At 59.1% G+C, this 57,671-nt stretch carries 46 protein-coding genes and 1 CRISPR repeat array (1 of these 47 running past the window's edge); of the genes, 31 read left to right on the forward strand and 15 right to left on the reverse strand.

Features of this window, described 5'->3' with window-relative positions:
- Positions 1 to 642, forward strand: a 642-nt coding sequence (locus tag EP30_RS07615) for an MFS transporter (protein WP_140557509.1), incomplete at its 5' end; no start/stop codon positions are given.
- A 28-nt stretch (positions 643 to 670) separates the two neighbouring features.
- On the opposite strand, the gene EP30_RS07620 is transcribed toward EP30_RS07615, so the two are convergent.
- Entirely contained in the window at positions 671 to 1,195 is a 525-nt protein-coding gene (locus tag EP30_RS07620) for a DUF3592 domain-containing protein (RefSeq protein WP_140557512.1), read from the reverse strand.
- Positions 1,196 to 1,444: 249 nt separating this feature from the next.
- On the opposite strand from EP30_RS07620, the gene EP30_RS07625 reads away from it, so the two are divergent.
- Positions 1,445 to 2,755, forward strand: coding sequence for an ABC transporter permease (locus EP30_RS07625; RefSeq protein WP_094661900.1), 1,311 nt, complete (start codon positions 1,445 to 1,447; stop codon positions 2,753 to 2,755).
- 198 nt (positions 2,756 to 2,953) lie between these two features.
- Here EP30_RS07625 and EP30_RS07630 read toward each other — a convergent pair whose 3' ends face one another.
- Positions 2,954 to 3,637, reverse strand: a complete 684-nt coding sequence (locus tag EP30_RS07630) for a TetR/AcrR family transcriptional regulator (protein ID WP_140557514.1) — start codon at positions 3,635 to 3,637, stop codon at positions 2,954 to 2,956.
- A 140-nt stretch (positions 3,638 to 3,777) separates the two neighbouring features.
- On the opposite strand from EP30_RS07630, the gene EP30_RS07635 reads away from it, so the two are divergent.
- Entirely contained in the window at positions 3,778 to 4,701 is a 924-nt protein-coding gene (locus EP30_RS07635) for an SDR family NAD(P)-dependent oxidoreductase (RefSeq protein ID WP_140557516.1), read from the forward strand.
- Here the strand turns inward: EP30_RS07635 and EP30_RS07640 are convergent.
- Both EP30_RS07640 and EP30_RS07645 read right to left on the reverse strand, forming a co-directional pair.
- Positions 4,629 to 5,189, reverse strand: coding sequence for a flavodoxin (locus EP30_RS07640; protein WP_140557521.1), 561 nt, complete (start codon positions 5,187 to 5,189; stop codon positions 4,629 to 4,631). The genes EP30_RS07635 and EP30_RS07640 overlap by 73 nt on opposite strands.
- 80 nt (positions 5,190 to 5,269) lie before the next feature.
- Positions 5,270 to 5,929, reverse strand: a complete 660-nt coding sequence (locus EP30_RS07645; RefSeq protein WP_140557524.1) for a TetR/AcrR family transcriptional regulator — start codon at positions 5,927 to 5,929, stop codon at positions 5,270 to 5,272.
- A gap of 195 nt (positions 5,930 to 6,124) precedes the next feature.
- Here EP30_RS07645 and EP30_RS07650 point away from each other — a divergent pair, with 195 nt between their 5' ends.
- The 16 genes from EP30_RS07650 (at position 6,125) to EP30_RS07720 (ending at position 26,965) form a co-directional block, all read left to right on the forward strand.
- Positions 6,125 to 8,161, forward strand: coding sequence for a nuclease-related domain-containing protein (locus EP30_RS07650; protein ID WP_140557527.1), 2,037 nt, complete (start codon positions 6,125 to 6,127; stop codon positions 8,159 to 8,161).
- Between the two features lie 97 nt (positions 8,162 to 8,258).
- Positions 8,259 to 8,609, forward strand: a complete 351-nt coding sequence (locus tag EP30_RS07655; RefSeq protein WP_094661889.1) for a hypothetical protein — start codon at positions 8,259 to 8,261, stop codon at positions 8,607 to 8,609.
- A gap of 50 nt (positions 8,610 to 8,659) precedes the next feature.
- A complete protein-coding gene (locus tag EP30_RS07660) occupies positions 8,660 to 10,573 on the forward strand; it encodes a hypothetical protein (protein WP_140557530.1) in 1,914 nt (637 codons plus the stop codon).
- A gap of 39 nt (positions 10,574 to 10,612) precedes the next feature.
- Positions 10,613 to 11,599 (forward strand): nucleotide exchange factor GrpE, encoded by a 987-nt coding sequence (locus EP30_RS07665; RefSeq protein WP_140557533.1) that lies wholly within the window; start codon positions 10,613 to 10,615, stop codon positions 11,597 to 11,599.
- Between the two features lie 45 nt (positions 11,600 to 11,644).
- The gene (locus EP30_RS07670; RefSeq protein ID WP_140557535.1) at positions 11,645 to 13,306 is read left to right on the forward strand and encodes an Hsp70 family protein; all 1,662 of its coding nucleotides are present in this window, start codon (positions 11,645 to 11,647) and stop codon (positions 13,304 to 13,306) included.
- Between the two features lie 52 nt (positions 13,307 to 13,358).
- The gene (locus EP30_RS07675) at positions 13,359 to 15,458 is read left to right on the forward strand and encodes an Hsp70 family protein (RefSeq protein WP_140557538.1); all 2,100 of its coding nucleotides are present in this window, start codon (positions 13,359 to 13,361) and stop codon (positions 15,456 to 15,458) included.
- 62 nt (positions 15,459 to 15,520) lie between these two features.
- The gene (locus EP30_RS07680; RefSeq protein WP_140557540.1) at positions 15,521 to 18,526 is read left to right on the forward strand and encodes a zinc ribbon domain-containing protein; all 3,006 of its coding nucleotides are present in this window, start codon (positions 15,521 to 15,523) and stop codon (positions 18,524 to 18,526) included.
- 5 nt (positions 18,527 to 18,531) lie between these two features.
- Complete coding sequence (locus EP30_RS07685; protein ID WP_140557544.1) at positions 18,532 to 19,767, forward strand: hypothetical protein; 1,236 nt, start codon at positions 18,532 to 18,534, stop codon at positions 19,765 to 19,767.
- 16 nt (positions 19,768 to 19,783) lie between these two features.
- Complete coding sequence (locus EP30_RS07690) at positions 19,784 to 22,624, forward strand: hypothetical protein (RefSeq protein ID WP_140557547.1); 2,841 nt, start codon at positions 19,784 to 19,786, stop codon at positions 22,622 to 22,624.
- Positions 22,625 to 23,101: 477 nt separating this feature from the next.
- Positions 23,102 to 23,866, forward strand: a complete 765-nt coding sequence (locus tag EP30_RS07695; protein WP_140557549.1) for a hypothetical protein — start codon at positions 23,102 to 23,104, stop codon at positions 23,864 to 23,866.
- 51 nt (positions 23,867 to 23,917) lie between these two features.
- Positions 23,918 to 24,700, forward strand: a complete 783-nt coding sequence (locus EP30_RS07700) for a hypothetical protein (RefSeq protein ID WP_140557551.1) — start codon at positions 23,918 to 23,920, stop codon at positions 24,698 to 24,700.
- Between the two features lie 41 nt (positions 24,701 to 24,741).
- The gene (locus EP30_RS07705) at positions 24,742 to 25,611 is read left to right on the forward strand and encodes a restriction endonuclease (RefSeq protein ID WP_140557554.1); all 870 of its coding nucleotides are present in this window, start codon (positions 24,742 to 24,744) and stop codon (positions 25,609 to 25,611) included.
- 277 nt (positions 25,612 to 25,888) lie between these two features.
- A complete protein-coding gene (locus tag EP30_RS10935; RefSeq protein WP_181160845.1) occupies positions 25,889 to 26,053 on the forward strand; it encodes a hypothetical protein in 165 nt (54 codons plus the stop codon).
- Positions 26,054 to 26,121: 68 nt separating this feature from the next.
- Positions 26,122 to 26,301: a hypothetical protein gene (locus EP30_RS07710; protein WP_258185428.1), complete on the forward strand. Its 180-nt coding sequence runs from the start codon at positions 26,122 to 26,124 to the stop codon at positions 26,299 to 26,301.
- Between the two features lie 12 nt (positions 26,302 to 26,313).
- Positions 26,314 to 26,700, forward strand: coding sequence for a hypothetical protein (locus EP30_RS07715; protein ID WP_140557556.1), 387 nt, complete (start codon positions 26,314 to 26,316; stop codon positions 26,698 to 26,700).
- Positions 26,693 to 26,965 (forward strand): DUF4160 domain-containing protein, encoded by a 273-nt coding sequence (locus tag EP30_RS07720; RefSeq protein WP_181160846.1) that lies wholly within the window; start codon positions 26,693 to 26,695, stop codon positions 26,963 to 26,965. The genes EP30_RS07715 and EP30_RS07720 overlap by 8 nt, the downstream gene beginning before the upstream one ends.
- A 508-nt stretch (positions 26,966 to 27,473) precedes the next feature.
- On the opposite strand, the gene EP30_RS07725 is transcribed toward EP30_RS07720, so the two are convergent.
- The gene (locus EP30_RS07725) at positions 27,474 to 28,121 is read right to left on the reverse strand and encodes a TetR/AcrR family transcriptional regulator (protein ID WP_140557561.1); all 648 of its coding nucleotides are present in this window, start codon (positions 28,119 to 28,121) and stop codon (positions 27,474 to 27,476) included.
- Between the two features lie 161 nt (positions 28,122 to 28,282).
- Between EP30_RS07725 and EP30_RS07730 the strand changes: the two genes are divergently transcribed.
- Both EP30_RS07730 and EP30_RS07735 read left to right on the forward strand, forming a co-directional pair.
- Entirely contained in the window at positions 28,283 to 28,984 is a 702-nt protein-coding gene (locus EP30_RS07730) for an ABC transporter ATP-binding protein (RefSeq protein WP_140557564.1), read from the forward strand.
- 10 nt (positions 28,985 to 28,994) lie between these two features.
- Positions 28,995 to 31,814, forward strand: a complete 2,820-nt coding sequence (locus tag EP30_RS07735; RefSeq protein ID WP_140557566.1) for an ABC transporter permease — start codon at positions 28,995 to 28,997, stop codon at positions 31,812 to 31,814.
- A 169-nt stretch (positions 31,815 to 31,983) separates the two neighbouring features.
- Here the strand turns inward: EP30_RS07735 and EP30_RS07740 are convergent, their stop codons facing one another.
- Entirely contained in the window at positions 31,984 to 32,649 is a 666-nt protein-coding gene (locus EP30_RS07740) for a DedA family protein (protein ID WP_140557569.1), read from the reverse strand.
- 105 nt (positions 32,650 to 32,754) lie between these two features.
- Positions 32,755 to 34,188, reverse strand: coding sequence for an MDR family MFS transporter (locus EP30_RS07745; RefSeq protein ID WP_140557571.1), 1,434 nt, complete (start codon positions 34,186 to 34,188; stop codon positions 32,755 to 32,757).
- Positions 34,189 to 34,887: 699 nt separating this feature from the next.
- Between EP30_RS07745 and EP30_RS07750 the strand changes: the two genes are divergently transcribed.
- Complete coding sequence (locus EP30_RS07750; protein ID WP_140557574.1) at positions 34,888 to 35,997, forward strand: aldose 1-epimerase family protein; 1,110 nt, start codon at positions 34,888 to 34,890, stop codon at positions 35,995 to 35,997.
- A 117-nt stretch (positions 35,998 to 36,114) separates the two neighbouring features.
- On the opposite strand, the gene EP30_RS07755 is transcribed toward EP30_RS07750, so the two are convergent.
- The 4 genes from EP30_RS07755 to purF all read right to left on the reverse strand — a co-directional run bounded on the left by EP30_RS07755 (position 36,115) and on the right by purF (position 41,327).
- Positions 36,115 to 36,987, reverse strand: coding sequence for a LysR family transcriptional regulator (locus EP30_RS07755; protein ID WP_094661857.1), 873 nt, complete (start codon positions 36,985 to 36,987; stop codon positions 36,115 to 36,117).
- 263 nt (positions 36,988 to 37,250) lie between these two features.
- On the reverse strand, positions 37,251 to 38,516 hold the full coding sequence (purD, locus tag EP30_RS07760; RefSeq protein WP_140557576.1) for a phosphoribosylamine--glycine ligase: 1,266 nt from the start codon (positions 38,514 to 38,516) through the stop codon (positions 37,251 to 37,253).
- Positions 38,517 to 38,626: 110 nt separating this feature from the next.
- On the reverse strand, positions 38,627 to 39,673 hold the full coding sequence (purM, locus tag EP30_RS07765) for a phosphoribosylformylglycinamidine cyclo-ligase (protein WP_140557579.1): 1,047 nt from the start codon (positions 39,671 to 39,673) through the stop codon (positions 38,627 to 38,629).
- A gap of 103 nt (positions 39,674 to 39,776) precedes the next feature.
- On the reverse strand, positions 39,777 to 41,327 hold the full coding sequence (gene purF / locus EP30_RS07770; RefSeq protein WP_140557582.1) for an amidophosphoribosyltransferase: 1,551 nt from the start codon (positions 41,325 to 41,327) through the stop codon (positions 39,777 to 39,779).
- A 321-nt stretch (positions 41,328 to 41,648) separates the two neighbouring features.
- On the opposite strand from purF, the gene EP30_RS07775 reads away from it, so the two are divergent.
- The 9 genes from EP30_RS07775 (at position 41,649) to EP30_RS07815 (ending at position 55,196) form a co-directional block, all read left to right on the forward strand.
- Positions 41,649 to 42,971 (forward strand): gluconate:H+ symporter, encoded by a 1,323-nt coding sequence (locus EP30_RS07775; protein WP_094661849.1) that lies wholly within the window; start codon positions 41,649 to 41,651, stop codon positions 42,969 to 42,971.
- A gap of 571 nt (positions 42,972 to 43,542) precedes the next feature.
- The gene (locus tag EP30_RS07780) at positions 43,543 to 44,598 is read left to right on the forward strand and encodes a hypothetical protein (RefSeq protein WP_140557585.1); all 1,056 of its coding nucleotides are present in this window, start codon (positions 43,543 to 43,545) and stop codon (positions 44,596 to 44,598) included.
- Between the two features lie 230 nt (positions 44,599 to 44,828).
- A complete protein-coding gene (cas9, locus tag EP30_RS07785; RefSeq protein ID WP_140557587.1) occupies positions 44,829 to 48,275 on the forward strand; it encodes a type II CRISPR RNA-guided endonuclease Cas9 in 3,447 nt (1,148 codons plus the stop codon).
- A 21-nt stretch (positions 48,276 to 48,296) separates the two neighbouring features.
- Entirely contained in the window at positions 48,297 to 49,202 is a 906-nt protein-coding gene (gene cas1, locus EP30_RS07790) for a type II CRISPR-associated endonuclease Cas1 (protein WP_140557589.1), read from the forward strand.
- On the forward strand, positions 49,199 to 49,531 hold the full coding sequence (gene cas2 / locus EP30_RS07795; RefSeq protein WP_140557591.1) for a CRISPR-associated endonuclease Cas2: 333 nt from the start codon (positions 49,199 to 49,201) through the stop codon (positions 49,529 to 49,531). Before cas1 ends, cas2 begins: the two co-directional genes overlap by 4 nt.
- A gap of 50 nt (positions 49,532 to 49,581) precedes the next feature.
- A CRISPR array of direct repeats spans positions 49,582 to 50,769; the repeat unit is 36 nt; unit sequence CAAGTCTATCAAGAGGGGTGAATGCTAATTCCCAGC.
- 87 nt (positions 50,770 to 50,856) lie between these two features.
- Positions 50,857 to 52,614, forward strand: coding sequence for a type VI secretion protein ImpB (locus EP30_RS07800; RefSeq protein ID WP_140557593.1), 1,758 nt, complete (start codon positions 50,857 to 50,859; stop codon positions 52,612 to 52,614).
- Complete coding sequence (locus tag EP30_RS07805; protein WP_140557595.1) at positions 52,611 to 52,802, forward strand: hypothetical protein; 192 nt, start codon at positions 52,611 to 52,613, stop codon at positions 52,800 to 52,802. The genes EP30_RS07800 and EP30_RS07805 overlap by 4 nt, the downstream gene beginning before the upstream one ends.
- 335 nt (positions 52,803 to 53,137) lie before the next feature.
- Positions 53,138 to 54,340, forward strand: coding sequence for a pyridoxal phosphate-dependent aminotransferase (locus tag EP30_RS07810; protein WP_140557610.1), 1,203 nt, complete (start codon positions 53,138 to 53,140; stop codon positions 54,338 to 54,340).
- Between the two features lie 43 nt (positions 54,341 to 54,383).
- A complete protein-coding gene (locus tag EP30_RS07815) occupies positions 54,384 to 55,196 on the forward strand; it encodes a methyltransferase domain-containing protein (RefSeq protein ID WP_258185429.1) in 813 nt (270 codons plus the stop codon).
- Positions 55,197 to 55,267: 71 nt separating this feature from the next.
- On the opposite strand, the gene EP30_RS07820 is transcribed toward EP30_RS07815, so the two are convergent.
- The 4 genes from EP30_RS07820 to EP30_RS07835 all read right to left on the reverse strand — a co-directional run.
- Complete coding sequence (locus EP30_RS07820) at positions 55,268 to 55,789, reverse strand: NAD(P)H-dependent oxidoreductase (protein ID WP_094662063.1); 522 nt, start codon at positions 55,787 to 55,789, stop codon at positions 55,268 to 55,270.
- 150 nt (positions 55,790 to 55,939) lie between these two features.
- Entirely contained in the window at positions 55,940 to 56,356 is a 417-nt protein-coding gene (locus EP30_RS07825) for a PIN domain-containing protein (RefSeq protein WP_094661840.1), read from the reverse strand.
- A complete protein-coding gene (locus EP30_RS07830; RefSeq protein WP_094661838.1) occupies positions 56,346 to 56,639 on the reverse strand; it encodes a type II toxin-antitoxin system RelB/DinJ family antitoxin in 294 nt (97 codons plus the stop codon). Before EP30_RS07830 ends, EP30_RS07825 begins: the two co-directional genes overlap by 11 nt.
- 171 nt (positions 56,640 to 56,810) lie before the next feature.
- Positions 56,811 to 57,671: the 3' portion of an aldo/keto reductase family protein gene (locus EP30_RS07835; RefSeq protein ID WP_140557596.1), read on the reverse strand. The gene runs 117 nt beyond the window's last position; the window shows 861 of its 978 coding nt (coding positions 118-978); the start codon falls outside the window, past its right edge — the gene reads right to left on this strand; it ends in the stop codon at positions 56,811 to 56,813.

Genomic DNA, 57,671 nt, shown 5'->3' on the forward strand with positions numbered 1-57,671 from the left:
GTCGCATTGGTGGCGTTTGTGATCTCCCAGGCTCGAGTTCGTGCGCCAATGATGCCATTGCGACTGTTCCGCATTCGTGGCATGCAGGTGGCATTGATGATCGGTTTTGTGATGATCTTCAACTGGTATGGCATGGTGTTCATCTGCACGATGTTTCTGCAGACCGAACTCGGCATGGGCGCGTTCGCAGCAGGTCTTGTGTTCGTGCCGAGTGCGTTCGTCACGATCTTCGGCAACCTCATCGGCGGTCGGATCATCACCGCGCATGGTTCGAAGTTTTCGATCACGATGGGACTTTCGATCATGATCGTCGGATTCCTGTTCGAATTCCTCTATCCTGCGCCCATTCCCGTGTGGGTGATCGCGACTGGTCTGAGTGTAGTCGGATTCGGCGCGGCGATCACCACGCCCGCCGCGGCCGGTGTGGTGCTCAAGAGCGTGGATGCGGCACAGGCTGGCATCGCGTCGGCCATGTTCAACACGTTCCGTCAGGTCGGCGGTTCGGTCGGCGTGGCGGTGTTCGGTGTCGTCGCCACGTTTCTGCCGTCGCTCACACTGGCTCTGAGGGCGGTGTTTCTGGCGTCGGCCGCGCTGCTTGCGTGTATTCTCGTTTTCGAGCTATTGCGTTGGGGTGACCGCTGAAGTCTTGGTATGCCTGCAGCGGTCACGATCAGAGGAACGTCAGTGCAATGCCGATGGCGAAGGCGGCCGCCAGTTCGACCGCGCCGATCGCCAGCAGGATGATGGCGAGGATGGGTGTGTAGTTCGGAATGCGCTGCGCGAACGCCCGAGAGGGGTTCTCCGGATCGTAGTACACCGGCATCGCGGTGCCTTTCGGCCATAGACGTTCCGCCACGGCCCTGTAGTTGGTGACCATGCCGGCTTTGAGATGCAATACGTCCTTGTCTGATACATAGGCTCCCGAGTCCACGTAGGGATTCGTCGGCGTGATCTTGGTTGTGGTGATGATGCCCCGGAATTTGCGTGTGATCTTGTAGTTTCGGCCGTTCGCCTGATAGCCCAGTATGGGGCAGACGCAATCGTTGCCGTATTTGTAGTCGACCACCCAGCCGGTGGTGACGGCAACGCATCGCTGTATCTTGTTGCGCTGGTGCGCGATGATGACGAGTCCCACGATGATCAGAGGAAGACCGGTAAGAATAAACGGAGCTGTCATCACTATAGTGGTCTGCATCGTTGCGGTTCCATTTCTACTGCGTTCGTGTGCGTTCATCTGGGTGGGAATGATGGGCGCACGATTGATTCTGATCGTTGCTGATTCATCGTACTCTCGTCGTGCGGTTGCGTGCGCATCATTAATAACTCGACACCGTATTGCATATTGATGATTTTTATTCAACAGAGTGATGAATAAACTCAGTGCGTGCATGAAGCGAATCGCGGGTAATGCGAGTCGTGAACCGTAATCGGAAAAGAGGGAAACATGCGTGCGCAGATACAGCAATACGCCAAATACATCGTTCCGCTGGTGGCCATCGCCGCGGTGTCGTGCCTGATGGCGCTGATGTTCTATCCGATGATGAACGCCAACATCAAGGAGGTGCCCGTCGCCATACTGTCGCTTGACGAAGGCGCACAGACCGCACAGGGAACTACGAATATCGGCGACACGCTCGTCGACAAGATGACCTCCGCGTCGGCCGACTCCGACGAGACTCAGGCGATCTCGTGGCACAAGGTGGACAGTCGCGAACAGCTTGACGAAGGATTCGACAACCACGAGTACTATGCGGCGATCGTGATCCCCAAGGACTTCACCGCCAAGCAGGTGGCTGTCAAGCAGGCCGAGGCCAAGTCGAGCATCGAGTCCGCCACCAAGCTGGCTCAGGTCATGGCGCAGGCCCAGACTCAGGCGCAGGCCCAGGGGCTGACCGGTGATGCGGCGCAGGCTTTCGTGCAGGCCGCCATGCAGAAGGCGCTCGCCGAACAGCAGACGGCGTCTGGTGCTGCGTCCGGTGCGTCGACGTCGTCCGTCGCGGATTCCAAGAATGCGCCGACCGTCGAACTGACCATCGACAACGCCAAGAGCCCGATGCTGGCCAATCTGCTCAAGCAGAGTCTGCCCGCCATGCTGGAGAAAACCGGCGCCACGGTGAAGACCACCACGCTCAACGAAGGAGACGTGAAGACCAACAGCTCCCTGCCGACGGCCGCCATGATGGGACAGAACGTGCTCATCATGCCGACGTACATGCTGTCGATGATCGTGTCGCTGCTATGTGTGATGACTATCGGACGCAAGTCGTATGACAGCCGCACGCAGCGATGGACGGTATTCGGCGTGCAACTCGGCACGGGTCTGGTCTGGTCGCTGTGCGTGGCGCTCGGCGCTGATTGCATTTTCGCCATGCTCGGCTCCGGATGGCTGCCTGGTTCCATGGTTCTGTTCCTGTGGCTGGCGAGCTTTGCGCTGATGACCGTGTTCATGGGACTGATGAACATCAGCCGCCCGCTGGGCTTGATCTGCGCGGTGCTGGGACTGGGACTGGGCATGACCAGCGGTCTGTTCCCGTATGAGCTGCTGCCCGACTTCTGGCGCGACTGGATCTATGGTTGGGCTCCGCAGCGGTTCATCGGCGACGGTGTGCGTGCGGTGCTGTACCGCGGCGAGGGTTGGTGGAACGCCGGATCCGAACCCATGCTCATCATCCTGTGCATTGGTTTGGTGATCTTCGTATGCGCCGGACTGTTGCCGATCGGTCGTCACGCGGCGAAGGCCGGCGACGAGGCATAGTGATCACGCGTGCCGTTGCATGATAGTGATGGCGCGACACCTACGTGAAATACGGGCTGAATAGGACGTAATCCGTGATTCGTAGTGGTTTGCGGACGTTTCTGAGTTTCGAAACGTCCGCAAACCACTACGAATTTCCGGAATCGTCTTTTTCGGCCCGTATTGTTGGTTTTCGTCGTTTGTTGGCTCCTGCGGATTTTACTGTTTCGGTGACTGTTTCGGTGACGGCGTCGGCGTTGCGCAGCTGGTGTCGAACTCGACGGCGGTGTCGATGCCCCGGTGCATCAGCGCGGTCATGATGTCGGCGAGTTCGGATTCCGGGACCGCCATGCCGTCCTTTACCCACTGCTCCAGCACCGCGCAGATCGCCCTGGCCCAGTATCGGCTCGCATAGCGCGGCCCGGCTTCGGACGCAGCTGTTCCTCGATTCATGTTCCGCTGTATTGCATCCACGATGCGTTCGCCATATCCGGCTTCCAGCAGCAATCGATACTGCGATGCGATGCCGCGCACTTCGCCCAGCAGTGCGATCCATGCTTCACGGGTCTGCGTCAGCGGATCATAGGTGGTCAGTGTCGTGTCGACGGTGGCGATGAGGCCATTGAGATATTCGGCGAGGATCGCCTCCTTGGAATCGTAGTTGCGGTAGTAGGCGTTGCGTGAGACGCCGGCCCGACGGGCGATGTCCGTCACGGTGATCGACGAGAACGGCTTCGATTCCATGAGTTGGATGAGTGCCGACTCGATGCACGCTCTGACGAATGCGTTTGACTCCTCGTTATTGCGGCGTAGCGTGGCCAGACGTCGGTCGGCGTCATCGGTGAGACCGGTGCGTCTGAGGTTTTTTGCGCGGTCCGGTTCGTGGGTGCAATTGAATGCCATGTCACAGTTTCCTTCCAATTGTCATATCCGAGTCGAATGGCCTTGTGGTGGTGTCGAAAAGGATGATACACATGTTACATCCATAGCGGAGGCGGCACCGTGCCGCATTCGTCGCCTACCAATGGAGTGATGGAGTGAACATGACGCGCAGCGTAACGACCGAACCGAAAACCATCCTTGTCACCGGCGCCTCGGGCGGCATCGGCAAACAGACCGCACTGACGCTCGCCGTCCAAGGGCATACGGTGATCATGCATGGACGCAACCCCGACAAAACCAGCAGCGCCTGCGCATGGGTGATCGAACACAGTGGCAATCACAACGTGCACGCCCATGTGGCCGATCTGTCGTTGACGAGCGAGGTAGTGCGTTTCGCCGCGGAGATTCGGGAATCATATGAGTCGCTCGATGTGCTGGTGAATAATGCCGGCGGCCAGTTCGGTTCCAGTCGCGAGACCACGGAGGAAGGCCATGAGAAGACGTTCGCGATCAATACGTTGGCGCCATTTCTGCTGACGAATCTTCTGCTGCCGAAGCTGTGCGAAAGTCCCTCTGCCCGTATTGTCACCGTATCCAGCGAATCATATCGACAGGCGGGGCGGCCGCTGCTCGACGACATCGAACTTAAGCATGGCTATTCCCTGATACGCGCCTACGGATTCTCGAAACTGTACGTCTGGTGGCTGATGCGGCAGTTCGATGCACGGCTCAAGGCAGCCGGTGTGACGAACATCACCGTGAACACCGTGGAACCCGGTTCGGCCGTCACCGGACTGCAGCGCGAATCGCTGCGCAAATCGCCGTTCATGCTTCCGCTGGTGATACTGTGGCTGCCGTTCATGCGCACTGCACGCCATGGCGCCCGGACCAGCGTATATATGGCATCCTCTCCCAAGGTCGAAGGCGTGTCTGGCGAATTCTGGGGCAATTGCAGGCCCAAGCGCATTGACCCTCGATGGGTTTCGACGGATGGGGAGCGACGGATCTGGGATTATTGCGCTGCCGTTTGCGCACCGTACCTGCATGACGTCGCAGTGCCGCTCAGCCAGTGTCGGACGGCCTGAGCGGTGGCTTCCGGATCGCACTGCGCCGTAGTGCCCAGTACCGCGAGTCCGTTGTCGATGCGAACGCCGGCACCAGCCGCGGTGGCGATATGCGCCGGCGTTTCCTTGAATCCGCTCCCGCCGTGCGTGATGAACGGCAGAATCGTCTTGCCGCTCCAATCGTGGGATTCGATGAACGTATACAGGGCCAGCGGCGGCTCGCCGCACCAGATCGGATATCCCAGATATACGATGTCCGCCGCTGCGAACGCTTCCATGTCGCCATGTGTGACGATGTCAGGGCGCGCGTTTTCGGCCAGTTCCAGTTTGGCTCGGTCCACGGTGCCGTCGTAGCTCGTCGGATAGGGCTTGGCGGGCAAGATCTCGATCATGGGAGCTCCGGTCTGCCGGGCGATCTCGTGGGCCACCTTCGCGGTGTTGCCCTCCGTGACCGTTCCCACCTCGTAGTTTTCGTCAGCGCGTGAAAAATATACGATGACCGACCGCATGATCCCTCCTTGTGCCGGCTGTGATCCGACCTATCTGTCAATCTACTCGCACGCATTCCTTATATATCGGCCGTACTCTGCTATGCATTGCGTCCGTTTGGGGAAAGGTGCGGTTCGAGGGTGGGAGCCGCCTGACCCGGCGTGACGTCATCGGTGATGTCGATAATCGAATTGATCAGGTGCGACACGGTTTCGGGAAGCCCGGTCCTGGCGATCCACTGGGCGCCATCGGCATTGAATATTGCGGTGGCGTTCGACAGCACGCCAAGGACGCCGTTCGAAGCGAATTCCAGAACGAGCCTCTGGCCGGGATTGAGGTTCTGCCGGTCGAGTCCGATCAGATCCAGCCAGATGTCGATGACGAATTCCCTGAGCTGCTTGGAAAGGCTTGTGGACCCGTGTGGTCCGGTGATCAGTGAGATTCGATGGGCGCTGGTCAGGTATCGGGGTATATCGATAAATCTGGTGTATTCGTTACGGAAATCGATGTCGTCCGGCTGGCGGATCAGTCGAGTGACGTATCCTATGATGTCCTGATCCTGATAGATGGATGCGATGGCGTCGTCGGCCAGTTCGGTGATGTTCGTGTAGTGATAGTAGAACGCCGTGCGGTTGAGCTCGCTGACTCGGGTGACATCGCTGACGGTGATCTTGGCGTATGGCTTCTCCTCCAGCAGTTCCCAGAACGCGTTCTGCATCTTTATGGTTGCCGGTTGCTCGGCGGCTTTCGGCCGTGCCATGGGCTGCTCCTTCGTTGTGTGCTGATGGAATTCAATAATTCAACAGTGTATCGAAATTTTGATCCTTTCGTTCGTCGGTTCGATGATGGCGATGTGACGGCAGAATTGTGCCAGTGTCTATGGGGGGGGGGTTAGCTTGTTGGTATTGATCGCGCATCGGTGTGTGATTGGTGGGAAGGAAGGTGTGACACGAACATGGCTAACGTGTTTTCGCGTTTCAGAGGCCAGCCTTTCGCGCCGTCATCTCAAGTCTCTCCGCGTCCTGTTTCCATGGATGTCAATCGTCTGCGCCGAGCCACCGATGAGGAGATTGCCGCAGCATGGCCTGCGGCAATTGCACAATATGGTCTGCAGACGAATCCTGATGGCACTCCGGTCATCACCGCCGATCTACTGCCCAAAGCCGAGCAGAAGTGGGTGAAGGCATATCGCAGTACACTCGGTCATGATATCCACGGCGAACGTATCTATGGTCATCCCGGTTCAGGACTGTCCGAGTCCGGCTTCGGCAGCAGGCAGGTGCGTAGCGGCTCCCGCGGCGAGGAGGTATTCGCCAAACTGCTGACATGGGATGGCGTGCTCGACCGTTGCGTATCATTCTGGTCCGTCTGGAACATCGAAGACGATGGCAGTAAAAACGACTACGGCACCGACATCGACTGTGTATTGAAGTTCGGATCCCACATCTTTCTGGTGGATGTGAAAAACTATCGTGCGGGTCTTGATTACCACACACTGATTCCAGGGCACGCCATGTTCTGTGTATATCCGGTGGCACGTGTGGTGGCGAACGACCCCTATGTGTTCAGCTGCAACATGGGCATCGCGCAGGAGCACATGAGCGAGTACCTGTCCGACAGCGGATCCGACTGCACCGTGGAATCCTATGTGGTTCTGGTCCCCGGTCAGGCGGGCGAGGCCACGCTCGATGCCGACATCTGCTGGCCGGGTGGCATTCCCGCCATGTCGTATTCCTCGTTCGTGGCGATGATCCAGCAGCGGTTTTCCACGGACCCCTCCTATGCGTCGACTGAGCCGACATGGGAGGAAGGATATCTTGCGTCTCTGGTGAAGCTATACGAGCACCAGACCACACTCTCTCCGGATGAGGCGCGTGACCGGACCCTATGGCCGCGACCCACCTGCGACAGGGCACAGGGCATCGAATACCCGAACCCCAAACGCGCGGGCAAGGCCAAAAGCGGCACCGGCAAGTCCGCTAAGGGGAAGGCCGGTGCAAGTCGTCGTCACGACGATACCCGTGGCGAATCATCCTCGTCGTCGTCGGCTGCGGCAACCAAGACGCGGAAACCGGCGACGAAGCGGGGTTCCACTGCTGCGGATTCCCCCTCATCCAGCCGCGGCAAGTCGAAAACCCGCCGCAAGGCATCCAATCTGTCATCCATTCCCACGGTCGATCCCGCTACGATGTCCGTCACCTGTGGAGAGGACTCCGACGGCAATCCCGTGGCGGTGTCCTTCAGCGGGGTCTCGTGCATGACGATTGCCGGTGCCAACCGATCCGGCGAAGTGGGACGCACCTTCGCGCTGGCGGCGGCACTTGATCAGTCCAATGACGTGGATCTGCGAATCATCGACTGCAAACGGACCTCGCAGTTTTCCGTGTTCGCCGAGCGTGCCCATTCCTATGCCCGTTTGGGCGATGGGCTTGATCTGGTCGGCGGCGCGGTGCAGGATGCCTATACGTCGCTCAATTCGCGTCTGCGTAAGCTCCGCAAGGCGGGGATCTCCGACTACTGGTCCGATCCGGATCATGCTGGAATGCCGCTTGACGTGATGATGCTTCATGGCTGTGAGGACCTGTTCGACAAGTTCGATGCCGACGATGAATCGGACATCGACGAAACGGACGCCGAACAGCTCTCCGACATCCGACGTTACCTACGCAAGATCATCGACAACGGAGCCAAAGCCGGATGCTGCGTGGTGCTGTCCACACAGAACCCGTCAGCCAAGGCATTTCCCGCCGATCTGGTGGAATCCGCGCAGACCCGAATCCTCTACCGAATCGGGGTGAAGGGGCAGTCCACGGCGATGCTGCACGGAGTGGACGCCGCTTTGGCACGGAAGGCAACAGCGGCGGCGCTCGCCATAGGGGAGACGGATTTCGGCACGGCAGTCATGATCACAGCGGATGGATTGCGCGAGAACATCCGGTTCCATGCGCTGAATGCCGAAGCCATCAAGGAGCGATATCCGTTTGGCGGCTGACATGACGGAATCGGGTCTGCCGCGAGTATGGCGAATACAGACTTTGAAAGAAGAATGAGACACAGGGAATAGTAGGGGAAAGAAGGGAAACACGACCATGCAATATATCATTGCTTTGATCCTCATAGGTATAGCGATCTGGTTGATCATCAAGCTGATCATCTGGTTGCTGTCACTCGTCCCGATGATCGCGGGAACCATTATGACGCTTTTCGTCGGCCTTATGGCACTTGCGTTGGCGTTCGGCGTTATCAGGGGCTTGGCTCAAGGGTTCAAGGAATACTACTCGACATTGACCGACGTGTACGGAACCCGGGCGGGCAAGATTATCGGCGTGGTGTTGACCCTTGTCTGGATCGGCGTCATCGTATTCCTCGGCCGCATGGCGATACTTGGCCTGATCGAGCAATACCAGCAACTGTCACAGACCGTCTCGCAGATGAGCTGACCCTTCATCGGATGCGGATATTCACCAGTCGGAAACGTTGAGAGGAAACCATGGGCAACACGAAGGAACAGGAACCTTCCCGGACATCGTATTTCTACGGTCCGGGGTTCGGCGATATCGTCAGGGTCATCACTACCACCAAAGCGAACATCGGCAAATCGATTGAGGATATCACCGCCAAGGCAGCAAGCAAGCCGATCGTGCCCTCACTCATCATCATGGTGCCTCAGGTGGCGCTCCGCTACATCTACTGGCTGTTCTCCGCGGGTTCGATGGTGATCGCCTCGGCGTTCATCTGTCTGGCCATGCTGTTGCCTCATGTGATCGGCTTCGTGCTGATCGACATCATCGGCATAGTGCTCAGTCAGATTGCGCGATTGTTCGACCTGCTGTACTTCCAGATCCGCAAGGTGTCGAATGTCTGCGACACATGCCACAACCGATTCGCTTTGCCTGTCTACGTGTGCGACCAATGCGGAGCCAAGCATCTCGCTCTGCTACCTGGCAAGTACGGTATTCTGCATCACACCTGCACATGCGGGCAGAAACTTGCATGCAGTGTGCTCGACCGCAAGCATCCCCGACGGGATTTGCAGGCCCTGTGCCCGTTCTGCTACAAGGCCGGTCGTGAGGAGTCCGTCCTTTCCAGCAATAGCCGTGCCATCTGCATTCCCGTGGTCGGTGGAGCATCGGCCGGCAAGAGCGCGTTCATTACCGCGTATGCGCAATCCGTCATCGATGACAGGGCTCCGAAGAACGGATTGCACGTACGGTTCTACGACGACGATCGTGAACGCATGTATCAGTCCATGACCGCCGCGTATCGCAGCGGTGTAGTGGAAAAGACCTCGACGGTCACCGAACAGGGGCGTAGCAGTACGATCTCGTTCAGCTTCTTCCTGGAAGGCGATGGTCTGGTTCCCTCCCGCCTCATGCAGATCCTCGACATCGCCGGTGAGACGTTCACGAATAACGACGAGAACGAGGAACAGAACCAGTATGAGCATTGCGAAGGCATTGTCCTCGTCATCGACCCGTTGAGTATTCGGGACTTTGCCGCGAAATGCAAAGACAGCCTTGATCCCGGGGACAGTGGATCGATCAGCAATGCCCCTCTTGAGGATGTGAGAAGCGCGTTGCACATCAAGCTGCAGAACGTCTCGGACACCGACCGAAACGGTAGGATCCGCACTCCTCTCGCCGTGGTGATCAACAAGATCGACTCCACACCGTTGTTGGAGGAGCGGATCGGTAGCAAAGCCGTGAATGCAGTCATGGCGGCCGATCCCGAAACCTTCACCGACCCGGCGAACACCACCGATTTCCTGTGTCGGCAGTTCCTTATGGATTATGACATGGGTGATGTGGTGGCTCACATTGAACAGGACTTTGCGACATCCCGTTTCTTCGCCGTGAGTTCCATAGGCCACACCGCCGGCAATGGCAAGGGGTTTGAGCCATATAACGTGACCGACGTCGTCGATTGGATTCTGGACATTCAGGACCCAGCCCTCGGCAAGGCCCTTGGGGCCCGGACGTATGCCAAGGCGGATCTTCCTGTCAAGGAACCGTTATATGGCCTGTTCGACCAGATTCTGGAGAATGCCAGGGTCCAGGCCGCGGCTCAGGCTCAGGCGGCGTCGCAGCCTCAGGCCGCTCCTTCGCAGGCGGCGTCGCAGCCGATGCCAACTCCCACCCAATCCTCGTCAGCCACTACGGGCGTGCCGGAGCAGCCGACGGCAGCTACTCCAACACCGTCGGCATGGGGCTCGTCTTATGCCCAGAGCCAGACCGCTCCCAATCCGCAGCCCGAACCGGCTTTTCAGCCCCAGCCTGCCCGGCCTGTCGAACCTGTCGGTTCCAGTCCCGAGAACCCGGCGCAACCGGAAACCCCTCCGGCGAAACCAAAACGTCCGGTTTCCCCGCTGGCTCCCCGTCGTCCCCAGCCGCGTAAGCGGCACTGATCCGGTCCACATTTCCTCTCACCATGCAAAGGACAGCATATGAGCACTAACAACAATCAAGGCTGGCCATCCCCGCTCGGGGCCGCACCGCAGCAGCCACAGCAACCGATCGCTCCCCAGGCCAATGCGCAGTGGGGTTCCATGCCTCCGAGCATCGCGCCGCAGTCCGGACGAGCCGACGATGTTCTGGTGGAACCGTCATACGACGGCAGTCCGTCCGCATTCAGCGCAATGCCGCAATCCACGGAACTTCCTCCGGTACCGCCAACGCCTCCGGCGGCTGCCCCATCGGTGACCACCGAATCCGAGGAACGGACGATGCCATTGCCGGACGCGGTCGAACAGGAAACTCCCGTCGAGGAGACACCATCCGTTTCCGAAGCGGAATCTTCCGATACGCCGGAGTCTGCACAGGAAGTCCCCGTACAGAGGGTCGCCGACGAACAGGTGCTGAACACCGTTCAGGAGGTATTGCAGACCGCGCAGAGCACTGCAACGGAACTTACCGATATCAAGGAATCCTTGGACGCACTGTCACAGCAGTTCACCAAGCGACTCCAGTATGACGATACGAAGGAAACGATCATCGATCGTCAGCATTCGGAACTGCTCAAGCTGCGTGAGGGACTCAAGGACAACCTTATCCAGCCGGTGCTATACGACGTGGCCGAAGCTCTGGACACCGTGCGCAAGATGCGTGCCGACCTGTCAGCGGAAGGCGAGAAGACGGATCGTGCGTTCGAGGACATCGAATACATGCTGCTGGACATCCTCGAAAAGAACGATGTCGAGGAAGTGGCGAGCGAGCCCGGAGACGCGTTCAACGCGTCACGCCAGCGCATGGTCAGGTACGAGGAGACCGATGATCCAGCCAAGCGCAAGACCGTCGTACGCTCGCTCGCTCCCGGTTACCTGTTCGGCAAGACCGCACTGTTCAAGGAGAAGGTCGTCGTGTACAAGGTCGTCGCTCCGGCCGCTCCGGCTGTTCAAGCTGCGGCGCCGACGGTCACGACCGCCGGCGAGTGACTCCAACCATACCAATCACAACACACAGAAAGAAAGAGAATCATCATGTCCAAGTATGTATACGGCATTGATCTTGGTACCACGTACTCCTGCATCGCCTATCAGGATGAGGATGGCCGCCCGACCGTGGTGAAGAACATGGATACGAACTCCGACACCACGCCCTCCGTGGTGCAGTGGGGCGAGGACGGCACGGTCATCGTCGGCCAGGAGGCCAAGGACACCGCCGTGCTCGAACCGGAACGCACGTCGGCCTTCGTCAAGCGCCTGATCGGCAAGAGCCCGGTCGCCATCACCATCGACGGCAAGGACATTTCCCCCACGGAGGTGTCGTCGTATACGTTGCGTGAGCTTGCCAAGCAGGCTGGCGCGCAGCTGGACGACGAGGTCAAGGACGTGGTGATCACCTGCCCGGCGTACTTCGGCGAGGCCGAGCGTACCGCCACGAAGCAGGCCGGCGAGATCGCCGGACTCAATGTGCTGGCGATCATCGAGGAGCCCACGGCCGCCGCCATCTGCTACGGCGTGACCCGCGCCGATGAGGACAAGAACGTGCTGATCTACGATCTGGGTGGTGGCACCTTCGATATCACCGTGATGAAGATCACCAACGGTGAGATCCGCGTGATCACTACGGAAGGTGATCATGATCTGGGCGGCAAGAACTGGGATGATGCGCTTTCCGGCGTCATGGTCGACAAGTTCCTGGAGAGCAGCGGCTATGATGGCGATCCGTTCACCGATGAGGACAATAATGAGTTCCTGCAGGATCTGGCGCTCAAGGCCGAGAAGATGAAGCAGGCGCTGTCGAACAGGACCACCGCCAAGACCATCCTTGATTACAATGGCAACCACGCCCGCATTGAGGTGTCTCGCGAGGAATTCGAGGATGTCACCAAGGATCTGCTCGATACCACCGTCTCCCTTACACGCAAGGCCATGGCCGATGCCGAGGCCGAAGGCGTGAAGGTGGACGAGATCCTGCTCGTGGGCGGCTCCACCAAGATGCCGCAGGTGCAGGAGATGATCAAGCGCGAGTTCGACATCGAGACCAAGAACTTCGAGCCGGACGAGGCCGTGGCCAAGGGCGCCGCAATCTTCGCGATCTTGCAGGCCACCAAGCAGAGCGAGGTCAAGGAGAACGAGGTCAAGGAACAGGACGCCGAAGGCAACGATGTGGCCCGTGACACCACCACCGGCGAAACCCGTATCCTGCCCACCATCGGTGGCGGCTCCGTCATGCCCACCAACATCACGGCTGATACCAAGGTGATCTCCGTCTCCACCAAGAGCTTCGGCATCAAGGCGCTCAACCCCGAGACGAATCAGCTTCGTATCTTCAACATCATCAAGAAGAACGATGAGCTGCCCGCCCGCGCCACGCAGACCTTCGCCACTCAGGAGGACAATCAGCCCCTCGCCGCGATCGAGCTGTACGAAACCCCGGAGAAGGTGGATTCCTATGAGGTGGACGAGGATCTCAAGCTGGGTGACGCCGAGCTGATCCTGCCGCCGAACACGCCCGCCAACTCGCCGATTGAGATCACCCTCGACCTGCAGGAGGACGGCACCATCAACCTGCACGCGCAGAAGCCTGACACGGGCGAGAAGGTCGACGCCGTCTTCAAGAGCGAGAACGTGATGACACAGGAGGAGATCGAAGAGGCCAAGGCCCGTGTGAGCACTGGTCTGCAGATGACCATGTGATCGATGGCACATCGGTTCGTTGAGCAATAGTCGAGCAGGTAGGAGACAAGATATGGGTATTTCGGTTGGTATTGATCTAGGTACAACGTATTCTGCGGTGGCCCGTATCAATCCTCAGACAGGCCGAGCCGAGGTGATTCCGAACGCCGAAGGCGGTGCCGTGACACCATCCGTGGTTGGCATCGCCCCCGACGGGCGAATCCTGTTCGGAACGGAAGCCAAGGAGCAGCAGGAGCTCGGCGATACCAACACCGCCGCGTTCTTCAAGCGGTATATGGGGCAGTCGGATTACACCATCCGCATGGCCGGCCGTGACTATACTCCCATTGACTTGTCCGGCATGCTGTTGCAGGGGCTTGTCCGACAGGCCGAACAGGTGGGCGGAGAGAAGATCGACGGTGCATACATCACCGTGCCGGCATACTTCCGCAACTCCGAACGCGAAGCCACGATCGAGGCCGGCCGCCGCGCCGGCATCAACGTGCTCGGCATTCTCAACGAACCGACCGCAGCCGCATTCGCCTATGGTCTCAACGGTAAAGACACGCATCAGAAGGTGCTGATCTACGATCTGGGCGGTGGCACATTCGACGTCACACTGGCCGAGGTGGACGGCGACTCCATCCGCGTGCTCGGCTCCGATGGCAGTCACATCCTGGGCGGCAAGGACTGGGACGATGCCGTGGCCAGATGGATCATCGAACAGTTCTCGGACGAGTTCGACATCGATCTGACCGACAACGATGAGGAACTCGCCCGGCTCACGGTGATGGCGGAAAGCGCGAAAAAGCGCCTGACCAAGGCGCCGTCCGCCACGATCGCCGTAAACTTCGAAGGACACCGTGGCAAATACGTGCTGGATCGCGAGACCTTCGACGATGTGACGAGCTTCATGCTGCAGGAGACCTCGGATATCGTCGACCGCCTGTTTGCGAGCGTCAGGCCCAGAGTCACATGGGCCGACGTTGACGGTGCCATTCTGGTGGGCGGTTCCACCCGCATGTTGCAGGTGCGCGACTACATCACGCGCATGTCGGGCAAGCCACCGCTGGGAGGCGTGAACGTGGACGAGGCCGTGGCCCTTGGTGCGGCCATCCGCGCCAATCAGGACGCGGCTGGTCACGCGTCGCCGATGCTGACGATCGGTGCTGGCCGACGTGCGACCACAGGCGGGGGAACGGCTGCGGCCCCGCGGATGCTCATCGGCGGCAAACGCATTTCCGATGCCACGTCGCACGCTCTCGGCATGATTCTGGAGTCGACGGATAGAAGTCGATATGTCAATGGCGTGCTCATCCCGAAGAACTCGTCGATTCCGGCGGAGAACACGCGTTCCGCCGAGCTGCGTGTGCCCCGTTCCGGTGGTGAACTGGAGGTGTATCTGCTGCAGGGGGCCGAGACCAGACCGCTTGACAACGAGGTGGCCGGCAAGTACGTGTTCTCAGACATTCCGTACGTGCAAGGTGGCCGGACCATAATCAACGTCAGCTACCGGTACGACGAAAACGGTGTGATCCAGGTATCCGCGGTCCAGCAGGAGACCGGTCGGCAGCTGGTCATGCACCGCGAACCCATCTCGGAGGATATGAGCTGGACCGACGGCAGTCCGGCGGATAACCAGCCGGAATCCGTGGCGGAACCGGGGACGGTGTATCTGCTGATCGATCTGTCCGGCAGCATGAGTGGACATCCATTACAGGAGGCGATCAGGGCGGCAAACGATTTTGTCAGCCAGCTCGACCTGTCGATATTCGCCATCGGTGTGGGAGGATTCGGCGATGAATTCGCGAACTTCTGTTCACCCACACACGACGAGCGTGCTCTTCGTGACTGCATCAACCGTCTGAAAGTGGGACGCGAGACCGGATACGGCACGGAGAGTCCCTTGGGCCATATGCCTCCGTTGCTTTCCGAATTCGACGGGGCCAAGCTGATCATCATCCTCACGGACGGCATCTGGTTCGATGCTAGATCCGCAGTGAGCGAAGCACAGCGGTGCAACGATATGGGAATCGACACCATCGGCATCGGCATCGGCGAGGCTGATGAGCAATTCCTCCAGAAGATCTCCTCGATCCAGGATCTTTCCGGATTAACCGATCTCAGCCACCTGAGCGAAAGCTTCTCCAAGATCGCGCGAGCCATCAGCTGACCGTTGGCCGCATAAGCACACATCACATGGAAGCACACGACATCACACGGAGTGAATGAACCTTGGCACAGGATAACCTCTATCTGATTCTCGGACTGTTCGATTTCGCCAACAGTCTTGAATCCGACCCGGCACCGGAACAGCGCATCGCTCAGGCGGTCGCCGCAGTGCGGCCCAAACTGTCGCAGCGCGCCAACCGTGCAGGCGGCGACCCGGCCGCCCAGCGGGCTCTCGAACTGCTCAAGACAGCGAATACGCTGAACGCACCGGAACAGCGCCAGCAGGTGTTTCTTGAGGCCAAGAACATCGTGGAGAAGTCCATCACCAAGCAGGTGAAACTGTATGCCGCCCGAGGATATATCCTCACCGGGGAGATCACCAAGATCGCACAGAAGGTCAGCAAGCAGTGTAACTGCACCATCACCGACGCCGATGTGCGCAGCCGCGTACATGGCGTACCCGTCAAGGAGCAGGAGGAAGGGCCCAAGGGCACCGAGCTGGCCAGACCCAAGTCATACAGCAAATACCACGGTCAGGAGTCCAAGCTCAAGGTCTACGGCCACGCCAACCTCTATGACATGCTTGACCCGGGCAACACCAAGGTGAGAAGCGTGCCCACGGCCACATGGCGGGCCAAGGCCGAAGCCGCAAAAAAGGCTTTGCCCAACAAGGTGAACATGGACGTTTCCGATCATCAGAAGCTGTACAACCTGTGCATCGGCACCACGTTCAAGGATGATGCCAGCCGTGCCGCCTATGACGAGTACCTTGCGTACGAAGCCCTGATGGGTATCCTCGACGAGGTCAAGGAGATCACAAGCGTCACCAAGAAGCTCGACTCCGCGCTCGCCGACCAGTACGTTGACCGTCTGTATGAGGCCGGTGCGAAGAACGGTCATCCGATCACCCGAGATGAGGCCAGTGGCTATCTGCTGTGGTTCTGTGGCAAGAGCAGCATCCTCTATATGCCGCCGGCCGAGCATGCCGACGAGTCGAGGCTGCCGAAGCCGTGTCCGTGGTGTGGCGCATTGGCGGATCCCGATGCGGTGAACTGCTCATCCTGCGGCGGCAGGATTCTCGAAAACTGCCCCCAGTGCCACCATACCAACCGTGCAGACGTGCACTACTGCGGCCAGTGCGGATTCGACTATACCAACCTCGCCCAGGCATCCGCCATGTGCGACGAGGCGAAATCATTGGCCGGAGCCCTGCGGTTCGACGACGCCGACCAGCTTGCCGATCAGGCGGCGAATCTATGGCCGGGATTTGCCGAGGCGAAGGCCGTCAAACAGACCATCGCCCAACAGCGCACCTTGGTCGGGCCATCTGCACGGCGGCTTACCGACGCCGTGAAGGCACTGAATCTCATCGAGGCAGGCAAACTATACGACGGCATCCGTCGACGTTCTCCCAAATTCGAAAACCGGGAACTTCGGGACGCGATCGACGCCGGTGTGGCCCGTGCGAAGGCCGCCATGGAGGCTGCTCCGCGCACGATCTCCAGCGTGTTGGAAGCGTACAACGCCTGTCACGATTATCCGGGATTGGCCGCAGCCTTGGCGGCTAACCCGCCGAAACCCGTTGCCGATGTCACCGTGCGCCCGGATGGCACCGCCCACTGCATGTATGTGTCGTGGCCCGCATCGTCGAGCAAAGAGGTCAGCTATGTGCTGCTGCGCAAGCAGGGAAGCCATCCTCTGGACGAGCATGACGGCGAGCGCCTTGCGGAAACGTCCGGTACGAGCTTCGTGGATCGTACGGTTGAGGCGGGCGAGCCATACGGTTATGCGGTCGTGGTGAAACTCGGGCCATTGTCATCCGCACTTACGGCGTCGAAAACCGTCACTGTGCTGTTCGACGTGGCCAACGTCAAGGTGTCGCCCAGCCAATCGACGATTCAGATCACATGGAATGGAATACCGGGTACCGGGGTGGTGGCGGTATGGCGTCGCACCGATCATGCGCCGACCCGGCCCGGGGACGGCGAACAGGTGACGAATGTCGTGAGCTCCGGATTGCTTGATCAGGGGCTGAGGAACGACGTCACCTATTACTACGCGATCTTCGTGAGCTATCGTCTCGCGAACGGCCGAACCGTCTATTCGCAGGGCGTGCAATGCTCCGGTATTCCCGCCGCTCCGCCCGAGCCCATCGACTTCCTGTTCGCCCAGCTGCAGGCCGATGGTTCGTTCACGCTGGAATGGGAGGTGCCCGAGGGCGGCGAGGCCCGGTTCTCCTACACCACGGGAGACCTTCCCTTCAAGGACGGCGATATCGTCGCGGAAAGCGAGCTGAACGCGCAGACCATGCCGCTGCCGATCACCGCGACCGGGGACGACACCGGTACGTTCACCCTGCCGGATGACTCCATCTACCATATCGTCGCCGCCACCGTGAAGAACGGTCAGGCCGTGATCGGCGCCAGCGCCACGGTGTCAAGCAGACGTGCGGTGGAGATCACGAACATCACGGCCAGTGGTGCGAACGCCGTGGTGCTGTTCGACTGGCCCGAGGAATCCGACCGTGTGCTGCTGGCATGGCGTACCGATCGATATCCCGCCTCGGCGGAGGAGCGTGGTGCCACGGTCACAAGCGTGAACCGCAGAACCTACGATCTGCATAAGGCGATCATTGTCAAGGGAATCCAGCCCAACGTCCCCTATTATTTCAGTCTGTTTGCCAGGCTCGGCAGCGGCGACTCCGCCTCCTACTCGGCCGGCAGCAACAGGATGTTCTCCTTCGGGAAGGCCAGTAAGGCCACCTATCACGTGGAGGTGCGCAAAAGCCTGCTCGGCAAGATCAAAAGCGCCACGCTGGTCATCGAATCCACGGACAGCCTCCCGGAGATGGAACTCCGCGCACAGATGGGCGTGATACCGGCGTACAGCAATCAAGGACTGCTCGTTGCGTCCATTCCGGCGCAGAACGGCGGCGGCACGCATCGTATCGAACTGCCGGCGGGCTCGCTCAATAAGGGCATGTTCGCCAAATTGTTCTTCAAGGACCTCAGCATCTATCAGACATCATCACTCACACAAGCCGCCGGAACCAGTCCGGAGATTGGATGATCACCATGAAATTGAAGTATGTATGCCCATTCTGTTTCGCCGAGCATGCCATTGGTGACGTGGAGTTCGCCTGCGACTCCCGTATGATCTGCGCCCAGCGCGACCCCAGCGGGAAGATCGTGGGTGTTCCCGGTGCTGGTGAGCCCGACAAGAAGATGCAGGAATACAAGCATCTGAGTCAGGCCCCGCTTGGACCTCATCATTTCCGCGCTCACAAGACGCCTAAATTCTCCATGCCGGATAGCGCGGTCTGCGACTGGTGCCGTCAGGTCAGTCGCACAAGGGTATGCCCGTCATGCCATAACACGTTGCCGTCCACCATCGACAATGACGAGGCCATGATCATCTCCCTGATCGGTACCCGAGGCTCGGGCAAGAGCACCTACGTGGGCGTGCTCATCCATGAGATGATGAAGCACCTGTTCGGCCCGTTCCATGGCACATTCCAGCTGTACGGCAGCGAGGACCAGCGTGAATACCGCACGCGGTTCGAGGACTACCTGTACAAGGGGCAGCCTATCCCGCAGACCACAACACATCTAACCGGCAACACCATGACGGAGAACAGGCCCATCCTTGGCATGCTGAAAATGCAGTCCAGTGGGTTCTTCGGCAAGGTGAAGCCGAAGATGCTGGTGTTCTTCGATTCCGCCGGTGAGGATTGGACCAATATGGATACCATCCAGGTCGTGGCCAAATACGTGGCCAAGTCATCCGGCATCGTGTTCCTTATCGATCCACTGGCCAATCAGCATGTCCGTGATGCCATTAGTGACGATGCGTCCATCCGCGCGTCCATCTCCGCCGACTACGAGCCGGACTCCGACCCCACGAAGGTGATCAATGACGTTGCCAGGCTCATCCGCGACCAGAACGGGTTGAAGGAAAGCCAGAAGATCGCCATCCCCGTGGCTGCGGCATTCTCCAAGCTCGATGTGCTTGAAGACAAGAATCTGCTGCCTCCGGGAGGAAGACTGTCCCAGCCATCGCCGCACGTGCAGCGCGGCATGTTCGATGACACCGACGCCGACTCGGTGAATCAGGAAGTGAGGTCGATGCTCGACCGATGGGACTATGGCAGCTTCATCAACACCCTTGACATGAACTACGCCACCAACCACTGCTTCGCGTTCTCCGCATACGGTCGCGAACCCGCGAGCGACGGCACTATCGCCCCGCCGATTCCCAAGCGCATCGAGGACGCCATGTTCTGGCTGCTGCACCTCAACAAGGTACTCTGACCGGAAGGATTGATCGATGAAAACCGAACAGATCATCTACACCTCATGCAGACAGGGCATCGAGGGACAATCATCCGGCTATCAGGTGTACTCGTACTCGCCGGGCATGCGACAGTGGATCGCCAACCGCAACGCCATCGGCGTCCTCGAACAGTACAAGGCACCCGTGGGAGACCAGTACCCGCCGTTGCCCACCCCCGAACAGATCGAGGAATGCTATCCCAAGCGCGATTACAGCGGACCATTGTCCGGTCCGGACGCGCTCTACGGCATGGCGCTATCCACTTATATCGGACGGGATTACCCGGAGGGATCCATCCGTGGCGGAAACTTCATCGCCCACGCCGTCGCATTGCCGCTGGCGACGATGATGCAGACCGGCACCTATCCGTGCGAGTACCTTGAATCGCCGAGCTTCCAACGCACCATGGACATCACCAAGGCGCGCAGCGACGAACGTCCCGCGATGTTGGGCACGCTCGACATCGAACCCAACGACGAGATCACCTTCGATGCGGTGCAGGACTTCCTCATGGATGATGACCGTGACGAGATGCTCAAGCTCATGCTCGCCTGCTTCCTCAACCGTGAGCAGGGAGGAGCGTTGCGTCGCATCATCATCCGGGACAGCGCCGAAAACTTCAACCTGTGGGTCGCCGCGCTGCAGATGGCATTGCCGCTGCGGCAGGCGTACACCTACTCATTCTCCACCTACGAATACGACCCCATGGCCGCCGATGCGCACATCATGCGTGGCGTGGACGGCATGAACGGCTCGCTGCCGCAGCTCGCCATGAGCAACTACGTATTCGACGAACGCGGCGAAGTACCTCTGCCGAACCCTATGGTCGACGAAACCGTTCGGCAGCTGTGCGATTTCCTCGTGGACGCCATGCAGACCGTACCGGACAGCCTGCATCGATTCCACGACTTCCTCAACGCCACCGACCATACGACGGCCGACATCGTGATCGCCGACGCCTACACGTTGTTCCAACTGGTGCAGGGACTGACCGCCTTCGATGAGCTCGACACATCCGCTGCCGAACGGGCACTGGTCTTCATGAGAGACCACTGCGGCGGCGACGTACTCCGCAAGGTGTCCGATCGTCTCTTCGACGAATGCCGCACGACGGTGTTCCCCGAGGACAAGCGCACGTTGCTCGCCGACGTGTTCGGGTATGCGACCAGAAGCGACAAGACGTATGCGCTGACCGCGCGGGAGCGTGCGCTGGATCTGCTGTTCGGTGTGTTCACCAATGCGGTACCGAGCCAGGACATGTATGCGCAGTCGCACGCGCTCGCCGATACGGTGCTCGCCCAGCTGGGCGAGAAGGTCGACGTGGTGCTGTTCGACGAGCTGACCGGCAATCCGGATGTGAATCTTGGACTCAGCGGCGGCACCGGAACATCGCTGCCGTGGACCGTGCACGCTTACGCGCAATGGACATCACAGGCGGTGCTTGACGCCGTGGCGAAGGGCATTGATCTGCGACCGGGCATGTCCGCAGCGCAGATGAAAGCCGCATTGGGGACGCGTAATGCGACGGCGCTCGACAAGATCATCAAGGTTGTGGTGCATCATCCGGATGGTAATGGCACGCGCCGTCTGGTCACCGATTTCGCGGGTTCCCTCAGTGCCGACCCGCGGTTGGGATGCATGGTCGATCTGCTGATCATTCTGGAGGGAGACCCGACCGGTGCGGGCGCTATGGGCGGTTCCGCCGCCTCCGGTCTGCCGTCCAGTGTGACGATGGCGTACACGGCGTTCCACACGTTGTACATGTCCTCCGATGGGGAAGGCTCCCGGACGCGAATCGGGTATCTGCAGTCCTGCTACGCCAGCGGTCTGCAATCGCTGGTTGTGTCGCTGCTCGCGGAGCAGGCGCGGACTTCCCACGATCCGGGAGCATTTCTTGCCTTCCTGAAAACAACGGGGCCGTATTTGCCGAAGGATTTTTGGCAGGACCATGCCAGGGACGTCGTTGCCGTATGCGAGCGGACGATCGGAAACACCCCTTCCGCCGCGCTGCTGTGCGTCTGCGCGCAGACGGTGCGCAGTATGGTTCCGATGCCCCTTACCTGGTACCGTACCAAGATCGATCAGGCCAGTGCGATGCTTCCCATCCTGCGTGTGGACAACCGCGTATACGATGACTATCGCGCCATCGTCGCATTGTGCAAGGACGTGTCGTTGCCGTTGCCTGCGCGTCTGACACTGATCGACTATCAATTCCACATAACGAATCTGGCGAACGCATATGCCCAGCGGAATCCCGATCCCATGGTCATCGACGGTCTGTGCAATGCGCTTATGCAGACTGGGCCGCGTCTGCCGTTGAGCGCGGCCGGGAATCAGGTCAATGCCTTCGTCGCCTCCGTCGGTGACGCCATCACCCCGGTGGTGCTTACGTCGAAATCGGGTGCCACGTTGCAATTGAAAGCGGTGCCGTCAACGTATGACATGACCGTGATGAAGCAGGTGGCCGGCAACGTGGTCAGCTCCAAGCGGATCGATGACATTCTGCTGCTGATGGCCTTGGATTCGTGTTGCTTCGGGGCATCCGCCGACCAGCTTCACCAGAACGCCATGGCGATCGATCTGGCACGGTTCCTGACGAGCCAGCTGACCGGTATGCATATGAAGTCCTCCGAACTGACGAAGTACGTGGAGGATGAACGCAAATTCGACAAGCATGTGGCCGTCAGATTCTCGCAGACCTACGGTACCGCGTTTCCCAAGGGCCATTTCACCGCGTTGTTCGGCATGATCATCGACGGCTTGGCTGCTTACGAGGCGGCCAACCCGAGCGTAATCGACAAGATGAAGAAATTCCTGCCGTTCGGTCGGCACTGATCCGATGCGAGAGCGCCTGTCGGCCGAAGGCAGAATGAGCGCTGTGCCCGGTGGCGCAGCGGGGAGTTAAGGAGATAAGGAGCGTACGCCATGCCACGCAATAACCAGTCCAGTCCGTATACGTCGAATGCTGGAGGATGGGGGACCCCGAATCCGAACAAGGCGAATACCTCCAAGACGTCATCGAAATCGCAACAGAGCCACAGCGCGCAGGGTAAATCCTCATCTGCATGGGGTTCGCCCGCTCCGGCTCCCTCGTCAGCATCCTCGAGCGGTTCTGCATGGGGTAGCCCCGCTCCCGCTCCGTCTCCCTCGTCCTCTGCGTCGAACGCATCCCCATGGGGTAGCCCCGCTCCGGCACCGGGTCCTTCGTCCTCCGCCTCGAACGGTTCCGCCTGGGGTAGTCCTAGTCCTAGTCCCTCGCCCGCTCCGGCTCCTACGCCACAGCCGGCGGGAGCGTCATCCGGCTGGGGGACAATGAATCCTTCCGGTGCCGCGACGTCATATTCCGGCGGTTCGCCATCGTCGTCATCCGCATCGTCATGGGGCACGCCAGCGCAGGGGGCAGGCAGCCCGTATGGTGCCGGCTCTGCCGGAGGAAACGCTGCCGGTACGTCCGCACAATTCGCCGCCGCCCCCGCACCGACCTCCGCCGCAACGGCCGCGTCATCCCAGTCGCTGCACGTTACGCCAATCACCTTCCTGTCCCTCGGTCTGGGACTCATCTGCAGTTTGTTGGTCGGGCCTTTTGTCGCCATCGTGCAGACTCAGGTGGTCGCCAAGCTTATGGGCCAGCTACCCGACGGCTATACCATGACAGCCATGACGCCGGGCAGGGGAGCGCTGTTCTCGTTTGTGGTTTTCTGCACGTTCATCGCACTGTATCTGAGCACGAAATATGTTCGCGTCCTGACGGCAGGTGATCGATTCCAAAGCGGAATCTGCTACATCGTCATGACGGGTGTGGCCACGTTCCTGCTGTCACGAATCGGCGGGATGGACAATGCCGTTTCGAATGCCGTCGGTACCAGCGGGCTCACTCTGACGGGAGGGCTCCTGCCGTGGCAGGCCATGATGTCCGCCTTGGTGCCTGCTGCGGTGCTGTTCGTTGGTGCCTTGCTGCTGAACGTTGCCGATAATGTTCCGGATACCGCAAGGGTGAAGCGCGTTGCGGTGTATGTGCTGGGCGCGATCGTGATGATTGGTGCCTCCGGCGTGATCGCGCTTTCTGCCATCGGCTGATAGCCGGCTTCCTTCAGATAGCCGTATGTGAACTGGAAACGAGATGAGACTATGCAAAAGAAGATATACCTGCTTGTCGGGTTCATTGTCGGATTCTGGCTGATCGCGGTCATGATCCGCACCAGCATTGATCCGGAGACCGGCGCGGAATTCGCGCAGGGGCTGAGCGCCCTGCCGTTCTCGGGCGGCATATTTGCTCTGCTCAACGCGTTCATGCACGTTGATACCGGTCTGTTCAATATCACGACCAGTCCGTTTGTCCTGGTGAGCATCCTTGTGCTCATCGTGCAGGGAGCCATTCAGTCACCGCTCATGATGATGCTCAACATGCTGTTCGGCCCGTTCCTGTTCTCCCCCTATCAGCGGGGAGGATATTCGATCGTAGGTGATTCCGACTATGAGCGCACGAAGAACAAGCTGATGTCGAAGGTCTGGAAGCTGTTGGGATCGTTGATTGCCACCATCTGCATCGCACTGTTCTCCGCATGGCTGGTGGATTACGCGCTTGGGTGGGTGAATGCCCAGATGATCGTCTGGCGGGTGTTGATATACATCGCCATCGTGGCCGTGGTCGCCGCCATCGTGGTGGTGCCGTTCGTGGTTACCTCGCAGACCGTGCATGACCTCATGCTCCGTATGCTGGGCAACTTCGCGCAGAGCTGCCTGTACGCGTTCATCACGAACGTCTGCATCATCGCCGTCGTCGCATCCATTACCGCAGGTCCGTCCATCGGACAGATCGCCATCACGTTGCTCGTGTTCATGGCGTGGATGGTCGTCTATACCGATACGGATGGATTCTTCATTCATAACCGGTCGCTGGCGGCCGTGTGATCTGGATCGCGATCAATCATTCCAATCAATGAGAGGAAGCCATGGAAGCAATCATCATCATCGCCGTCATCGTCATCGGCATCTGGGCGTATGGCAGAAAGAAGCGCAGTGATTTCGCAAGTGAATTCAACATTGTTTTCCCGGTAGGAAAATTCAAGCTGAAAAAACGCGGTCAGCCGGTGGCGGTCAACGAGTTCACCCTTGTCTATCCGCACTGGGAGTATGCCAAGGCCGATGGCACCAAGGACGCACGAAGGAGCTCGAACTCATTGATCGGGGGAGACAGCACGCTGTCCGTCGGTGCGTGGGAGGTCAGGTGTCCCAATCCGGTGCATCTGTATTCGCTGATCACCGAGTTGCGTTCCAAGGGGACCGATATCAGTCTGATTCCGCAGGAGCAGACGAAGATGAACCAAGGCTCGGTCATGTCACAGGCACGTCATGCGACCAGTCTGGCCGAGCTGATTCAGACGTTCTATGGCAAGCCTGACCTGTTCAGCCATTTCTGCGCCGATCTGTGCCGCCAGCAGGGATATGAGGTGACCGAATACAATGAGCCCGGATTCGATTTCACCGCCGAGCTTGGTGGCGTGGAAGGTCTGGTGGCCTGTTCATGTCTGAACGTGCATTCCAACGTGGGTCTGCCAGCGGTGCGTAAACTCGTCGATGCGAACGTATTGGAGGGCACGCAGGAGCTCATGTACATGACCACGGGCGGATACTCCTCGCAGGCCATCGCACTGGGCCAGCGGGAAAGGGTGCATCTGATCGACGGAACCCAGTTGATTGGCATGGTGCAACAGGCTTGGGGCGGTTCCGCGTCGTCTGAGGGAATCCCCTACACCGAGTACACGCTCACCACGGAGGAACTGATGCAAGGCTATCCCGCCGATGCGAGGATAGTCCCCTGATTCCATTGCTTGGTTCGGGGGTATTATTCAATTCCTTGTGATTCCTCTGGGGAATTCCCCTGAAGCGAGGGCCGGAGAGTGGCGATCGTGATGGTGCGGTCGCCACCCTTTTGCGTTGTCGCCGTGCGCCGGGCTGATGGTGATTGTCTGTTCGTCGTCGGAGAGCGTGGCCGTAAACTCGACACTTTCCTGCAAAGTGGCTCTTCGTATTTTGGTGTGTAGGGGTCGTGCGGTTTCATTCGTTGTGTAAAAGAGAAAATGAAGAAAACCGCGCGGCTTGCCGGTGAGTCTAGCGCGTTCGATGGTCGTGTGCTGCTCGGCCTCGCGCAATGTGTTGACGCATCCGGATCTGCGTGCGCGCGTGATTGAGATGCGTCGCGTGTTCAACACCTACGGCGACGCGCTGACCGGCATCGTCTTCGTGGTGTGTCGCAAGGACTGACGACGTACGCGGCGTGAATCGCGTCTGGCTGTTCTGGGTGCGATTAAGCTGAAAACAAATTCGACGACATGAACAACGGCACCGGCCCGAGCCTGCTGCTCGCCGAGAAGGTCAAGGCCGGCGACCTCGGTGCGAAAACCAGCAAAGGCTTCTTCTCCTGGCAGGGCGAGGACGGCCGCAAGGTGGTCGCCCACCGTGACACAGCCTTGCTGCGAGCCCTCAAAGACGACGCCGCCGAGGAGAAGTAAGCATGGGATTGGATGCAGTGGTCAGATGCCGATGCCGCCGACACCCGGTTGAGTCCCAGAGAGGCGCTTGCCTTCATGCGTGCCATGCTTTTTCGGGGCGACTCTCGTATTGCGGATGCAATCGAGATAGTATCGTTACAGGCAAGCAAGCGACCGGAGTATGCGATGAACGCTGAGAACACTTTCACCATGATGGGGATTACCACACAGTGGGATGACGACAACATCATCATCAGCGAAGACGGCTATCCTCGCAAAGCAGTGCTGAACAATGATGGGCAGATTCTTTCCTCCACGTTCGGAACTGAAGGGGAATCGTTCCTCCACCACTGGTTCATGCGGGTGAAGCCCACTGTGGATGGGCTTCGTGCCATTGATCGCGAATATGCCAATGCCTGAGATTTTCAGCTTCGCTGGTTATTCCATCTATTTCACGGCGCTTGATCGAGACCACGGCGTGCACGTTCATATTGCGCAGGGCTCCCGTCATGATCTTGCGCGTTTTGTGCTGAATTCCGATGGAACGGTCTCCCTCGCCCATAACAAAGGCGGAATCCCGGCAAAGAGCATTCGCCGGCTTCAGTTCTTCCTCACCGCCAACTATCAGGATGTTCTCGTTGCATGGCGGTTGTTCTTCGGCGCCGACTACCATTTTGACCGCTGAGATTGTCTTCCGTGTGGTAGCTCCGCATTCTCTGAAAGGGGGGTGGCGGATGCACTTACGGATGATTGTGCTTTGCTTGAATCTATGTCGTGCGCCAGGCGTGCGTCATATCGTCAGTGTCTTATAACATTATCCGTTAGCCCAAACCGTACAAACGAGAAGATTATGGGGGAGCATGGCCACGAAGACGGGTTCTGCAAAGTCGAGGGAAAAGCAACGCCGTGGTCGAAGATATGGTCAAACAGGCAATCTCCTGCACCGGCGTCGAAAACGTAGTGATCGCACAACAGTTGCCCGATGGTGGCAATAGCGCCACAAATTACAAGTCGCATATGTGATGAGCAGTTCAATGACGGCTGTACCATGATCGCACCAGTTGTCTTCTGTGCAAACAACGAAAGCGATATGCCGACTGATATCCCGCCCGGTCTTCACTTGCCGAAGATGAAGATTGATGTGAATCTTCTCTTGTGAAGAATGAAGATTGGGCCTAGTCTTTTTGCTCCGGTTATGCGCGGGTGCTTTCGGCGTGCTCGTTGGGCTTGGATGTTTGGCTTTCGCCAGCGCTCGTGCTCGCGTCCTGTGGCACGATGCGGGGAAGGAGCTCTTCGGACATGAACCGGCCGATTTTGGTGGGGTTGATGAGGTCGGGATTGTTGAGCGCCGCGCGGAACAGGCCGAGGATGCCCGAGAGATAGAAATGCTTGAGTAGTTCCAGCCGCTGACGCTCCTGTGGGTCGCTGATGTCCTCGATATCCGGGGTGTCAGGGAAGAGGATGGGCTGGATGTACGGCCAGACGCTGTTTTCGGCGCGCTCCACGAACTTCGGGTCGCCGTGCGGGCCGAGCAGCACCTTGCCGTAGCGGAACAGCGTCATGGGCACATCCGTGAGTTTGGGTGTGATGGCAAGTTTGCCGTCATGCATTGATGCGTTGAGCATCGCGTTGCGCTGGGCGATCAGGTCGTCCTCGATCTGGTCACGCACGTCTCGCACCGAGGAGAAGTACAGGTAGAATGTGGCCCGGTTGTAGCCGGCTAGGTCGGTGATCTGCTTGACGCTGATCTTCTCGATGGGCTTTTCCTCATAGAGCTTCCAAAACGCCTCCTTGATGTTGCGAATGGTCTGCCCGGTCTGTTCCGGATTCTTCTTGGCCATGGTCTCGCTCCTTGGTGAACGCTGATTGGCGGTGCTTGCTGTATTCGTTGCGAATCGCTCGATAGGTTCGCCGAAATTGTCGGTTGATGATTGATGCTTGCCTCATTATCGTGTTATCCGACGACATAGTGTCGAGTGATTAACGAGAGGAACCAACCAGCATGTCATTCCTTGAATTCCATGACGTCGTGCGTCAGTATGGCAGCAGCGAGTCGGCTGTTCTGGCGCTCAACCACGCCACCTTCGACATCGAACAGGGTGAACTCGCCGTCATCCTCGGCGCATCCGGTGCCGGCAAATCCACGGCACTCAACATCCTCGGCGGTATGGACCGCGCCACATCCGGCAGCGTGATCCTCGATGGCATGGACATCACCAAGGCCACCGAAGCGCAGCTGACCGACTACCGTCGCTTTGACGTCGGCTTCGTCTTCCAGTTCTACAACCTCGTCCCCAACCTCACCGCACTCGAAAACGTGGAACTCGCGTCGCAGATCTGCCCCAACGCCCTCGACGCACGAGAAACACTCGACAAGGTTGGCCTCGGCGAGCGCCTTGCCAACTTCCCGGCACAGCTGTCCGGCGGCGAACAGCAGCGCGTGTCCATCGCCCGCGCCCTCGCCAAGAACCCCAAGCTGCTGCTGTGCGACGAGCCGACCGGCGCACTCGACTACAACACCGGCAAGCAGATCCTCCAGCTCTTGCAGGACTCCTGCCGCCAACGCGGCATCACCGTGGCGCTCGTCACCCACAACTCCGCGCTCGCCCCCATGGGCGACCGTCTGATCCGCTTCCGGTCGGGCAAGGTCACCGAGATCACGGCCAATCCGAACCCGACCCCCATCGCCGACATCGAATGGTAGGTGACATACGATGGCACAGACTCATACTCGCACCCGGCGCCGTGGCGGACACGGCGCCCTGTGGAAGGACGCATGGCGGGCCATCGCCGGCAACAGCAAACGATTCGCCGCCATCGCGGTGATCTGCGCGGTCGGCGTGATGATGATGGGCGCCCTGTCGTCCATCGGCAACGATCTGCGCGGCGGTCTCGACGACTTCTTCGACGGCACGTCCATGCACGATCTCACCATCGTGTCGACCCTAGGATTCGATGACGACGACATCGCCGCCATCCGCAACGCGGACGGCGTGGCCGACGCCGCCGGGCAGCGCACCGAAAGCGCCTACACCAGAATCGACGGCGCACAGGCCTCGGCCACGGTGAGCGCACTCAACGATCGTCACCTCGACGAACCGTATCTCCAGAACGGACGACTGCCGAAGAGCGATCATGAGATCGCCGTCACGCAGCAGTATCTCGACGACAGCGGCAAGCACATCGGCGATACGATGACTTTCACCCCCGAAACGACCGCGACCGCGGTGACGGCCGTTGCCGACAATACGTCGATGACAACCGACTCGTCCGAATCCGATACGTCCGACACGGACAGTACGACAGGCACCTTCGACGATGGCGACTACATGATCGTCGGCACGGTCATCGACCCGAACGACATCGTCAACCCGTCCGGTCCGATGGCACTCGTATCCGGAGCCAAAACCGTATACCCGCTCTTCGTGTCCTCCGACGCGGTCGTCGATACCGAATCCCCGTACACATCCGTGATCGTATCCGTGTCCGGTGCCAAGGAACTGAACACGTATCACGAGGATTACACCACCCGCGTGGCCGATACCCAGAAGGCCATCGAAACCATCCAATCCGAACGCGAACAGGCACGCACGAACACGGTCAAGGATGCCATCCGCCAGCCCATCGAAGACAAGCTCAACGAGCAGAAGGCAACAATCGACGCCCTGCCCGACACCAACCCCGCCAAGGCCGTCGCCGAACAGAAGATCGCCGACGCCGAAGCGCAGCTGAGCAGCAAGCTCGACGCCATTCCCACGGCCAAATGGATCATCCGCGACCGCAACGCGCTCGCCAGCTACGCGGATGTGAAGACCGAAAGCGAGATGATCTCCCGTCTCGGCAAGCTGTTCCCGATCCTGTTCCTCGTCATCGCGATCCTCGTGAGCCTGACGGCCGTGGCGCGCATGGTGGAGGAGGACCGCCAGCTCATCGGCACATGCAAGGCGCTCGGCTACACGCGGCATGAGACTATGCTCAAGTACCTGCTGTATTCGGCGTCGGCGGTGATCGCGGGCGGTGTGATCGGTGATCTCATCGGTCTGCTGGGATTGCCGTTCGTGTTCACCAAACGCATGCTGCACATCCTCTACGTGATCCCCACCTACCCGCTGATCATCGACTGGACGATCGGCATCGGCGGCATCCTGCTGTTCCTGGTGCTTATCACCGGCAGCGCGATGGTGGTCTGCGGAGGATCCCTGCGGCTCGAACCGGCCGAACTCATGCGCCCCAAGGCACCGAAGGCCGGCAAGACGATTCTGCTGCAGCGCATCGGATTCATCTGGAACCATCTGTCGTTCCTCGGTAAGGTGACCGCGCGTAATCTGTTCCGCTACAAGAGCCGTGCGCTTATGGTGATCGTCGGCGTGGTGGGATGCACCGCGCTTATGACGGCGGGCTTCGGCATGGGCAACTCCGCGCTGACGCTGATGCCGCGGCAGTTCAGTGAGATCGCCACCTACGATGTGATGGCCGTGACCAAGCCGGCTGATTATGACAAGGTGCAGGACGATCTCGACAAGGATTCCGCGGTGAAGTCCACGCTGCCGCTGCATGTCGAGAGCGCTACGCTGTCCGCTGCGGATGGGGAATCCGGGTCTTCTGGGTCTTCGTCTTCGGAGACCTCCGACGAGAAGCTCACCGTGCAGCTTATGGTGGTGCCCGATGGGGAATCGCTCGACGGCTACCTCGATCTGCACACCACGGACGGCGAACCGCTGACGCTCAAGGATTCCGGCACCGGCGGCGCATCCGGCAAGGCTGCGGCCATCGTGACCGCCAACGCGGCGGAGACCTTGGGACTGCAGAACAACAGCACGGTCAACCTCGCCGACGCCATGATGGACGATGCTGATATCGCCGTCACCGGCGTGGCGCAGTACTACACCGGCAACATCGTGGTCATGACCGAAAGCGCTTACAGGCAGGCGTTCATGGCGGATGATGCCGGTTCCGGGACCGATGCCGGAAGCGATTCCGGGGATCTGCAGCTCAACGCCGATCTGATCACCGTGGACGGCGATGATGATGCGCAGATCTCGTTCGCCGACCGGCTTGCTACGCAGGATGAATACCTGTCCGTGGTGAGCACGGCCAAGCAGACGCGCGACTTCTCGAAGAGCTTCATGATCTTCTTCGTGATGATCGGCTTCATTGTGGTCATGGCGGCGATCCTGGCCATTGTGGTGCTGTACACGCTCGCTTCCACGAACATCTCCGAACGTGAGCGTGAGCTCGCCACCATCAAGGTGCTGGGTTTCCGACGCAAAGAGGTGCACGGCTACGTGAACAAGGAGCTGCTGTTGCTCAGCGTCATCGGCATTGCGATCGGCTTGCCGTGTGGACGCGGGCTGCTCGGATTCCTGCTCAGCCAGCTTGATCTGCCGGGCATGAACATCGTGCCGAACGTGGCCTGGTACTGCTACGCGGTGGCCGCGCTGCTCGCGCTCGTGTTCACGCTCATGGTCGAATGGGCGACCAACAAGTCGCTTGACCGCATCGACATGGTGGGCGCTCTGAAGAGCCCCGAGTGATGCACGTCATCGGGAAAGCCGCCCCGACTACGAAATACGGGCTGAATAGGACGAAATCGGCAATTCGTAGAGGCTACCGGACGTTTTCGGAGGTGAAACCGTCCGTACCACACTACGAATCGCGGGAACCGTCTTATTCAGCCCGTATTTTTGCTAGTGAAGCACTACGCTACTTGCGCGCGTGCCGGCCTCGTCGCGTGAACAGCTTGCGCGACACGTACCAGATTACGAATACGACCGCGGCGATGATCACCACGTATTCGAATCGGTCGAGAATCGTGAGAATGCCGCACCACTGGCCACCGAGCAGGTATCCGGCCATCACCAGGAACGTGTTCCACACGGCCGAGCCGATCGCGGTGAGCAGGGTGAAACGCAGCGGGTTGGTCTTGGCGATGCCGGCGGGAATGGAGATCAGGCTGCGCACCACCGGAATCACGCGGCCCACGAGAATCGAAACGGATCCATAGCGGTCGAACCATGCGTTCGCCTTGTCGATGTCGGAGGCCTCGGTCAGCGGCATCCGGTCGAACAGGCGACGGATGCGGTCGGCGCCCACCGCCCGGGCGATGCCGTACAGCACCAGTGCGCCGGCGACCGAACCGCAGGTCGCGCCGATGATCGCCTCGGCCAGACCCATGTGACCCTGCGCGGCGGTGAGTCCGGCCAGCGGCAGAATCACCTCGCTGGGGATCGGAGGGAACAGGTTTTCCAGAAATACGGCGAATCCGGTGCCGAATCCTCCCAGCGTGCTCATCAGACCGACCAGCCACTGGGAGATGGCGCCAATGAAACCGCCCGAATCAACCGGGCATGAAGTACCAGTCAACGTCATAATCTCTCACCATACGGCACACCCCTCGACGGGGGTGGCGTATACGTAGACGTATGCGTAGGTGTAGGCGAGGGAGGGAGTTCGCCGACGGTTGCCGGAGGCAATTCAGGCGTTCGTCTTCGGCCGTTCCCGAACGAAGAACGACAACACGAACGCGGTGAATGCCACGATCGTAGACACGGTGAACACGGCATCCACGCCATGCGCGAGTCCGGCCTGAGCCGAGCCCGCCTGCGATGCGGGCAGCGTGTTCATGGTCATGATCGTGAAATACAGGGCGATGCCGATGGCGGCCATCGTCTGACGAAGCGTGTTGTTCATGGCGGTGCCGTGGGGGATGAGCGGTCCGGTCAACTGGTTGAGCGCCGTGGTGGTCAACGGCATCAGGCAGAACGCCACGCCGGCCATCATCAGGGTGAAGAACACCGCCGGATACCACGCCGGCGTGTCTGCGGTCATACGGGATAAGGCGAACGCCGCGATCGTGACCAGTGCGATTGCCGGCGGAGCGAGCCTGCGAATGCCGAACCGGTCGAACAGTCTGCCGGCAATCGGATTGAACACGCCTTCGGCCACGCCGCCGCCCATCAGCAGCAGACCGGATTGCAGGGCGGTCATGCCGAGCGAGTTCTGGATGTACATCGGCAGGATGTTCATCGAGGTGATGAAGGTGACGAACACCAATACCACCACGATCATCGACAGACTGAACATCGGTCGGGAGAACACGCGGAAGTTGAGCATCGGCTGATTCAGATGCATCTGTCGGTAGATGAACACGCACAACGCCACCACGCCCACGATCAGCGTTCCCAGCGTCTCGGGCGACGTCCATCCCGCCTGACCGGCCAGACTGAAGCCAAGCAGCAGACCGCCGAAACCAAGCGTGGACAGGATGATCGACGGAATGTCAATGCTCGGATCGGTCTGTTCCGTCACGTTCCGCACCGTGGGGATGGCGGCGGCCAGCACGATTACGGCGATCACGATCAACGGCACGAACAGGAAGCGCCATGGCAGGAAGTCAATGATCAGACCTGACAATGTGGGACCCAGCGCCGGGGCGAACGCGATGACCAGTCCGAACCAGCCCATCGCCGTGCCGCGCTTCTCTGGCGGGAAGGTGAGGAACAGCACGGTTTGCAGCAACGGCATGAGAATGCCAGCCCCGCACGCCTGCAGCACTCGGCCGGCCAACAGCACCCAGAATCCGGGGGCCGCAGTGCAGACGATCGTGCCGAACAGGAACATGCCCACCGCATAGAAGAACAGCTGACGCGTGGTGAACCGCTGGATCAGGAAGGCTGTGATCGGGATCATGATGCCGTTGGTGAGCATGAAACCGGTGCTCAGCCATTGTGCCGTGTTGCTGGTGATGTTGAATTCGATCATCAGATGAGGCAGCGCTGACGTCATGAGCGTCTGATTGAGAATTGCGGTGAACGAGCCGACCATCATGATGATGATGGGAAGGATCGGGGTTTTCGATTGGCTGGTCTTCTGGCTGGTTGTTGGCGTGGTCGTTGGCGTGGTCGGCATAGGGCACCTCGCAGATATCTCGGATCGTGTCGTATTCGTAGTGCATGAATGGAATCCAGCCGATTTCGGTCGTCATTGGTGTCTCCGTGCGATGTCGATTCCGCGTGCCGTGTCGTATGACGGACGGACAGCGGATGACGCGGCGGAATCCGGTTCTGTTGGCCGGACGCGGACACGGATTGATGACGTAGCCCCCGCGAGGATTCCCATAAATCCGCGTAATAGTCTATCGGCACTGTGGACAAGCCCGAACGGGGATCAGGGTGGGTGGGGGCGGCTGTCTGCGGAGGCAAACGCGTTTTTGGGGAGGGGGGCTCCGGTCTGGCGGTCTATATGGCTTTCCCTAGGCAGATTGTGATCTTTGCAAGCATCTATCCTCGCTTCCCTAGGTTGTCGGGAAATTATGGCTTACGTGATTTACTCCGTGTATTGGCTTCATGGGATAGGTTCTAGCAGAACTCTCTGTTTTCTTGTTGTGGGCTATTATGGCGAGTGCCTAGCGAAGGCGTATTAGATCCCGAGGATTCTCCGAATCTGCCTAGTGAACGGGGGATAGGTGTCAAAAGCGTGGATATTCATTTCCCGGCAGATTGTGAAACCGGTTTCTAGTATTGTGGGGATTGGATTCGCCGGCGTGGATGCCGTACGAACCACGAACCGGCGATGGTTTCACCAGATGATCAGATGAAAGGCAGGATCATGCCAACGAACAATGCCCCGGTACGGGGTACCGACAAACCCACCCGCGTCGATATGCTCGCCCATATGGGCAGCATTCAGCAGGCCGCCTACGTGCGTCCGATCGAGTATCAGGAGGGACGCGCCCACGGGCTGCGCGCCATCGAGGTGAAGAACGGTCCGCTGCGGTTCATGTCCATGGCGGATCGTGCGCTGGACGTGGCCCAGATCGAATACCGTGGTGAGAACCTCACGTTCCTGTCCAAGCCGGGACTCAACGGCCGCAACCAGTTCGACACCAACGGATTGGAGGCACAGCGTTCGATTATGGGCGGTCTGTTCTTTACCTGCGGATTCGAGAACATCTGCGCCCCGTACGTGACGCCTGAGGGCAGCGACTACCCGGCCGGCAGCTATCCGATGCACGGCCGTATCCGCACCACGCCCGCCGAGCACATCTGCTCCGACGCCCACTGGACCGCCGATGGCGACTACGTGCTGGAACTGAGCGGCGAGATGCGCGAGGCCGAACTGTTCGGCGAGAACATGGTGCTGCGCCGTCGCATCACCAGCGTCTACGGCACCCCGTCGATCACGGTCGAGGACGAGGTGACCAACGAAAGCTTCCGCAACGAACCGCTGATGTGGATGTATCACTGCAACTTCGGCTGGCCGCTGCTGGACAACGGCGCGCAGGTGATCATTCCTAGCCGCAAGGCCACGCCGCGCGATGACACCACAGCCGCGGACACCACCCCGTGGAACGAGATCGGCGCCCCGGAGGCGAACAAGCCGGAAAGCGTATACCTGCATGATCTGGCCGCGGACAAGGACGGCCGCAGCTTCGCCGCCGTGGTGAACTGCGGGCTTGGACTGGGCGTCGTCATCGACTTCGCGGCCAAGGACTTCCCGTATTTCATGGAGTGGAAGTCGATGGGCTCCGGTGACTATGTGGTCGGTCTCGAACCGTCGAACTCCAGCGTGCATGGCCGCGGCTGGCATGAGCAGCGCGGCGATCTGCACATGATCGCGCCCCAGACCAGCGAACGCAAGACGATCACCTTCACCGTGATCGAAGGGGATGCCGCCATCGACGCGCTGATCGCCCGCCGCGACGCGTTGCTTGCGTAGAATACGCGCGGAACTGCATTGCGGATATGCGGAGGATGGCAGACGCGTCTGGATACGTCTGCCATCCTTCCGCCGTCCGGATAATTGCGGATAATTGCCGTTTTGCCGTTTGAGTGGTTATCCGAGATATCGCGCGAATTCAATGGCCGCAGGTGATCGCATACCCTGCTTTTTCCAGACGAACACGGTTTCGCAGTCCAATGCCGGACTCAGCGGGATCATGCGTACGCCGGGGTAGGTGTTGCCGAGGTCGTAGCACAGGTAGATGCCCATGCCGTTGGCCGCCATATTCGCCCCGTTGCCGGGGAGATTGCAGTAGCCGGCGATGGTGAGACTGTTGAATTGGGAGTCGTGGGCGTTGTCGTCGAACCAGTTGATGAGCAGTCGACGTACGGATGCACGTGACGGCAGAATGAGCGGTGTACCACGCAGATCGTCGGGCGTGACCGTCTCTCGCGTGGCCAATGGATGGTCGTCGGGCACGAACGCACCCCAATGGTCGGGGATTCCGGGACGCAGATAGTCGTATTGGTCGACGTCGACTGGTTCGGTGAGCAGACCGAAGTCCATAAGTCCTTGTTCGATCCGTTCCTGAATAAGGTCGGATGTGGTGCTGGTCACGTGGAATTTGACGTTGGGATGCAGGGCGCGGAAGGCGCTCATGTGCTGGGAGAGGTAGGTCATGGCGCGTACTTCGCCGCATCCGATGACGATTTCGCCGGTGAGTTCGTGGGCGGATCGTTTGAGTTCGCCGACGGTTTTGTCGGTGAGGGCGACGATGGATTGTGCGCGCTCGCGGAGGAGTTGCCCTTCGTCGGTGAGGGTGATGGTGTGTGGTCCGCGATGGAAGAGGGTGACGCCGAGTTCCTCTTCGAGTTGTTTGAGTTGCCGGGAGAGCGTGGGCTGGGAGAGGCGTAGGAGTTGGGCGGCCCGTGTGATGTTGCCTTCCTCGGCGACCGCCAGAAAATACCGCAGCACGCGCAGTTCCATGATGCCGTTCCTTCCTGTGGCGTGGTTGCGCCGGCATTCAGCGCAACCACGCCTGTCCAGAAACCTGAAACAAAATACTGCGTGTGTCGTCAAGGCGCAGCAGACGAAGGCGTATATGAATACGTCGAGTCTGCCGTAACGCAGGCGACACTGCAGTTTTCTCGTTTCTGAAGTGAGATAACGCGTGTGTCGTCAAGGCGCAGAACGCGAAGGCGTATATGAATACGTCGAGTGTTCTGCAACGTAGACGACACTCCGTTATCTCACTTCAGGGCTTTGGCACCGATGTCGTGGCGATAAAACATCCCCGGTGTTTCAAGCGCGTCAATGATCTTGTAGACCTTGTCCTGCGCGGCTTGGAGGGTGTCGGCGGTGGTTTCGACGAGGAGGACGCGGCCGGAGTTGGCGACGAGGCGGTCGCCGTCCTGCTTGACGCCGGCGTAGTAGACGTGGGAGTCGGGGTCGACGGGGATGGTGGGGACAGGGGCGCCCTTGATAACGTTGACGGGGTAGCCGTCGGAGGCGAGGACGACGCCGAGGGTGGCGCGCTGGTCATCCCAGGTGAAGGTGGGGGTGTCGCCGTTGAGGAGGGCCCAGATGCCGGCGCCGAGGTCGGAGGTGAGCTTGGGGAGGACGACTTCGGTTTCGGGGTCGCCGAAGCGGGCGTTGAATTCGATGACCTTGGGGCCGTCGGCGGTGGCGATGAGGCCGGCGTAGAGGATGCCGTTGAAGGGGGTTCCTTCGTCGACCATGGCGGAGGTGACGGGCTTGACGATGGTGTCGATGGCCTGGTCGATGACGCTCTGGGGGATCTGGGGGACGGGGCTGTAGGCGCCCATGCCGCCGGTGTTGGGGCCCTTGTCGCCGTCATAGGCGCGCTTGTGGTCCTGGGAGATGGGCATGGCCCAGAATTCCTTGCCGCGGACGAAGCTCATGAGGGAGAATTCCTGGCCTTCGAGGAATTCCTCGATGACGACGGAGGCGCCGGCGGCACCGAAGCGGTGATCGACGAAGATGTCTTCGAGGGCCTTGTAGGCGTCGTCTTCGGTCATGGCGACGGTGACGCCCTTGCCGGCGGCGAGTCCGTCGGCCTTGACGACGATGGGTGCGCCCTTGGCTGCGACGTAGGCGCGGGCGTCGGCGAGGTTGTCGAAGGTGGCGTAGGCGGCGGTGGGAACGTTGTGGCGTTCCATGAGTTCCTTGGCGAAGGTCTTGGAGCCTTCGATCTGGGCGGCGACCTTGTTGGGGCCGAACGCCTTGATGCCGGCGGCTTCGAAGTCGTCGACGAGGCCTTCGATCAGCGGCACTTCGGGGCCGACGAACACCCAGTCGATGGCGTTCTGCTTGGCGTATTCGATGAGGGCGGCGTGGTTGGATTCGTCGATCTGGACGATCGTGATGCCGTCGGACTGCATGCCGGGGTTGCCGGGTGCGCAGGAGACTTCGCTGACGGTGTCGCCCTTGAGGAGGGTGTGGGCGATGGTGTGTTCGCGGGCGCCGGAGCCGATGACGAGGACTTTCTGTCCCATGTTCTGTTCCTTTCTGCGGGAATGGGTTCGGCCGACGACGGAGGAACGGTCGCCGGCCGAACTGTGTTCGACGCTATTTCAGCTATTTCGATGTGGGGATGGTACGAGGCTCACAGACCCTTGTGCAGCTGGACGCGCGTGCCGTCGATGTCCTTGACGATGCGGCCCACGGTGTGGTGTACTTCGCCTTCGGCATCGAGGATGCGTTCGACGTCGGCGACCTTGTCGGGGGAGACGATCAGCACCATGCCGATGCCCATGTTGAAGATGTTGTACATTTCCAGCTCGTCGATCTCGCCCAGCTGCTGGAGCAGGCGGAAGATCGGCGGCACGTCCCAGCTGGTGATGTCGAATGCGGCGGCCAGGCCTTCGGGGATGATGCGGGGCACTTTTTCGATGAAGGCACCGCCGGTGATGTGGGCCACGCCGTGCAGCAGATCGTCTTCCGCGAACAGGGGCTTGAGCGCCTTCGCGTAGATGCGGGTGGGCTTGAGGATCTCCTCGCCGAGGGTTTCGCCTTCCAGCTCGGGGAGCTTGGCGTCGATGCTCAGGTCGTGGTCCTTGAACAGGATCTTGCGCACCAGCGAGTAGCCGTTGGAGTGGATGCCGGAGGACGGCAGGCCGATGAGGACGTCGCCTTCGGCAATGGTGCTGCCGTCGATGATCTTGGACTTCTCGACCACGCCGACGGTGAAGCCGGCCAGATCGTACTCGTCGGGGTCGTACATGTCGGGCATTTCGGCGGTTTCGCCGCCGACCAGTGCGGCACCGGCCTGCACGCAGCCGTCGGCCACGCCTTTGACGACCTGCTCGAGCAGTTCGGGATCGTTCTTGCCGCAGGCGATGTAGTCGAGGAAGAACAGCGGTTCGGCACCCTGGGCGAGGATGTCGTTGACGCACATGGCGACGCAGTCCTGGCCGATGGTGTCGTGCTTGTTCGCCATCTTGGCGACCATGAGCTTGGTGCCGACGCCGTCGGTGCCGGAGACCAGCACCGGCTCCTTGTAGCCGAGGGAGGACAGGTCGAACAGACCGCCGAAGCCGCCGATGCCGCCGGCGCCCGGACGCATGGTGCGGGCCACATGGGACTTGATGCGGTTGACTACCTCGTAACCGGCCTCGACGCTGACTCCAGCATTCTCATACGCTTGGGGCATGATGCACCTTTCTTGGGTGATAATAGTGGTTTATCGATGGGATCGATGTTATGAAAAACTTGGATTACCTGGATTACTTGGATTGTTTATGAATTGAGACTGTCTACTCGTCGTCTGATACGGCGCTGGTCTCGTTGGGATCTTCGACGTCGCCGGCACGCTGGCAGGAGTACTCGTTGCCGATGTACTTGCTCTTGTACAGCGCGAACTTCGGCAGACGAACGCGATCCTCGGCGGTGAGCGACTTGAGGAAGTCCTGCTCGTAGTCGTCGAGCGCGGTGGGGTAGTCGCCGTTGAAGTAGGCGACGCACAGACCGCCGTACGGGGCGTCGGTGTTCAGTCCGATGCATTCGACCAGTCCGTCGAGCGACAGGAACGACAGCGAGTCGGCGCCGATGTATTCGCGGATCTCCTCGACGCTCTTCTTGCCGGCGATGAGTTCCTTGGTGGTGGAGATGTCTATGCCGTAGAAGCAGGGGTACTTGAGCGGCGGCGAGCTGATGCGCATATGCACTTCGGCGGCTCCGGCCTCACGCAGCAGCTGGACGATGCGCTTCGACGTGGTGCCGCGCACGATCGAATCGTCGATCACGACGACGCGCTTGCCTTTGACCACGCCGCGCACGGCGGACAGCTTCATACGCACGCCCTGCTCGCGCAATTCCTGCGTGGGCTGGATGAACGTACGTGCCACGTACTGGTTCTTGATCAGACCCATTTCGTTGGGCAGTCCGCTGGCTTCCGCGTAGCCGGATGCGGCGGACAGGGAGGAGTTCGGCACGCCGATCACCATGTCCGCATCCACCGGGGACTCCTGGGCGAGACGGGCGCCCATGCGCTTGCGTGCGGAATGCACGTTCACGCCGTAGATGTCGGAGTCGGGGCGGGCGAAGTAGATGAACTCCATGGAACAGATCGCCAGCTGCGTCTTGTTCGTGTACTGCACGATCCTGTAGCCGTGATCGTTGACCACGACGATCTCGCCGGGGCGGATGTTGCGCACGAGCTCGGCGCCCACCACGTCGAGCGCGCACGTTTCGGAGGCGAGCACGTAGGCGCCGTTCTTCATCTTGCCGAGGCTCAGGGGACGGAATCCATTCGGATCGAGCGCGCCGATCATGGCGTCCTCGGTCATGATCAGATAGGCGAATCCGCCGTGCACCGTGTTGAGGGATTCCTTGAGCTTGTCCATGAACGTACGCTGGTTGGAGCGACGGATCAGGTGCATGAGCACTTCGGTGTCGGAGTTGGAGTGGAAGATCGCGCCTTCATCCTCGAGATTGCGGCGCAGGGTGCGGCAGTTGGTGAGGTTGCCGTTGTGGCACAGGGCCATGTCGCCGTCGTGGAAGCGGAAGATGAACGGCTGGATGTTGTCGGTGGAGCCGGAGCCGGCGGTGGCGTAGCGCACGTGGCCGATGGCGCGGTTGCCCTTGAGTCGGGCGATCTCGCGTTCGTCGCCGAATACCTGAGTGAGCAGACCGAGTCCGCGGTGGCCGATCAGATGTCCGTTGTCGTTGGAGACGATGCCGGCACCCTCCTGGCCGCGGTGTTGCAGGGCGTGGAGCCCGAAGTAGGTGAGGCGTGACGCATCGGGGTGTCCCCAGACGCCGAATACGCCGCATTCTTCATGAATTTCTTCCAGTTCGGCGGACAAGCAACCGCTCCTTCCGTGGAAAAGTCAAGGGATTATCGCTCATAAGACTTTACCAAGCAAGGGCTACATTCCGCCGTTCACGCGTCCTTGCGACTCGCTACGGGGGTCTGCGTCGAGCAATACATGGCAACAGGTGATGTCGACGCTGATGCAGCGACAATAATGGCGAATTGTGCACAGGCACGGCAAGCAGGGACGCCGTGTCGTCTGCTCGGCGAAGATGCTGATGAGGTTGTCGGCGTCACCGTTGAGCCGCACAAGGTTGGGCAATAGTCAAGATGTCGCTGATCCTATGAATCGCGACTGAACGGAGTTGGGAAGATGATTCAACTTATCTGGGTGCTGGTGGGCATATGCCTGCTGGTCGTCCTGAATCTGAAATTCAAGATGCACAACATGCTGTCGCTGCTGCTGGTGGGTCTGTTCATCGCTCTGACGGCGGGCATTCCGATCGACAAGATCATCACCGCCGTCGAAACCGGCGTGGGCGGCATCTTCGGCAAACTGGCGATCATCATTCTGTTCGGTGCCATCATCGGCAAGATCATGACCGATACGGGTGCCAGCCAGCGCATCGCCGACACCGTCATCGAAAAATGCGGCACCAGATTCCTGCCCGTGGGACTGATGTTCATCGGTGTGATCTTCGGTATCGCCATGTTCTACGAGGTCGCCTTCCTGATCTCCGTGCCGCTGGTGCTTGCCGTGGCCAAGAAGGCCAAGGTTCCGTACATGAAGCTGGTCATTCCGATCGTCACCGGCTGCACGATGGGCCATTCGCTGTTCCCGCCGCAGCCCGGCCCGGTGGCTCTGGTCGCCGCGTTCGACGCCGATATCTCCAAGGTGTACATCTACGGCATTCTCGCCATCATCCCGGCGTTGCTGTGCGCCGGACTGCTGCTGCCGAAGTTCCTTCCCGGCATCAAGAGCATTCCTCTGAACTCCATGCTCAAACCGGCTCCGACCATGCCGGAGGATCAGCTGCCGTCGTTCGCGTCCTCCATCTCCATTCCGCTCACGCCTGCGGTGGTGATGATCGCGTCGTCCGTGGTCAAGGAGTTCTTCGACGAGAAGTCCACGGTATACAAGGTGTTCGGGTTCATCGGCTCCGCCGAGATCTCCATGCTGCTTGCACTGTTCGCCGCGTTCTTCCTGCTGATGCGGAGCCGTGGGCAGACCATCGCCGATCTGACCGGCAAGATGGAGGAGGCCATTGGCCAGGTGGGTAACGTGCTGATCGTGATCTGCTCCGGCGGCATCATCAAGGAGGTCATCATCGAATCCGGTGCCGCCGATCACATCGTGCAGCTGGTGTCCGCGATTCCGGTGTCGCCGTTCATCATCGCATGGATCATCACCGCAATCATTCGTGTGCTCACCGGTCAGGGTGCCGTGGCCGCCATCACCGCTGCCGGCATGGTCGCCCCGCTCGTCACCCAGTTCGGACTCGATCCGGCGCTGATGGTGATTTGCGTGGCCTGCGGCTCCAACACCATCACGCTGATGTACGACGGCGGTTTCCTGCTGTTCAAGGAGACGTTCGGCATTTCGATGAAGGACACCTTCAAGACGTGGGGTCTGCTGGAGCTGATCAACTCCGTGGTCGGCCTCCTCGCCGTCCTCGTCATCGACCTCTTTGTGTGAGCATGAAATGAGCGAGGCGAATGCGATGAACGATATGAGGAATCCCGACGATGTGACGACCCGGAGAACGTGGACGTTGCGTAGCAAGCGCAGGCATTACTTCGATTCCTCCGTGCCGCTCGATGAATGGGATCCGTATCAGCTCGATCTTGTCGTCGGCGATCTCGATAGTGTGTCTCTACGTGCGGTGCCGGAGGGAGTGGAAGTCGACAACGCTTCGACTGACGATGCCGTGTGTCTGTGGATGCCGGGACGGGGGAATGTCTGCCCGTATGGAGTTATCGATGTCGATGTTGCCGGAACTGCGGAATCGTCCACGAATGTGGATGCGATCGTGTCAATTCGTGGTGGGAATAACGATCGCATTGACGTGATTCAGCGTCATTGTGGTGATTTAGCCACAGGCATTCATGTGGAGATTGCCCGCGGAGGAACGATCATGATTGCCAGGGATCTTCCGGTGCCAGAGGGACTCCGTTCCAAAGTGCTGCGAGTGAGACTCAACGGACGGTGTCTAAGCGTGCATGTCCCGTCTCGGGAGGTTATGGATGGTGAAGGTGCCAGTGAATCGGTGACGTCTGAAACACTAGGGCATGACTATTGCGGCAGTCTTGATATTGGTGACATCTTCGATCTCCGTGACAATGCGTTGCGTTCGCGTTTTCGTCTCTATGGGGGCGTGCGAATCCCCGCCGGCGGTCGTGCCACGGTTCGTGCCGTTCGTCAGTATCTGACCTGCGGGACGGGACAGGCCGATCCTCGTGTGCTGCAAACCGTCGGCGGAGAGCCAATCGTGGACCGTGACTGCATCTGGCTGTCCATGACCACTCGCGGTTACATGCGTGTCGAAGACAGCTGTCAGGGCGTGTACGAACTTGATCTGCGTTCTTTCCGTCTGAAGCTGGTCTCCATTCTGGCTTTTCGCCCGAGTCCCGATGACCCGATCGATGGCCATGACCTGAGTAGTACCGATCGTCAGTGGCATGCTGCCAGTCTTTTGTATGACCGTGACAAAGATGGGTGGCTGTTCACAGTCACCTCGCACGGGGATGATCATGGGCTGTGGCAGGGGACTCTGCCGCGTGATCCGCGTGATGGCGGGTTCATGGAGGTTCAAGCCTCGCGAATGCACTATCGATCCATCGGCAATGAGGAGGATTCGCATATTGTCCGTGACCAACGGACCGGGGAATGGCTTATGACCTATGTGCGAAGAAACCTCAAACTGGACAAGTACGAGACCTTCCTTGCCCGCTCCGATACATGGAATGGAACATACACCGACATTGCCGGTCCGTCTGACGCACAGACCGGTCCGATCCTGCAAACGGTCGACGGACGGAGATACGTCTTCGCCGGGCTGGGCGACAGCGGACGATTCGTTGCGATGGATCCGGATGACGGTCTGCGCAGGATCGGATTCCTGCATCTCGATCAGGAGCCGGACGGCAGAAGTGTGTGGCCATTGGTGGTGCCGTTGCCGGATTCATCGGAGGACGCTGACGGTCGCCGTTGCCTGCTGATCTCATTCAACCGCGATCCCAAGCTCGGTCAGACCCCGACCGGTAGAGACTCCTACGGCGACGTGCTGATCTATGATTCCGTCGAAAAGGAGAGGAATCGCTGACGTTTCGTACGACGAACTTTCGTCTGCTCGTTTCTCATGATCAACTGTTCCGTTCTCCGAGTGTCATTTCGTTCCCGTGAGTTATATTGAAAAAGCTAATTCTCAGTAAGAGCGGACTCGTTAGCCGCTTTGAATGCTAAGCAGATTTCTGCAGGGGCAGGTCGAAAGACCTGCCCTGTTTTGTTTTTCAGCCCCTATCGTGCATAATGAAATCAGCGAGGAGGCTATAGATGATTAAACAACCATACAAATTGGGCATTGATGTCGGACTCAACTCAGTAGGCTTGGCAGCAATTCAGGTCGATGACGAAGGCATGCCGGTTCGTATTCTGAATATGCAGAGTGTCATTCATGACGGTGGTGTTGATCCGGAGAAGAACAAGGAAGCGATCACCCGCAAAGCACAATCGGGTGTTGCTCGACGTGCGCGCAGAATGAAGCGACGTCGTCGTGCGAGGTTGAAAAAGATCGACACGCTACTTGAGGCTGCGGGTTACCCCATCATCGATCCAGAGTCATTGACTGGCCCGTTTGAAGAGTGGCATGTTCGTAGCAATCTGGCGACACGTTTCATTGACGATGACGAGATACGCAAGGAGGACCTTTCTATTGCGATTCGTCATATGGCTCGTCACCGTGGCTGGCGGAACTCATACAAGCGAGTTGATTCTCTGCTTGTGGATAATCCGTATTCAGAACAATGCGAAGAGCTGTTCCGCCGTGCCGAGGAGAGAGCGGGAGAGCCTCTGCCTGAGGATTGCACTCCTGCTCAGGCAGTGTGCTTGGTTCTTGCTAACGGATTCGCGGAGGCTCCGCGGTTGCGGACCAAGGTGAACTCGGCAGAAAAGGTAGCCGTGGAAGGCCTGTTGCCGGTTCGTCTGATGCAAGAAGACAATGCGAATGAGCTGAAACGTATTTTTGCGGTGCAACGAGTTCCTCGAGACGAATGGCTTCCACTATTCCGCGAAGTATTCCACGTGATATCGCCGCGCGGTTCGGCTGAATCCCGTGTCGGCCGCGATCCACTGGCTCCAGGCAAACCACGTGCGTTGAAGGCGTCTCTGGTATTCCAGCGGTATCGCATCATTAATGTCATCACCAATCTACGAGTCGTGGAGCATGGCGCTGAACGACCTCTGACGGTGAGCGAGAAGAAAACGGTATTTGATAACCTATGCTCGCCTTCAAAGGATGACATTACATGGGCTGATGTGGCTGATCTTCTAGGGATGAAACGATCGCAAATCCGCGGAGTGGGCAAGTTGACGGAGGATGGTGACGAGCGTATTGCCACGCGTCCTCCACGTCTGACCTCCATCCAGCGGATATACGATGCTGATGCGAAGATTCGCAAACCGTTGTTGCGTTGGTGGAACAATGCGCCTGAAGCCGCTCGGGAAGCTATGATTCGGTTGCTCACCAATACGGTAGACGTCGACCGAGTTCGCGACGATCTTGATTATGCTGAGGCCATTGAATTCATCGATGAGCTTGATGACGATGGTCTGACCCGTCTGGACTCCATTGACCTTCCGGCTGGTCGGGCCGCATATTCGGAAGACACGTTGGTGAAACTTACCGAACGCATGCTGAACACGGATGATGACCTGCATGAAGCGCGAAAAGCGATGTTCGGAGTATCCGACAATTGGCGTCCACCAACTGATCCGATTGGTACGCCTCTCGGCAATCCGGCCGTGGATCGTGTGTTAAAGATCGTGAATCGGTATATCGTCAACTGTCAGCAGCGATGGGGCGACCCTGAATCGGTGCAGATCGAGCACGTCAGGAATGCTCTTGGGTCCGTTGCATCGGCTCGGAAGGACAAACGCGATTATGAGCGGCAGAATGAGAAGCGGTTCGGATATCGGCAGGACCTTGAAGGACAACTCCGTAAAGGCGAGAATCTTGAAAGCGTAAGAAACTCTGACCTTCGACGGTTGGAAACCGTGCAACGGCAAAACGGGCAGTGCCTGTATTGCGGTGCGGGAATCACTTTCCGTACCTGTGAGATGGACCATATTGTTCCGCGTAAGGGTGCGGGATCCACGAATACCAGAACGAATCTGGCCGCTGTCTGCGCAGAATGCAACCGGTTGAAGTCAAACATCCCCTTTGCGGTGTGGGCGCGGACCTCTGCAGCGCGCAGTAGGGGAGTGAGTTTGACTGACGCAAAGCACCGTGTTGACATGTTCCTTTTTGATCCCAGATCTGATAACCCCCGCGAGCAGCGCGCATTCAAGCAGGGCGTCAAAGGACGGTTGGAACAGACCGAAGCGGATCCCCCGATCGACAATCGTTCGATCGAGTCGGTGGCTTGGATGGCGGATGAGCTGCATCGTCGTATTGATTGGTACTTCAATGCAGCAAGTTATCAGAATGTGAATTCTTTCGGTGAAGTCATACCAGCGAAGGTTCAGGTTCGCGTCTTTCAGGGAAAGGTTACGGCGCTCGCACGTAGGGCCAGTGGTATCGAGGGAAGAATCCACTTTATTGGTGCTCATGCAAAAACGCGGTTGGACCGTCGTCATCATGCGGTTGACGCCGCAGTCATTGCGATGATGTGTCACTCTGTGGCCCAGACTCTGGTGGAGCGAGACTCTATGCGATCGGCTCAATTCCTTACGGGAGTGAGACCGGGTGAAGTTCATTGGAAGGATTATCCGGGACCATCGGATAGCGGTTACGGTGTGTATCATCGTTGGCTGGAATCCATGGAGCGACTGCTGCTTCTTATGAACGATGCCTTGGATGATGACCGTATTCCAGTCGTTCAATGGCAGCGGTACTCTCTTGGCAATTCCATCGCCCATGATGCCACCATTCACAAGCTGCTGAGGGTGCGTTTGGGAGATGCTATGGAGGCGGATTTGATTCGTCGCGCATCTACACCGGCACTGTACTGTGCTCTTACGAGGTTGCCGGACTATGACTCGAAGAAGGGGCTCCCTACTGATGATGCGCGTCACATTGTAGTCAATGGTGAACGGTTAGAAGCTGATGACTGTGTTGGATTTTTTGCGTCTAATGCGGCTCAGATCGCCGTGCAAGGCGGATCCGCTGACATCGGTTCCACCATTCATCACGCGCGCGTATATAAATGCTGGACGACGAACGCGAAGGGTGTTCGAAAGTACTTCTTCGGCATGATTCGAGTATTCCAGACTGATCTGATGCGCTCTCGGCATGAGGACCTGTTCTCTGTGACTCTTCCTCCTCAGACGATCTCTATGCGGTATGGAGAACCGAGGACTGTGAAAGCCGTACAGGAAGGCCGAGCGGAGTATCTGGGATATCTGGTCGTCGGCGACGAGATCGAAGTGGACTTCTCGAATACGTCTACGAACGGACAGATTGATGAATTTATTCGATTCTTCAGTGAATTGGACTCCCTGACAGAGGAATTATCCTATACCCGATGGGTTTTGGATGGTTTCTTTTCTTCAACAGTTCTAAGACTGCGGCCGAGAATGATTTCTTCAGAGGGCTTGGAGAAGCTGTCTGATGTAAGGAATCTGAAAATTCCTCAGGCTGTCATCAAAATATTGGATAAGGGTTGGCTCCCCTCGGTAGGGCCGATTGGTCAGTATCATCCACGCATCATTCGCCGTAACGCATTCGGTGAGCCGCGATGGTCGTCATCCTCGGGTCTGCCGACTTCTTGGTCATGGAATTGACGACGTTGAAATGAGGTAATCATGCAGAGCCAGTGGCGAGTGATCGATTGCACCGATCTTGAAGGCCGTATCTCGTATGTTCGTGGCAATATGCGGATACGCAAGGATGGCGAAGACGATGTGGCAGATATCCCACTGGCTCAGACTGCTGTCGTTCTGCTGGGGCTTCGTGTGTCGTGTTCGGCATCAGTGTTGCATGAGATGGCACGATTCGGCGTGTCCGTCATGCTGTGCGACTGGCGTGGAGTGCCCGATGCGGCACTTCACGCGTGGACCGATTTGCCGACGACCGTTACGCAACGTCAGCTTGCTCAGGTGGGCATGTCGGTGCCGAGGAAGAAGAACGCGTGGGCGCGTATCGTACAGGCGAAAATTCGGGGACAAGCGGCGTGCCTGGACGCTCTGGACATTGATGGAGGCGGCGTTATCCGCGGAATTGCAGCTGCCGTGCGTTCCGGTGATCCTTCGAACTGCGAGGGACAGGCAGCTCGTGAGTATTGGAAACGTGTGTTTCCGAAAGATACTTCATTTTCCCGAGTACCTGGCAAGGGAAGCGGAAGGAACGCACAACTGGATTACGCATACATGGTCTTGCGCGGGTTCACAGTCAAAGCAGTTATTTCAGCAGGTTTGATTCCCTCGATTGGAGTGAATCATCGTGGCAGAGGAAACTATTTCTGTCTAGCGGATGATTTGCTCGAGGTATACCGTCCCGCTATCGATTATGCCGTTGCGCAGCTTTCCGCTACTGATTCGCTTGAAGATAGAGCCGTGAAGAAGTACCTGGTTGATTCGGTGAATCAGCAGTTCAATGGCAGTGGTTTGACCATACCGAGTTCCTTGAATGACTTCTCCCAACAATTTGGTCTGTACTGCGAAAAGAAGATCGATCGATTGCCGGTACCTGAGTATGTGGGTGTGCCATGAAGACGGATGAGGATAGTGGTGGCATGTGGTGCTTGGTCATGTTTGATCTTCCTGTGAAGACAAAACGTCAGCGAAAAGTTGCGGCTGACTTCCGTAATCTGTTGTTGGACATGGGATACTGCATGGTGCAGTTCTCCGTGTATGCTCGATACACTCCGACTCAAGCAGGTAACCGTGCAACGGTCCGTGCCATTAAGGAGAATCTGCCGTCTAAAGGTATGGTCCGCATTCTGCACATCAGTGATCATCAGTGGTCGTCAGCTTTGCGATTTTCCAGTATGCAGAGGGATGAGTCTGAGGAAACGCCTGATGTCTTCACGCTTTTTTGAGCGTAGGATCCCCTGAAAACCTTGAAAAATAGCCCCTCTTGACTGGCTATCAAGTCTATCAAGAGGGGTGAATGCTAATTCCCAGCGCATCGCGCAGCACGTCCTCACGGCTGGCAAGTCTATCAAGAGGGGTGAATGCTAATTCCCAGCTATTGCGGTTCTTCGGTTTGCCGCATGTCAAGTCTATCAAGAGGGGTGAATGCTAATTCCCAGCCGTACCTATGTCGTAGAGAATGAGGCCCCAAGTCTATCAAGAGGGGTGAATGCTAATTCCCAGCGGGTGACGCCGTTCACGCTGGCCGTCGGCAAGTCTATCAAGAGGGGTGAATGCTAATTCCCAGCCGGCAGGCGGATGTGGGCGGTTTCCTGTCAAGTCTATCAAGAGGGGTGAATGCTAATTCCCAGCCCTGCTGCGCCAGACGGCCGGCGGGATGCAAGTCTATCAAGAGGGGTGAATGCTAATTCCCAGCTACAGGTACCGTCCGTACACGCACACCTCAAGTCTATCAAGAGGGGTGAATGCTAATTCCCAGCGGATATCATCTGTCAGTCGCGTAAATGCCAAGTCTATCAAGAGGGGTGAATGCTAATTCCCAGCGAAGACGGCGACGACCGCTGTCACGGTGCAAGTCTATCAAGAGGGGTGAATGCTAATTCCCAGCGTAGACCTAGAACCTCAAAACCTGTATACAAGTCTATCAAGAGGGGTGAATGCTAATTCCCAGCAGATCGACGAGTTTGCGCAGAACGTTGGCAAGTCTATCAAGAGGGGTGAATGCTAATTCCCAGCGCAAAAGAAAAGGCGCAACCCCCGGAAGCAAGTCTATCAAGAGGGGTGAATGCTAATTCCCAGCCCTCGCGCGCATCCCCCTATCGATCTTCCAAGTCTATCAAGAGGGGTGAATGCTAATTCCCAGCCTCGATATCGAGACGTGTAAGGTGATAGCAAGTCTATCAAGAGGGGTGAATGCTAATTCCCAGCAAATCGTCGAACGCGTCAGCCACACGCCCAAGTCTATCAAGAGGGGTGAATGCTAATTCCCAGCATTCTCAACGCGACATCCAACGTCATATCAAGTCTATCAAGAGGGGTGAATGCTAATTCCCAGCGTTGGGGCTTAGGTGTTTCAACAGTTCACAAGTCTATCAAGAGGGGTGAATGCTAATTCCCAGCACCGGTTGGTTGGTTGGATGTATGACGTCAAGTCTATCAAGAGGGGTGAATGCTAATTCCCAGCTTTAATCATCAAAGCAGGCTATCAGTGAGGATAGCAGAAATCTCGTCAATGTTATAATCGAACAGATGTTTGAATGACGGAGGTGTGATGATCGGCGAAACGACACGTGAGACGACAAGGAACGCACATCGCACCTACATTGCCATTGATCTCAAGTCGTTTTATGCGTCGGTCGAGTGTGTGGCGCGGAAACTGGATCCACTGACCACGAATCTGGTGGTGGCGGACGTGTCGCGCACCGAGAAGACGATCTGTCTGGCGGTGTCGCCGTCGCTCAAGGCATACGGGCTGCCCGGTCGTGCCCGACTGTTCGAGGTTGTGCAGAAAATGCGGCAGATCAACGCGGATCGTCGTCTTCAGGCACCGGGAAAACGACTGGTCGGCGAATCGGTCAACGCCAACGAACTCGCCGCGAACCCGAATCTTGCCGCCGGATACATCGCCGCCAAACCGCGCATGGCCCACTATCTTGACTGCAGTGCCAAGATCTACGGCATCTATCTCCAATACGCGGCGGCCGAGGACATCCACGTCTATTCGATCGACGAGGTGTTCATCGACGCCACCCGCTATCTGCGCGCCGCCGGTATGACCGCGCACCAGCTGGCCATGACCATCGTGCGCGACATCCTCGCCCAGACCGGCATCACCGCCACCGCGGGCATCGGCACCAACCTGTACCTTGCCAAGGTCGCCATGGACATCGTCGCCAAACACATGCCCGCCGACCGGGACGGCGTGCGCGTGGCCGAACTCGACGAGCACTCATACCGACGACTGCTCTGGTCGCACATGCCGCTCACCGACTTCTGGCGAGTAGGCCGCGGATACGCGCGCAAACTCGAAGCACACGGGCTCAACACCATGGGCGACATCGCCCGATGTTCGCTTGGCCGCGCATCCGACTACTACAACGAGGACCTGCTCTACCGGCTCTTCGGCGTGAACGCGGAACTGCTCATCGACCACGCATGGGGATGGGAACCATGCACCATCGCCGACATCAAGGCATATAAGCCGGCCGACACCAGTCTGAGTTCCGGTCAGGTGCTGCAACAGCCGTACGATTACGCGCATGCGCGACTGGTGGTCAAGGAGATGACTGATCTGCTCGTGCTTGAGATGGTGGGCAAGGGATTGGAAACCGACCGCGTGACATTGGCGATCGGGTACGACGTCAGCGGCGTGGCTCCGAAGCGGTCGACACAGTCGGCACAGTCGTCACTGCCAGTGCAATCGGCAGAGCGCGCAATCGACGGTGGGCCCACCAAAATCGACCGATACGGCAGAACCGTTCCCAAACCCGTGCATGGTTCCGCTGATCTCGGCGGATACACGTCGTCCACTCGCCGGATCATCGCCGCCATGACCGACATCTTCGAGCGGATCGTGGACCCGAACCTCGCCATACGTCGCATCACCGTGGTCGTCGAACGACTGCATCGGACCGGAGAGCCTCTGCCGGCAAACCGCCGATACGAACAGCCGAACCTGTTCTCGGCCATGGGGGACGAGGATGACGAGCGCGCACAAGCTGCTAATACGTCGGTGGAAAATACGCGCAATGCCGTCGACCGCAATGCCGTCGACCGCAATGCCGTCGACCGCGGTGCCGCCGACAAACGCGTGATCGTCACGAGCGCCAGGACCGCTAAGGCCTCTGGAATCACCGGACCCGCAGACACAGGTTCCGGAGCCGACGAGGATCGCGAGCGCATCATCCAGCAATCATTGCTGGATATCAAACGCAAATTCGGCAAGAACGCCGTGATCAAGGCCATGAACCTCGAAGAAGGGGCCACCGGTCGTCTGCGCAATAGTCAGATCGGAGGCCATGCGGCATGACATTCGCCGAAACCCATCGCTACGATGACATCATCGACCTGCCGCATCACCAGTCGTCGCGTCACCCGCACATGTCGATGCACAACCGCGCGGCCCAGTTCATGCCGTTCGCCGCGCTCACGGGCTACGACGAGGCCATCGCCAAGGTCGCGGCACGGGTGCGGAATCAGGATGATGAGCAGATCTAGGTCATGTGCCGCACACTCTTCGAATACCGATTCGCTGAGTGCGCGATGAATTGGAACGACCTACGATTGTGCGCATCCGATAATCAATTCCTATAACAACGCCGATGCGAAATACTGTCGAAATGGGTATATTCAAGCGCGGTTTTGCCGGTAGGGGAGGAAGCATCATGTCCGTATCACAGAACGAGTCGCAGCGCTCGCAGCCCCAATCGAGGTCCCAGTTAGAGCCCCGCGACGGTCATGCGCCCCGCGCCGGGCACGCAAACCAGACGGTCCAATGCCCGGTGCCGTTCGCACCGATCGCCGAGTCGATTCCACCCAACGTGTTCGCCGTCATGGATCGCAAGGTGGCGCAGGCCGTGGCCTCGGGTGCGGACGTGATCGACCTCGCCAAGGGCAATCCCGACGCTTACCCGGTCGCCTTCATCCGCGACGCCGCCAAACGCGCCGTCGACGATCCAGCCAACGCCCGATACACTCCGTTCGACGGCAAGCCGGCCTTTCTTGAGGCGGCGGCGGACTGGTACCGCTGCGTGCATGGCGTTGCGCTGGACTGGCCCACGCAGCTGTTCGCCGTGGAAGGCGCGGTCGACGGACTGGCGGGACTGTACGCGATTCTCGTGGATCGTGGCGATGCCGTCGCGTTCGTGGATCCCTACTATCCCTCCTACCATTGCATGGCCGTGATGCATGGGGCGCATGAGGTGCTGCTGCCCGCGCTCGCCGATCGTGGTTTCCTGCCCGACCTTGACGCCGTTCCCGCGGAGACATGGGATCGGGTCAAGATGCTGGTGCTCAACTATCCGAATAATCCCACCGGCGCACAGGCTCCGTTGCAGTTCCTTCAGCGGGCTGTTGAGTTGGCGCATGAGCATCGTTTCGTTATCGTGCACGATTACGCTTACGCGGGGCTGGGTGTGGGTGGTGATGCCCCGGGCGCGCAGCAGTACAGCATTCTTGAGGTGCCTGGCGCGTTCGACGTGGCGGTGGAGGTGTGCTCGCTGTCGAAGATGTATGCGATGGCGGGTTGGCGTGCCGGATTCGTGGCCGGCAATGAGGCTGTGATCGCACGTCTGAAGCTTTACCACTATCAGATGGGATCCATGATCACCGGCAGCATTCAGGACGCCGGCGTTGTGGCGCTGCGTTCCGACCAGTCGTGCGTCGCCGAGCTCGCGCAGCGGTATGCGGCGCGTCGGCGTATCGTCGCCGACGGTCTGCGTGCGGCGGGATTGGATGTGTTCGATTCGGCCGGTGGGATTTACGTGTGGGCCCGTGTGCCTGAGTTTGGGTCGGGCGCGGCTGGGGCTGGGCATGACGGCGAGAGCGAGCGCGGCGTCGGCAACGGTAACGGCGGCGAGAACGAGCGCGTCTGGACGGGCGAGCGTCTCGCCGACCATCTGCTGTCCGCCGCGTCCGTCGCCGTGCTGCCGGGCACCTGTTTCGGCACGGTCGGCCGTGACTACATCCGTCTCAGTCTGCTCAAATCCGAACCCGAACTGCGCGAAGCCGTCCGTCGCATCGCCGCCGCATTATGAACCACACGGCGATGCTCGAAATGCGGACGCATTTATGGACATCGTGCTGCGGAAGATTAGCGTGAATCGCATGGTCACTTGGGATTCCGCGCAATATCTTCGGTTCAGGAACGAGCGCACGCAGCCGTCGCGCGATCTGGCGATGCAACTGCCCGCCGATGACGGTACGGTCACGCGGGTGCTTGACATCGGCTGCGGTCCGGGCAACAGCACCGCCGTGCTACGTGAACGCTACCCGCACGCGCATATTCTAGGCGTTGACAGTTCACCGGAGATGATCGACGCGGCAAAGGCCACCCATCCGGACATCGAATTCGCATTATGCGATGTTTCACGTCAGGACCAGCTGGACGCATTGCCGCATGATTTCGACGTTGTGTTCTCCAACGCGTGCATCCAGTGGGTGCCCGATCACGCGCATCTGATCCCCGCGATGCTGGGGCTGCTGCGGAAGGACGGTACGCTCGCCGTGCAGACGCCGATGAACTACGAGGAGCCCATCCATCGGATCATCGCTGAGATCGTCCATTCCGCGCAATACGCCGACCGTCTGCCGCAGCAGCGGGAGTTCTTCAACCTCACCCCGCCCGAATACTGGGAGCTCTTGCATCGGCATGCCGCGAGCTTCCGCATGTGGACAACCACATACATGCATACGTTGCCATCACACGAAGCCATCATGGACTGGTATCGGGGCACCGGTCTGCGCCCCTATCTGCAGGCGATGCCCGACGACGCCGAACGGGCAGCATTCGAAAAGCAGGTATTCGACCGCGTTCGTGACGCCTATCCCGTGCAATCCGACGGCAGTATCATCTTCCCGTTCCCGCGCTTCTTCTTCACCGCGATCCGATAGCGGTCGGGCGGCGGGTGCTCAACCGTTATCGGATCGGTTTCATGATCATGGACACGCAGCCGCGATCGCCGCTACGCGAGCAACGCCTCGCGGTAGCGCTCGGCGGCTGCGGCGAGCGCGTTGTCGTCGAGTTCCATCGCGCCGAAGATGACGAACGGTTCGCGCCAGACGGCGTGGGTGTATCGGGCCATCATCCGGTACGGTGAAAGAACTTCATCCATGGTGGCACCGTCGTTCTCCGCCTGGTATTCGCCCGTGTCTCCTCCCGCGGTGGTGACGACCATGATCTCCTTGCCGTTCAACGCCTCGCCGTCGGGACCGTACGCCCAGCCGTAGGCGAGGACCTTGTCCTCCCATTCCTTGAGCAGTGCGGGCGAGGAGTACCAGTAGAGCGGGAACTGCAATACGATGCGGTCATGCGCTTCGACGAGCTGCTGTTCAGCGGCTACGTCGATCACTCCGTCCGGGTAGAGCGCGTATTCGTCGCGTACGGTGATGTCGGGCAGTTCGGCGGCGGCCTGCGCGAGTGCCTTGTTGGCGCGTGATTGGCCGTTCAGGTCTGGGTGGAATACCAGTACCAGTGTCTTGGTCATGATCATCGTCCTTTCGGTTTCGGGAACGTTTCCAGTGCCGCTGTCGGGCGGCGGCAACGCCGTTCCCATTATCTATCGTCCATTCGCAGTGACGATCATCTACACCTGCAGATATCGATTGGAATGTTCCCGTTCGAGGTGGGAGATGGATCAGGAGAACAGGTGTAGGTATCGTGCGGCGGTCAGGGATTTTACGGGGGAGTGCGAGAACGCTTCGGAATCGCGGGTGATGATGAAGTCCATGTCGTTCTTTTCCGCGGCGGCTCGGATCAGGCCGTCTTCAAAGTCAGGTTCGTCCGAATAGGCCGAATCTCGGCACTCCTCCTGTCCGACCGGCAGCACCGTCAGCAGTATGAGGAACTGTTTGATGAGTTCCCTGCATTCCGGTTCTCCCAATGGTTTGCGGCATAGATAGTAGAAATCCTTCAATGAGCCGGATGTCGTGTACCCGAGCACGTCGGAAACGGCGATTTTCCTCATCAGGCCATCGGCCGAAGCATGTTCTGGTCGTCCCTCAACCGCGTAGTCGATGAGTACATTCGTGTCGAGCAGCAGTCTAGATGGCACGGTTCTCCAACTCCTCACGCATCTCCTCGTAACTCATGGTGTCGAGCGCCGTACCGTGCGGCAGTTCGGCAATCAGATGCTGTGTTTTCTCGTAGGCTTGCAGCCGTGCCTGTCGACGCATGTTATCCGAGTCGGTGAATTCGGGCACCACGCCAGTGTTGGCGATGCTTTCCCACAGTCGGCGGATGAGCTCGTTGGGCGTCAGGCCGGCCTCTTTGATATAAGCGTTGGCTATGGTCTTCGTATTGACGTCAACGCTTGCGGAAACGGTTGCCGTAGCCATCGCGGAACCTCCTGTCGATCATCTTGCTATCAACTATAGATAGGATGATGTCGGTCCGTCAACAATGAGTGGCAAAGGCTGAAGTAACTGTTGCCGGGCCGGCATCCCGACCCGGCAACGGCACGAGGCCAATCGTCTTCGCACAGCGTATGATGTGCGAGAACGACCGCATCACCCCACGTGGCGTTCGAAGCGGTGGAATCCGAGGATCTCCTCGATCTTGGCCATCGCATCAGCGGGGATGGTCAGGCCGGATGCCTTGAGGTTGCTTTCCAGCTGGCTCGGCTTGCTGGCACCGGCGATCACGCAGCTGATCTCCGGGTGCTGCAGGATCCACGCCAGCGACAGCACCGCCAGACTCACGCCAAGCTCGTCGGCCACCTTGCGCAGTCGCTCCACCTTGTCCAGGTTCTCGTCGGTGAGCAGGTCGTTGATCTGATGATCGGCCTGCCATGTGGCGCGCGATCCGGTGGGCAGCGGCTGACCCTTGCGGTACTTGCCGGTGAGCAGTCCCTGCGCGAGCGGTGAGAACGTGGTGATGCCGATGCCATGGCGACGGCAGACGCCCATGATCTCGTGCTCGATGTACCGGTCGATCAGATTGTACTGCGGCTGGACCACGGTGATCGGGTAGAGGTTGTACCGGTCGATGATGCGCTGCGCCTCCTCGAGTCGGGCGCCGCCCCATTCCTCCGAAACGCCGTAGTACAGTACCTTGCCCTGCGTCACGAGGTCGCTCATCGCGCGCAGCGTCTCGGTCAGATCGGTCGTCTCGTCGAAACGATGACAGTAGTACAGATCGATGTAATCGGTCTGCATGTTCTTCAGCGTCTGGTCGATGCTTTCGAAGATGTGCTTGCGGCTCAAACCACGGTCGTTCACGCCGGACCCGGTGGGGAAGTAGACCTTGCTGGAGATCACGAGTTCCTTACGCGGAAACTGCTTGAGCGTTTCGCCGAGGAAGCGCTCGGCGTCGCCGCCCGAGTAGGCGTCGGCGCAGTCGAAGAAGTTGATGCCGGAATCGTAGGCGAG

The sequence above is a fragment of the Bifidobacterium sp. UTCIF-39 genome (assembly GCF_006408715.1).
In the GTDB taxonomy this organism is placed as follows: domain Bacteria; phylum Actinomycetota; class Actinomycetes; order Actinomycetales; family Bifidobacteriaceae; genus Galliscardovia; species Galliscardovia tissieri.

Coding starts and splice junctions, on each gene's coding strand:
- EP30_RS07620 (WP_140557512.1), bottom strand. CDS start 1,195: ATGCAGACCACTATAGTGATGACAGCTCCGTTTATTCTTACCGGTCTT.
- EP30_RS07625 (WP_094661900.1), top strand. CDS start 1,445: ATGCGTGCGCAGATACAGCAATACGCCAAATACATCGTTCCGCTGGTG.
- EP30_RS07630 (WP_140557514.1), bottom strand. CDS start 3,637: ATGGCATTCAATTGCACCCACGAACCGGACCGCGCAAAAAACCTCAGA.
- EP30_RS07635 (WP_140557516.1), top strand. CDS start 3,778: ATGACGCGCAGCGTAACGACCGAACCGAAAACCATCCTTGTCACCGGC.
- EP30_RS07640 (WP_140557521.1), bottom strand. CDS start 5,189: ATGCGGTCGGTCATCGTATATTTTTCACGCGCTGACGAAAACTACGAG.
- EP30_RS07645 (WP_140557524.1), bottom strand. CDS start 5,929: ATGGCACGGCCGAAAGCCGCCGAGCAACCGGCAACCATAAAGATGCAG.
- EP30_RS07650 (WP_140557527.1), top strand. CDS start 6,125: ATGGCTAACGTGTTTTCGCGTTTCAGAGGCCAGCCTTTCGCGCCGTCA.
- EP30_RS07655 (WP_094661889.1), top strand. CDS start 8,259: ATGCAATATATCATTGCTTTGATCCTCATAGGTATAGCGATCTGGTTG.
- EP30_RS07660 (WP_140557530.1), top strand. CDS start 8,660: ATGGGCAACACGAAGGAACAGGAACCTTCCCGGACATCGTATTTCTAC.
- EP30_RS07665 (WP_140557533.1), top strand. CDS start 10,613: ATGAGCACTAACAACAATCAAGGCTGGCCATCCCCGCTCGGGGCCGCA.
- EP30_RS07670 (WP_140557535.1), top strand. CDS start 11,645: ATGTCCAAGTATGTATACGGCATTGATCTTGGTACCACGTACTCCTGC.
- EP30_RS07675 (WP_140557538.1), top strand. CDS start 13,359: ATGGGTATTTCGGTTGGTATTGATCTAGGTACAACGTATTCTGCGGTG.
- EP30_RS07685 (WP_140557544.1), top strand. CDS start 18,532: ATGAAATTGAAGTATGTATGCCCATTCTGTTTCGCCGAGCATGCCATT.
- EP30_RS07690 (WP_140557547.1), top strand. CDS start 19,784: ATGAAAACCGAACAGATCATCTACACCTCATGCAGACAGGGCATCGAG.
- EP30_RS07695 (WP_140557549.1), top strand. CDS start 23,102: ATGAATCCTTCCGGTGCCGCGACGTCATATTCCGGCGGTTCGCCATCG.
- EP30_RS07700 (WP_140557551.1), top strand. CDS start 23,918: ATGCAAAAGAAGATATACCTGCTTGTCGGGTTCATTGTCGGATTCTGG.
- EP30_RS07705 (WP_140557554.1), top strand. CDS start 24,742: ATGGAAGCAATCATCATCATCGCCGTCATCGTCATCGGCATCTGGGCG.
- EP30_RS07710 (WP_258185428.1), top strand. CDS start 26,122: ATGAACAACGGCACCGGCCCGAGCCTGCTGCTCGCCGAGAAGGTCAAG.
- EP30_RS07715 (WP_140557556.1), top strand. CDS start 26,314: ATGCAGTGGTCAGATGCCGATGCCGCCGACACCCGGTTGAGTCCCAGA.
- EP30_RS07720 (WP_181160846.1), top strand. CDS start 26,693: ATGCCTGAGATTTTCAGCTTCGCTGGTTATTCCATCTATTTCACGGCG.
- EP30_RS07725 (WP_140557561.1), bottom strand. CDS start 28,121: ATGGCCAAGAAGAATCCGGAACAGACCGGGCAGACCATTCGCAACATC.
- EP30_RS07730 (WP_140557564.1), top strand. CDS start 28,283: ATGTCATTCCTTGAATTCCATGACGTCGTGCGTCAGTATGGCAGCAGC.
- EP30_RS07735 (WP_140557566.1), top strand. CDS start 28,995: ATGGCACAGACTCATACTCGCACCCGGCGCCGTGGCGGACACGGCGCC.
- EP30_RS07740 (WP_140557569.1), bottom strand. CDS start 32,649: ATGACGTTGACTGGTACTTCATGCCCGGTTGATTCGGGCGGTTTCATT.
- EP30_RS07745 (WP_140557571.1), bottom strand. CDS start 34,188: ATGCCGACCACGCCAACGACCACGCCAACAACCAGCCAGAAGACCAGC.
- EP30_RS07750 (WP_140557574.1), top strand. CDS start 34,888: ATGCCAACGAACAATGCCCCGGTACGGGGTACCGACAAACCCACCCGC.
- EP30_RS07755 (WP_094661857.1), bottom strand. CDS start 36,987: ATGGAACTGCGCGTGCTGCGGTATTTTCTGGCGGTCGCCGAGGAAGGC.
- purD (WP_140557576.1), bottom strand. CDS start 38,516: ATGGGACAGAAAGTCCTCGTCATCGGCTCCGGCGCCCGCGAACACACC.
- purM (WP_140557579.1), bottom strand. CDS start 39,673: ATGCCCCAAGCGTATGAGAATGCTGGAGTCAGCGTCGAGGCCGGTTAC.
- EP30_RS07775 (WP_094661849.1), top strand. CDS start 41,649: ATGATTCAACTTATCTGGGTGCTGGTGGGCATATGCCTGCTGGTCGTC.
- cas9 (WP_140557587.1), top strand. CDS start 44,829: ATGATTAAACAACCATACAAATTGGGCATTGATGTCGGACTCAACTCA.
- cas1 (WP_140557589.1), top strand. CDS start 48,297: ATGCAGAGCCAGTGGCGAGTGATCGATTGCACCGATCTTGAAGGCCGT.
- cas2 (WP_140557591.1), top strand. CDS start 49,199: ATGAAGACGGATGAGGATAGTGGTGGCATGTGGTGCTTGGTCATGTTT.
- EP30_RS07800 (WP_140557593.1), top strand. CDS start 50,857: ATGATCGGCGAAACGACACGTGAGACGACAAGGAACGCACATCGCACC.
- EP30_RS07805 (WP_140557595.1), top strand. CDS start 52,611: ATGACATTCGCCGAAACCCATCGCTACGATGACATCATCGACCTGCCG.
- EP30_RS07810 (WP_140557610.1), top strand. CDS start 53,138: ATGGATCGCAAGGTGGCGCAGGCCGTGGCCTCGGGTGCGGACGTGATC.
- EP30_RS07820 (WP_094662063.1), bottom strand. CDS start 55,789: ATGACCAAGACACTGGTACTGGTATTCCACCCAGACCTGAACGGCCAA.
- EP30_RS07830 (WP_094661838.1), bottom strand. CDS start 56,639: ATGGCTACGGCAACCGTTTCCGCAAGCGTTGACGTCAATACGAAGACC.